Origin of the sequence: Microbacterium sp. NPDC057944 (assembly GCF_042887445.1) — a bacterium.
GTDB lineage: Bacteria > Actinomycetota > Actinomycetes > Actinomycetales > Microbacteriaceae > Microbacterium > Microbacterium natoriense.
The window spans coordinates 54914-108342 of record NZ_JBHVPJ010000003.1; the positions used below are offsets into that span (position 1 = coordinate 54914).

At 67.0% G+C, this 53429-nt stretch carries 69 protein-coding genes, 2 tRNA genes and 1 pseudogene (2 of these 72 running past the window's edge); 54 read left to right on the plus strand and 18 right to left on the minus strand.

The annotated features are described in order from the left end of the window. The 3 genes in view from ACFVRO_RS17330 to ACFVRO_RS17340 are tightly spaced (at most 15 nt apart) and all read right to left on the minus strand, a layout consistent with a single transcriptional unit that may run on beyond the window. Window positions 1-700, minus strand: partial view of a recombinase family protein gene (locus ACFVRO_RS17330; protein ID WP_386954622.1) — the 5' end (the start) only. It extends 779 nt beyond the left edge of the window; 700 of the gene's 1479 nt are visible here — the first part of the coding sequence; it begins with the start codon at window positions 698-700; its stop codon lies beyond the left edge, outside the window. Then, complete coding sequence (locus ACFVRO_RS17335) at window positions 693-1199, minus strand: hypothetical protein (RefSeq protein WP_386954624.1); 507 nt, start codon at window positions 1197-1199, stop codon at window positions 693-695. The genes ACFVRO_RS17330 and ACFVRO_RS17335 overlap by 8 nt, the downstream gene beginning before the upstream one ends. Window positions 1200-1214: 15 nt before the next feature. Then, complete coding sequence (locus ACFVRO_RS17340) at window positions 1215-1595, minus strand: hypothetical protein (protein WP_386954627.1); 381 nt, start codon at window positions 1593-1595, stop codon at window positions 1215-1217. 143 nt (window positions 1596-1738) lie between these two features. Here ACFVRO_RS17340 and ACFVRO_RS17345 point away from each other — a divergent pair, with 143 nt between their 5' ends. The 8 genes from ACFVRO_RS17345 to ACFVRO_RS17380 all read left to right on the plus strand — a co-directional run bounded on the left by ACFVRO_RS17345 (window position 1739) and on the right by ACFVRO_RS17380 (window position 6538). Beyond that, on the plus strand, window positions 1739-1948 hold the full coding sequence (locus tag ACFVRO_RS17345; protein ID WP_217181417.1) for a hypothetical protein: 210 nt from the start codon (window positions 1739-1741) through the stop codon (window positions 1946-1948). Between the two features lie 703 nt (window positions 1949-2651). After that, window positions 2652-2882: a hypothetical protein gene (locus ACFVRO_RS17350; RefSeq protein ID WP_386954629.1), complete on the plus strand. Its 231-nt coding sequence runs from the start codon at window positions 2652-2654 to the stop codon at window positions 2880-2882. Further along, window positions 2879-3046: a hypothetical protein gene (locus ACFVRO_RS17355; protein WP_386954632.1), complete on the plus strand. Its 168-nt coding sequence runs from the start codon at window positions 2879-2881 to the stop codon at window positions 3044-3046. The genes ACFVRO_RS17350 and ACFVRO_RS17355 overlap by 4 nt, the downstream gene beginning before the upstream one ends. Then, on the plus strand, window positions 3039-3896 hold the full coding sequence (locus tag ACFVRO_RS17360) for a hypothetical protein (protein ID WP_386954634.1): 858 nt from the start codon (window positions 3039-3041) through the stop codon (window positions 3894-3896). The genes ACFVRO_RS17355 and ACFVRO_RS17360 overlap by 8 nt, the downstream gene beginning before the upstream one ends. Next, window positions 3896-4051, plus strand: a complete 156-nt coding sequence (locus tag ACFVRO_RS17365; RefSeq protein ID WP_386954637.1) for a hypothetical protein — start codon at window positions 3896-3898, stop codon at window positions 4049-4051. Before ACFVRO_RS17360 ends, ACFVRO_RS17365 begins: the two co-directional genes overlap by 1 nt. After that, a complete protein-coding gene (locus ACFVRO_RS17370; RefSeq protein WP_386954640.1) occupies window positions 4048-4980 on the plus strand; it encodes a YqaJ viral recombinase family protein in 933 nt (310 codons plus the stop codon). The genes ACFVRO_RS17365 and ACFVRO_RS17370 overlap by 4 nt, the downstream gene beginning before the upstream one ends. Beyond that, window positions 4977-5798, plus strand: a complete 822-nt coding sequence (locus ACFVRO_RS17375) for a recombinase RecT (protein ID WP_386954643.1) — start codon at window positions 4977-4979, stop codon at window positions 5796-5798. Before ACFVRO_RS17370 ends, ACFVRO_RS17375 begins: the two co-directional genes overlap by 4 nt. Beyond that, window positions 5795-6538 carry a BRO family protein gene (locus ACFVRO_RS17380; protein WP_386954646.1) on the plus strand — a complete coding sequence of 248 codons (744 nt, stop codon included), beginning with the start codon at window positions 5795-5797 and terminating at the stop codon, window positions 6536-6538. The genes ACFVRO_RS17375 and ACFVRO_RS17380 overlap by 4 nt, the downstream gene beginning before the upstream one ends. Before the next feature lie 5 nt (window positions 6539-6543). Here ACFVRO_RS17380 and ACFVRO_RS17385 read toward each other — a convergent pair whose 3' ends face one another. Beyond that, on the minus strand, window positions 6544-6768 hold the full coding sequence (locus ACFVRO_RS17385) for a hypothetical protein (protein ID WP_386954649.1): 225 nt from the start codon (window positions 6766-6768) through the stop codon (window positions 6544-6546). Window positions 6769-6794: 26 nt separating this feature from the next. Here ACFVRO_RS17385 and ACFVRO_RS17390 point away from each other — a divergent pair, with 26 nt between their 5' ends. The 13 genes from ACFVRO_RS17390 to ACFVRO_RS17450 all read left to right on the plus strand — a co-directional run bounded on the left by ACFVRO_RS17390 (window position 6795) and on the right by ACFVRO_RS17450 (window position 15570). After that, window positions 6795-7130: a hypothetical protein gene (locus ACFVRO_RS17390; RefSeq protein WP_386954652.1), complete on the plus strand. Its 336-nt coding sequence runs from the start codon at window positions 6795-6797 to the stop codon at window positions 7128-7130. After that, window positions 7127-9019, plus strand: a complete 1893-nt coding sequence (locus ACFVRO_RS17395) for a DNA cytosine methyltransferase (RefSeq protein WP_386954655.1) — start codon at window positions 7127-7129, stop codon at window positions 9017-9019. Before ACFVRO_RS17390 ends, ACFVRO_RS17395 begins: the two co-directional genes overlap by 4 nt. A 731-nt stretch (window positions 9020-9750) precedes the next feature. Further along, window positions 9751-10527 (plus strand): hypothetical protein, encoded by a 777-nt coding sequence (locus ACFVRO_RS17400; protein WP_386954657.1) that lies wholly within the window; start codon window positions 9751-9753, stop codon window positions 10525-10527. Then, window positions 10524-10847 (plus strand): hypothetical protein, encoded by a 324-nt coding sequence (locus ACFVRO_RS17405; RefSeq protein ID WP_386954659.1) that lies wholly within the window; start codon window positions 10524-10526, stop codon window positions 10845-10847. Before ACFVRO_RS17400 ends, ACFVRO_RS17405 begins: the two co-directional genes overlap by 4 nt. Before the next feature lie 358 nt (window positions 10848-11205). Continuing rightward, window positions 11206-11634 carry a hypothetical protein gene (locus ACFVRO_RS17410; protein ID WP_386954661.1) on the plus strand — a complete coding sequence of 143 codons (429 nt, stop codon included), beginning with the start codon at window positions 11206-11208 and terminating at the stop codon, window positions 11632-11634. A 282-nt stretch (window positions 11635-11916) separates the two neighbouring features. Then, window positions 11917-12117, plus strand: a complete 201-nt coding sequence (locus tag ACFVRO_RS17415) for a hypothetical protein (RefSeq protein WP_386954664.1) — start codon at window positions 11917-11919, stop codon at window positions 12115-12117. After that, entirely contained in the window at window positions 12111-12725 is a 615-nt protein-coding gene (locus ACFVRO_RS17420) for a hypothetical protein (RefSeq protein ID WP_386954666.1), read from the plus strand. The genes ACFVRO_RS17415 and ACFVRO_RS17420 overlap by 7 nt, the downstream gene beginning before the upstream one ends. After that, a complete protein-coding gene (locus tag ACFVRO_RS17425; RefSeq protein ID WP_386954668.1) occupies window positions 12722-13303 on the plus strand; it encodes a hypothetical protein in 582 nt (193 codons plus the stop codon). Before ACFVRO_RS17420 ends, ACFVRO_RS17425 begins: the two co-directional genes overlap by 4 nt. A gap of 351 nt (window positions 13304-13654) precedes the next feature. Continuing rightward, window positions 13655-13819 (plus strand): hypothetical protein, encoded by a 165-nt coding sequence (locus ACFVRO_RS17430; RefSeq protein ID WP_386954670.1) that lies wholly within the window; start codon window positions 13655-13657, stop codon window positions 13817-13819. Beyond that, window positions 13819-14274 (plus strand): hypothetical protein, encoded by a 456-nt coding sequence (locus tag ACFVRO_RS17435; RefSeq protein ID WP_386954673.1) that lies wholly within the window; start codon window positions 13819-13821, stop codon window positions 14272-14274. The genes ACFVRO_RS17430 and ACFVRO_RS17435 overlap by 1 nt, the downstream gene beginning before the upstream one ends. 672 nt (window positions 14275-14946) lie before the next feature. Then, window positions 14947-15150, plus strand: a complete 204-nt coding sequence (locus ACFVRO_RS17440) for a hypothetical protein (protein WP_386954676.1) — start codon at window positions 14947-14949, stop codon at window positions 15148-15150. Then, complete coding sequence (locus ACFVRO_RS17445; RefSeq protein ID WP_386954679.1) at window positions 15143-15364, plus strand: hypothetical protein; 222 nt, start codon at window positions 15143-15145, stop codon at window positions 15362-15364. The genes ACFVRO_RS17440 and ACFVRO_RS17445 overlap by 8 nt, the downstream gene beginning before the upstream one ends. Next, complete coding sequence (locus tag ACFVRO_RS17450) at window positions 15361-15570, plus strand: hypothetical protein (protein ID WP_386954681.1); 210 nt, start codon at window positions 15361-15363, stop codon at window positions 15568-15570. The genes ACFVRO_RS17445 and ACFVRO_RS17450 overlap by 4 nt, the downstream gene beginning before the upstream one ends. A gap of 124 nt (window positions 15571-15694) precedes the next feature. Here ACFVRO_RS17450 and ACFVRO_RS17455 read toward each other — a convergent pair whose 3' ends face one another. Then, window positions 15695-15877, minus strand: coding sequence for a hypothetical protein (locus ACFVRO_RS17455; protein WP_386954684.1), 183 nt, complete (start codon window positions 15875-15877; stop codon window positions 15695-15697). Window positions 15878-16002: 125 nt separating this feature from the next. Between ACFVRO_RS17455 and ACFVRO_RS17460 the strand changes: the two genes are divergently transcribed. The 26 genes and pseudogenes from ACFVRO_RS17460 (at window position 16003) to ACFVRO_RS17585 (ending at window position 37737) form a co-directional block, all read left to right on the plus strand. Next, a complete protein-coding gene (locus ACFVRO_RS17460) occupies window positions 16003-16497 on the plus strand; it encodes a helix-turn-helix domain-containing protein (RefSeq protein ID WP_386954687.1) in 495 nt (164 codons plus the stop codon). Further along, on the plus strand, window positions 16490-17824 hold the full coding sequence (locus tag ACFVRO_RS17465; protein ID WP_386954690.1) for a PBSX family phage terminase large subunit: 1335 nt from the start codon (window positions 16490-16492) through the stop codon (window positions 17822-17824). Before ACFVRO_RS17460 ends, ACFVRO_RS17465 begins: the two co-directional genes overlap by 8 nt. 17 nt (window positions 17825-17841) lie before the next feature. Beyond that, window positions 17842-19497: a phage portal protein gene (locus tag ACFVRO_RS17470; protein WP_386954692.1), complete on the plus strand. Its 1656-nt coding sequence runs from the start codon at window positions 17842-17844 to the stop codon at window positions 19495-19497. A gap of 1 nt (window position 19498) precedes the next feature. Further along, complete coding sequence (locus tag ACFVRO_RS17475) at window positions 19499-19666, plus strand: hypothetical protein (RefSeq protein WP_386954695.1); 168 nt, start codon at window positions 19499-19501, stop codon at window positions 19664-19666. After that, window positions 19641-21338, plus strand: a complete 1698-nt coding sequence (locus ACFVRO_RS17480) for a phage minor capsid protein (protein WP_386954698.1) — start codon at window positions 19641-19643, stop codon at window positions 21336-21338. Before ACFVRO_RS17475 ends, ACFVRO_RS17480 begins: the two co-directional genes overlap by 26 nt. 374 nt (window positions 21339-21712) lie before the next feature. Further along, entirely contained in the window at window positions 21713-22492 is a 780-nt protein-coding gene (locus ACFVRO_RS17485; protein WP_386954700.1) for a hypothetical protein, read from the plus strand. Between the two features lie 37 nt (window positions 22493-22529). Beyond that, the gene (locus ACFVRO_RS17490; protein WP_386954702.1) at window positions 22530-23714 is read left to right on the plus strand and encodes a DUF5309 family protein; all 1185 of its coding nucleotides are present in this window, start codon (window positions 22530-22532) and stop codon (window positions 23712-23714) included. A 49-nt stretch (window positions 23715-23763) separates the two neighbouring features. Continuing rightward, window positions 23764-23820 (plus strand) — tRNA-OTHER (locus tag ACFVRO_RS17495). Window positions 23821-23842: 22 nt separating this feature from the next. Then, window positions 23843-24019: a hypothetical protein gene (locus ACFVRO_RS17500; RefSeq protein WP_386954704.1), complete on the plus strand. Its 177-nt coding sequence runs from the start codon at window positions 23843-23845 to the stop codon at window positions 24017-24019. After that, on the plus strand, window positions 24019-24441 hold the full coding sequence (locus ACFVRO_RS17505; RefSeq protein WP_386954707.1) for a hypothetical protein: 423 nt from the start codon (window positions 24019-24021) through the stop codon (window positions 24439-24441). Before ACFVRO_RS17500 ends, ACFVRO_RS17505 begins: the two co-directional genes overlap by 1 nt. A 9-nt stretch (window positions 24442-24450) precedes the next feature. Beyond that, on the plus strand, window positions 24451-24795 hold the full coding sequence (locus ACFVRO_RS17510) for a hypothetical protein (protein ID WP_386954709.1): 345 nt from the start codon (window positions 24451-24453) through the stop codon (window positions 24793-24795). Window positions 24796-24804: 9 nt separating this feature from the next. Then, entirely contained in the window at window positions 24805-25155 is a 351-nt protein-coding gene (locus ACFVRO_RS17515) for a hypothetical protein (RefSeq protein WP_386954711.1), read from the plus strand. Further along, window positions 25148-25558, plus strand: a complete 411-nt coding sequence (locus tag ACFVRO_RS17520; RefSeq protein ID WP_386954714.1) for a hypothetical protein — start codon at window positions 25148-25150, stop codon at window positions 25556-25558. The genes ACFVRO_RS17515 and ACFVRO_RS17520 overlap by 8 nt, the downstream gene beginning before the upstream one ends. A 41-nt stretch (window positions 25559-25599) precedes the next feature. After that, entirely contained in the window at window positions 25600-26352 is a 753-nt protein-coding gene (locus ACFVRO_RS17525) for a hypothetical protein (protein WP_386954717.1), read from the plus strand. Between the two features lie 22 nt (window positions 26353-26374). Then, a complete protein-coding gene (locus ACFVRO_RS17530) occupies window positions 26375-26815 on the plus strand; it encodes a hypothetical protein (protein WP_386954719.1) in 441 nt (146 codons plus the stop codon). 294 nt (window positions 26816-27109) lie between these two features. Continuing rightward, entirely contained in the window at window positions 27110-30082 is a 2973-nt protein-coding gene (locus ACFVRO_RS17535) for a phage tail tape measure protein (protein ID WP_386954721.1), read from the plus strand. Next, window positions 30079-30849, plus strand: coding sequence for a hypothetical protein (locus ACFVRO_RS17540; RefSeq protein ID WP_386954723.1), 771 nt, complete (start codon window positions 30079-30081; stop codon window positions 30847-30849). Before ACFVRO_RS17535 ends, ACFVRO_RS17540 begins: the two co-directional genes overlap by 4 nt. 12 nt (window positions 30850-30861) lie before the next feature. Further along, window positions 30862-31941: a hypothetical protein gene (locus tag ACFVRO_RS17545; protein WP_386954726.1), complete on the plus strand. Its 1080-nt coding sequence runs from the start codon at window positions 30862-30864 to the stop codon at window positions 31939-31941. Window positions 31942-31950: 9 nt separating this feature from the next. Continuing rightward, on the plus strand, window positions 31951-32979 hold the full coding sequence (locus ACFVRO_RS17550; protein ID WP_386954728.1) for a hypothetical protein: 1029 nt from the start codon (window positions 31951-31953) through the stop codon (window positions 32977-32979). A gap of 138 nt (window positions 32980-33117) precedes the next feature. Further along, a complete protein-coding gene (locus ACFVRO_RS17555; protein WP_386954731.1) occupies window positions 33118-33954 on the plus strand; it encodes a hypothetical protein in 837 nt (278 codons plus the stop codon). A gap of 86 nt (window positions 33955-34040) precedes the next feature. Then, a pseudogene (locus tag ACFVRO_RS17560) lies at window positions 34041-34331 on the plus strand (M23 family metallopeptidase); the annotation flags it as partial. Between the two features lie 105 nt (window positions 34332-34436). Then, complete coding sequence (locus ACFVRO_RS17565) at window positions 34437-34781, plus strand: hypothetical protein (RefSeq protein WP_386955220.1); 345 nt, start codon at window positions 34437-34439, stop codon at window positions 34779-34781. Then, the gene (locus tag ACFVRO_RS17570; protein ID WP_386954733.1) at window positions 34781-35158 is read left to right on the plus strand and encodes a hypothetical protein; all 378 of its coding nucleotides are present in this window, start codon (window positions 34781-34783) and stop codon (window positions 35156-35158) included. The genes ACFVRO_RS17565 and ACFVRO_RS17570 overlap by 1 nt, the downstream gene beginning before the upstream one ends. Continuing rightward, window positions 35158-35496, plus strand: a complete 339-nt coding sequence (locus ACFVRO_RS17575) for a hypothetical protein (RefSeq protein WP_386954736.1) — start codon at window positions 35158-35160, stop codon at window positions 35494-35496. Before ACFVRO_RS17570 ends, ACFVRO_RS17575 begins: the two co-directional genes overlap by 1 nt. A 2-nt stretch (window positions 35497-35498) precedes the next feature. After that, window positions 35499-35840, plus strand: a complete 342-nt coding sequence (locus tag ACFVRO_RS17580) for a hypothetical protein (RefSeq protein WP_386954739.1) — start codon at window positions 35499-35501, stop codon at window positions 35838-35840. 13 nt (window positions 35841-35853) lie between these two features. Next, window positions 35854-37737, plus strand: coding sequence for a glycerophosphodiester phosphodiesterase (locus ACFVRO_RS17585; RefSeq protein ID WP_386954741.1), 1884 nt, complete (start codon window positions 35854-35856; stop codon window positions 37735-37737). Window positions 37738-37792: 55 nt separating this feature from the next. Here the strand turns inward: ACFVRO_RS17585 and ACFVRO_RS17590 are convergent, their stop codons facing one another. The 3 genes from ACFVRO_RS17590 to ACFVRO_RS17600 are packed head-to-tail and all read right to left on the minus strand — an operon-like array spanning window position 37793 to window position 39029. Beyond that, the gene (locus tag ACFVRO_RS17590) at window positions 37793-38068 is read right to left on the minus strand and encodes a hypothetical protein (protein WP_386954744.1); all 276 of its coding nucleotides are present in this window, start codon (window positions 38066-38068) and stop codon (window positions 37793-37795) included. Window positions 38069-38077: 9 nt separating this feature from the next. Further along, window positions 38078-38773: an SOS response-associated peptidase gene (locus tag ACFVRO_RS17595; protein ID WP_386954747.1), complete on the minus strand. Its 696-nt coding sequence runs from the start codon at window positions 38771-38773 to the stop codon at window positions 38078-38080. 10 nt (window positions 38774-38783) lie between these two features. Next, window positions 38784-39029: a hypothetical protein gene (locus tag ACFVRO_RS17600; protein WP_386954750.1), complete on the minus strand. Its 246-nt coding sequence runs from the start codon at window positions 39027-39029 to the stop codon at window positions 38784-38786. Between the two features lie 322 nt (window positions 39030-39351). Between ACFVRO_RS17600 and ACFVRO_RS17605 the strand changes: the two genes are divergently transcribed. After that, window positions 39352-39669, plus strand: a complete 318-nt coding sequence (locus ACFVRO_RS17605) for a helix-turn-helix transcriptional regulator (RefSeq protein WP_386954753.1) — start codon at window positions 39352-39354, stop codon at window positions 39667-39669. A 38-nt stretch (window positions 39670-39707) separates the two neighbouring features. Here ACFVRO_RS17605 and ACFVRO_RS17610 read toward each other — a convergent pair whose 3' ends face one another. Beyond that, complete coding sequence (locus tag ACFVRO_RS17610) at window positions 39708-40031, minus strand: hypothetical protein (RefSeq protein WP_386954755.1); 324 nt, start codon at window positions 40029-40031, stop codon at window positions 39708-39710. Beyond that, window positions 40028-40588 carry a hypothetical protein gene (locus tag ACFVRO_RS17615; RefSeq protein WP_386954758.1) on the minus strand — a complete coding sequence of 187 codons (561 nt, stop codon included), beginning with the start codon at window positions 40586-40588 and terminating at the stop codon, window positions 40028-40030. The genes ACFVRO_RS17610 and ACFVRO_RS17615 overlap by 4 nt, the downstream gene beginning before the upstream one ends. Window positions 40589-40699: 111 nt before the next feature. Here ACFVRO_RS17615 and ACFVRO_RS17620 point away from each other — a divergent pair. Next, window positions 40700-40781: transfer RNA gene (locus ACFVRO_RS17620), tRNA-Leu, on the plus strand. Window positions 40782-40847: 66 nt separating this feature from the next. Further along, on the plus strand, window positions 40848-41594 hold the full coding sequence (locus tag ACFVRO_RS17625; RefSeq protein WP_386954759.1) for a DedA family protein: 747 nt from the start codon (window positions 40848-40850) through the stop codon (window positions 41592-41594). A 6-nt stretch (window positions 41595-41600) separates the two neighbouring features. Here the strand turns inward: ACFVRO_RS17625 and ACFVRO_RS17630 are convergent, their stop codons facing one another. Next, entirely contained in the window at window positions 41601-42410 is an 810-nt protein-coding gene (locus ACFVRO_RS17630; RefSeq protein WP_105675393.1) for a Ku protein, read from the minus strand. A 58-nt stretch (window positions 42411-42468) separates the two neighbouring features. On the opposite strand from ACFVRO_RS17630, the gene ligD reads away from it, so the two are divergent. Beyond that, complete coding sequence (gene ligD / locus ACFVRO_RS17635) at window positions 42469-44418, plus strand: non-homologous end-joining DNA ligase (protein ID WP_386954761.1); 1950 nt, start codon at window positions 42469-42471, stop codon at window positions 44416-44418. A 60-nt stretch (window positions 44419-44478) separates the two neighbouring features. Then, window positions 44479-44835 (plus strand): DUF805 domain-containing protein, encoded by a 357-nt coding sequence (locus ACFVRO_RS17640; protein ID WP_223586176.1) that lies wholly within the window; start codon window positions 44479-44481, stop codon window positions 44833-44835. Here ACFVRO_RS17640 and ACFVRO_RS17645 read toward each other — a convergent pair. The 4 genes from ACFVRO_RS17645 to murI form a co-directional block, all read right to left on the minus strand. After that, window positions 44832-45752 (minus strand): cation diffusion facilitator family transporter, encoded by a 921-nt coding sequence (locus tag ACFVRO_RS17645; protein WP_223586175.1) that lies wholly within the window; start codon window positions 45750-45752, stop codon window positions 44832-44834. The genes ACFVRO_RS17640 and ACFVRO_RS17645 overlap by 4 nt on opposite strands. Before the next feature lie 88 nt (window positions 45753-45840). Continuing rightward, the gene (rdgB, locus tag ACFVRO_RS17650) at window positions 45841-46434 is read right to left on the minus strand and encodes an RdgB/HAM1 family non-canonical purine NTP pyrophosphatase (protein ID WP_386954764.1); all 594 of its coding nucleotides are present in this window, start codon (window positions 46432-46434) and stop codon (window positions 45841-45843) included. Beyond that, window positions 46434-47168: a ribonuclease PH gene (gene rph / locus ACFVRO_RS17655; protein WP_105675287.1), complete on the minus strand. Its 735-nt coding sequence runs from the start codon at window positions 47166-47168 to the stop codon at window positions 46434-46436. The genes rdgB and rph overlap by 1 nt, the downstream gene beginning before the upstream one ends. A gap of 30 nt (window positions 47169-47198) precedes the next feature. Beyond that, on the minus strand, window positions 47199-48035 hold the full coding sequence (murI, locus tag ACFVRO_RS17660; RefSeq protein WP_105675289.1) for a glutamate racemase: 837 nt from the start codon (window positions 48033-48035) through the stop codon (window positions 47199-47201). Window positions 48036-48098: 63 nt separating this feature from the next. On the opposite strand from murI, the gene ACFVRO_RS17665 reads away from it, so the two are divergent. Beyond that, window positions 48099-49424, plus strand: coding sequence for a nicotinate phosphoribosyltransferase (locus ACFVRO_RS17665; RefSeq protein ID WP_386954767.1), 1326 nt, complete (start codon window positions 48099-48101; stop codon window positions 49422-49424). Between the two features lie 6 nt (window positions 49425-49430). On the opposite strand, the gene ACFVRO_RS17670 is transcribed toward ACFVRO_RS17665, so the two are convergent. The 3 genes from ACFVRO_RS17670 to ACFVRO_RS17680 are packed head-to-tail and all read right to left on the minus strand — an operon-like array spanning window position 49431 to window position 52928. Further along, complete coding sequence (locus tag ACFVRO_RS17670; protein ID WP_028503536.1) at window positions 49431-49697, minus strand: DUF3039 domain-containing protein; 267 nt, start codon at window positions 49695-49697, stop codon at window positions 49431-49433. A 40-nt stretch (window positions 49698-49737) separates the two neighbouring features. Then, the gene (locus ACFVRO_RS17675) at window positions 49738-51303 is read right to left on the minus strand and encodes a hypothetical protein (protein WP_386954770.1); all 1566 of its coding nucleotides are present in this window, start codon (window positions 51301-51303) and stop codon (window positions 49738-49740) included. Next, entirely contained in the window at window positions 51279-52928 is a 1650-nt protein-coding gene (locus ACFVRO_RS17680; RefSeq protein ID WP_386954772.1) for an ATP-binding cassette domain-containing protein, read from the minus strand. Before ACFVRO_RS17680 ends, ACFVRO_RS17675 begins: the two co-directional genes overlap by 25 nt. A gap of 251 nt (window positions 52929-53179) precedes the next feature. Between ACFVRO_RS17680 and ACFVRO_RS17685 the strand changes: the two genes are divergently transcribed. Then, window positions 53180-53429, plus strand: partial view of an NTP transferase domain-containing protein gene (locus tag ACFVRO_RS17685; RefSeq protein WP_105675295.1) — the 5' portion only. Its footprint extends 443 nt past the window's final position; 250 of the gene's 693 nt are visible here — the first part of the coding sequence; its start codon is at window positions 53180-53182; its stop codon lies beyond the right edge, outside the window.

Sequence of the window (53429 nt, forward strand, 5' to 3'; positions counted from 1 at the left end):
CGAGCATCTGGTAGAGGTTGCTCGCCAGCCATGGTAGCCCGGTGGGCGTTGTGATGCCCGCCTCATTCAGCCATCGGGTGATCCTGCCGGAACCTTCGCCCCTGAGCGCTCGGCGGTACATCTCGGCCAGCACTGGGCCGGTGACAGGATGCGGTAGGTATCGCCCTTCAACGATCTCGTACCCGAATCGGTTCTGCCCTCCGTGAGGAAGGCCCGCACGCCGACGTCGCTCATGGGTCTCACGCCACTGTTCGCCGATTAGCTCCGCCTGGTAGGCGTTCATTTCTCCGAGCATTCCTCGAGCGAAACGTCCAGAGGCTGTCGATGACTCGATGGGCTCGAGTACGGAGATGATTCTCCCGCCGAGAGTGTCAACCCGATCCAGCGCGATGGCCCACCGGAGACGCTGGCGGCCGACGCGACTGAATCGCCACACAAGGATCGTGTCGAACTCCCCAGCCTCCATGCGAGAGATCGACTGGTCGAGTCGCGGCCACCACGCTGACCTCCTGTCAGATCCGGACTCGTCGATCCCTTCGATCCAGTCGACGACACGGATACCGTTCGATTCGGCGTACTTCTCGATCGCGGCCTTCTGCATAGCCGGCGAGTGCATCTCCTCGCGTTCCTTCGACACACGGATCAATGCGACGGCCCGGTGCGGCGCTGCGGCTGGCACCGATTGGATGGGTCTAGCCATAGCGAGCGATCCTCCCCTGCCGAATCATGCGCATGTACACCCGCATGATCTTCTCGGTGACGCCGAGCTCGAGCGCGACAACGGCAGGGTCTTCAGTGATGTCCGCGAACTCGTCGAGTCGCGACGGGCGCAGGAGTCGTCGCGCCGCGATGCGGTCGGCGCGTTCCTCCTGCAGGTCGTTGATGCCGATGTCGCCATGTTCGAAGTGCACGATCTCGTGGGCGATGGCGCAGCGCTCGACGGCGCCGTGGAGGTTCGGACGGACGAACACGGCCTCGTGGGACGGCGAGTAGCAGGCGACCATGTCCCTGTCGGGGAGGTCGTCACGAAAGACGATCGGGAGGTCGAGTATCTCGGCGTGCACCCATGGGTCGTAGTCGAAGGCGCAGGGCCCGTCCTGGAAGTCGATCACGCCGTACATGTAGGCGGCGCTGGCTGCGAGGCTGGCCGGGAAGTCGTCGTAGTCGATCAGGTCAATCGTGTTCAGTGCACCGCTCAATTCCATACCCCTCCGTTACGCCTCGCCCCGGTCGGGGTCAATCGGCGTGTTGTCCGTCGTTGCGGCGAGCTCCGTGATATCGAGTTCGGCGCTCTCCAGATACTGGCTGGAGCGTCGGACATTGATCGGGGTCACGGTCGCGATGGGTCGGATTGTCGCGCGGCGGTAGATCTCAGCGAAGTCAACGCCGGCATCGCGTTCGAGTTGCTCCGAGACTTCAAGGACGAAGTCGAGTGGCACTCGCGCAGTTCTGTCCTTGCCTGAAGTGGTGAGGTGCCGCCGCAGTGTCTTGTACGGCATGTCGAGGACCTCTGCTGCCGCTTCGAGGGTGCCGTACTTCGCGAGCAGGGCGCTGCGGAGTTCGGCGCGGATCGCATCAGCTAGTTCGTTTCCCATATCAGGCACACTACTAGCCCATATTTGGGATTTCAAGTAGCGGTTGAGGGTTTCTTGTTGTAACTCTATATCCCATTTGTGGGACTTCACAGAATCGTGGACTAGGCTTGCGCCTCCCAAAAGTGGGACATAGTGTTCTTGCTATGGGACACAGCGAGACGGCGGTGAGCAACATCACCAGCCTCATGAATCAGCAGGACAGGTCGTATGCCTGGCTCGCACGGAACGCCGGAGTGCCGTACAAGCGCCTCCTGGCCGAGGTGAAGCACAGGACTCGACCCCTGGCGCTCGACACGAGCATCGAGTGCGCCAAGGCACTAGGCGCCGACCTGCCCTCCCTCCTCGCGGCCTAGCCGCAGGAAGCTTCCGCCCTCCAAGGGGCGGTAATCGTCGCGCCTTCGCGACACCAACTACATAGACGCGTTGACGCTTGAGACTGCACCCCGGACACCACGCCGGGGGTAGTGGGAGCGACCACCCTCCGGTGGGCAGGCTGCGGAAAGCCCCCTTGACCAGCGCGCCGAACAGACGGGACGTCCTGGTCCCGAGTCGCCCGGGTATGTCCCCGGACGCTCACCCGCCCTCATCACGGCGGGAACACATCACTCCCACCTGAGCAGGTGTCGAAACTGCTCCGCTCCCGAGCCTGCGATCGGTTGTCCCGGCGAAGAACCGGGCGGGAGCACTCACAAAGAACGGAGGCTTCCATGCCCACACGTGATGAATGTCTGGCGAACTTCGCTGCCTACGTGATCTCGGTTCTCTCTGAGCAGTACGAGTTCACACCACCCGCTGCCTTGATCGAAGGGACCGCCCCATGCTGAAACTCAACCTGTCCGAAGTGGCGCCGCGTCCTGCGAGCAGCCATGTTCTGAACCAGTCGACTGTGGGGGTCGACTTGCCGGCTGGGGATTCCGGCACGAACGGCCCGGGCACTTTAGGGGGTGTCCGGGCCGCTCTTCTTTCGTGGTTCCGCCGGTTGTCGGCGGTGATCGGTGAGGAGCATCCGAACTCGCTGTCTCGTCTTGACCGTCTCGATGGTGTTGGGGGCGGACGATGAGCGTCGCCTACGTGGACGAGTTCCCCGACTACTTCGGTGACGTGAAGCGGTTCAAGGAGCAGCACGCGGAACCGTTGCCGACCTTCGACGACGTCCGTGAGACGGACTGCCCGGAATGCGGGCGGCATGTCCACGCGCACATCATCGACGGGCCTGATCCGGTGTTCATCGATCTTGCCTGCCCTCGGGACCTGTGCAGGCACGTCTGGTCGGAGCGGGTCGTATGACCGCCCTCCGCTGGGTCGCCGCCCTTGTCGCCGTCGAGTGTCTCGTGATCCTCGCGATCATCCCCCGCAGCCCCGCATCCGCCGTGATCGCGGGGCTGTTCTTCATCTGCTTCGCGACTGTCTGCTGGACGGTCGCACCTTCGAAAGGACACACCAATGACTGACCACAGCTTCGAGTTCACTGGGATCGAGAAGACCAATTTCGCCGGCTTCATTGTCAAGCAGATCCGCGCGACGCGCGACATCCCACGGCGCGGTATCCGCAAGGGTGACCTTGGCGGATGGATCGAGTCGGCCGAACTGGCGAACGGCGACGCGCGGGTCTCCGGCGACGCGTGGGTCTCCGGCAACGCGCAGGTCTACGGCAACGCGCGGGTCTCCGGCGACGCGTGGGTCTACGGCAACGCGCAGGTCTACGGCAACGCGCGGGTCTCCGGCGACGCGTGGGTCTCCGGCGACGCGCGGGTCTCCGGCAACGCGCAGGTCTACGGCAACGCGCGGGTCTCCGGCGACGCGTGGGTCTCCGGCGACGCGCGGGTCTACGGCAACGCGCGGGTCTCCGGCGACGCGTGGGTCTCCGGCGACGCGCAGGTCTACGGCAACGCGCGGGTCTCCGGCGACGCGCAGGTCTACGGCAACGCGCGGGTCTCCGGCGACGCGTGGGTCTCCGGCGACGCGCAGGTCTACGGCAACGCGCGGGTCTCCGGCGACGCGTGGGTCTACGGCAACGCGCGGGTCTCCGGCAACGCGCAGGTCGAGCGCACTGATCACTACATCGTCGTTGGGCCGATCGGTTCCGAGAACGTCCACGCCACGCTCGTCCGCACGAAAGGTGCTCACATTCTCACCGTGGGCTGCTGGACGGGCACTCTCGGCACGCTCATGGCGGAGGTCAAGCGTCGCCGCCAGCACTGGGTCGCGAGCCAGGAGCAGCAAGACGTCTGGGTCGCCCAGTATCGAGCACTGCGTGCGCTGGGCCGGGCGACAGCAACGACCTGGAAGGACGCCGCCTGATGTCCGCTCTTGACGCTGCACGTGACCGGCTGTCTGCCGCTCGTTCCGCTGTGATCCGCGCTGAGGAAGCGCTGAGCAACGCGATCCGCCGCCGCGACGAAGCCGAGGAGGCCCAGTACCGAGCCGAGGAGGAAGACCTCGGAGGTGCGGCGTGAGCTTCACGGTCATCGACGTCACCCCGGATACCCCGGAGTGGGAGCAGGAGCGTCGGAACAGCATCGGTGCGTCCGAGCTCGCTGCCGCGATGAATCTGTCCCCGTACGCGACCCCGTTGGACGTGTGGAAGCACAAGCAGGGCGTGGACCGACCGTTCGACGAACTGCTGTCGTTCATCGGGCACGAGTCCGAGCACATCATCGAGCGGTGGGTCGAACGGTTCTCCGGTGTCCACGTGTCGCTCAAGCCCGCGTTCATGGCCCGGTCGATCGAGTTCCCGTTCCTGCACGCGTCTTTCGACCGCGTCAGCGACAACCCGTTCACGACGTGGCAGTTCAAGACCGCGCACCACTACACGGGCCACAAGTGGGACGACGGGATCCCGACCGACATCCGCATCCAGGTGCAGGGAGAGATGCTCGTGGCCGGCACCCAGCGGGCCGCGGTGGTCGTGTGGATCGGCGGCCGGGAGTTCCGGCTGTTCTGGGAGGACCGCGACGAGCGGTTCATCCGTGAGCATCTGATCCCCACCGCGCGGGACATGTGGGAGCGGGTGCAGAACGACGACGCTCCCCCGCCGTCGACGATCGCTGAGGTGAACGCGATCAGCACCGTGGACCGCCCCGTGGAGCTCTCTGACACCGCGTTCGAGACGTTCGAGCGCATCGCTGTACTGAACGCCGATATCAGGGCGCAGGAGGAGGAGCGTGACGCTCTCAAGGTCGCGTTCGCGCAGTACGTCGGCTCAGCCGACACCCTCACCCACAACGGCCGGAAGGTCGGCACGTGGAAGCAGCAGAAGGGTCGGGTCGGGTTCGACCGTGAGGGCTTCACCCTCGATCACCCGCATCTGGCCGCGCAGTACACCCGCACCGGGGCACCGTTCCGTGTCCTCCGTGCCACGAAGCAGAAGGAGCAGACCCAGTGAGCACTGACCTGTCCACGGCCGCTGCGGCGGCGAAGACCCAGCCGACGATGAAGGATCTCGTCGAGGCGCAGCTGCCCGCGATCGAACGACAGCTTGGCGGGGCGATGAACTCGGCCGCGTTCGTTCGGGCGGTGCTGTCGGAGATCGGGAAGTCCCCCGACCTGATGAACGCGGCCCCGAAGACCCTCCTGGGTGGGGTGATGCTCGCCGCACAGCTGCGGCTGGAGATCGGGTCCGGGCTGGGCGAGTTCTACCTCACCCCGCGGAAGGAGCGCGGCCGGCAGATCTGCCTCCCGATCATCGGCTACCAGGGGTTCATCAAGCTCGCACTCCGCTCCGAGTTCGTCACGAACGTTCAGGCGTTCCTCGTCCGTCAGGGCGACCAGTTCTCCTACGGCGCGAACGCCGAACGCGGCATGTACTACGACTGGGTTCCCCTCGACTTCGAGGAGACCCGGGACTGGATCGGCGTCGTCGCGACCGCCCGCATGCGTTCAGGCGGCACGACGTGGGTGTACCTCACCCGGTCGCAGGTCATGGACCGCCGCCCGTCGTACTGGGCGTCGACGCCGTGGAAGACCAACGAGGACGAGATGGTCAAGAAGACCGCCGTCCGGGCCCTGGCGAAGTTCCTCCCGAAGTCGACGGACCTCGGTCGCGCGCTCGAAGCAGACGAAGCGAAGGTGCAGACCCTCAAGGGCCTCGACGAGGTCGAGGTCACCCGTGTCGACGACGAGCCGCAGACGCTCGTCGTCCAGGAGCAGGACCCCATGTCCCGCACACCCGAAGAGATCGCCGAACAGGAGGCCAGCCGATGAGCGAACTCGAAGTGTTCCGATACGCGGACCAGCAGGTTCGCACGTTCGAGATCGACGGGGAGCCGTGGTTCGTTCTCGCCGACATCTGCGCCGTCCTCGATATCGCGAACCCGCGAAACGTGGCAGCACGGCTCGATGAGGACGAGAAGGGCGTCCGTCCGCTGGACACCCCCGGGGGCGTCCAGTCCGTCACGATCGTGAACGAATCGGGAATGTACCAGGTCGTGCTGCGATCGGACAAGCCGGAGGCGAAGCAGTTCCGTTGGTGGGTCACCCACGAGGTGCTTCCGTCGATCCGCCGCACCGGTTCGTACGTCGTCGAGACGCCTGAGCAGCTGATGTCGCGTGCGCTGTTGACTGCACAGGGCATCATCGCGGCGAAGGATCAACAGATTGCGACGCTCGCCCCGTCAGCTGAGGCGTGGGATGAGCTCGCATCAGCTGATGGGGACTACTCGGTCGCGGATGCGGCGAAGATCCTCGCCCGCGCCGGGGTGAAGACGGGCCCGCAGCGACTGTTCGAACAGCTCGCCGGCATCCATTGGGTGCACCGCGCGCACGACGGGAAGTGGCGGGCGTACGCGAACGCCGTCGACAACGGCTATCTCACCGAGAAGCCTCAGTCGCACCACCACCCGCGCACCGGGGAACTCGTCCTCGACGCCCCGCAGGTGCGCGTCACCGTCCGCGGACTCGAGCGGCTCCGTGTCCGCCTCGGCGCGATCGAGGTGGCGGCATGAATCGACTAGGCGAGCTTCTTCTCGATCGCGACAATGCGGCTCTCAAGGTTCGACAGGGCGCCGATGGTGGCGGCGAGAAGTTCGACCTGGTCGAACGTTGCGGTCCCGTCGTCTTTGATCCCGTGGAGGACAACCTGCGCAAGGGGGCGAAGAGACTCGCTCGCACCTTCTGCTGCCATGGCCTCGCTCAGCATCTGTCGGAGGGTGCTTGCGTCAGAGAGTTCAGTCACACCCGCACTCTATCGGGGGTGACCCGATGAGCGGCATTCAGGCATACCGTCGCCGCGCTGCCGAGACGGAGCGCACGGTCGACGCCGCGGTCGCCGCGGTGAAAGCAGAGCGCGCCGCAGAGTTCGAGAAGGCGAAGCGTGAGCACGCCGCGAGGGAAGCCGCCCGCCGGATCTACACCCGCGAGGACATCGTCGGCGCCGGGTTCGTCCACGACGGCCACTCGTGGCGGAAGGTCGTGCGCGTCAACAAGACCAGCGTGTCGGTCGAGACGGGCTACTCGTGGGTCGACCGCATCCCGTTCGCGAAGGTTCACGGCATTCAACAGCCCATCGAGGGCACGTCAGAGGAGCAGACGAAGTGACCACCGGATACCAGCAGCCCAACGTCCCCTGGAACGGCCTGACGGTCACGGACCTGTTCTGCGGTGCCGGCGGCTCGAGCAGCGGCCTCGTCGAGGCCGGGTACAAGGTCGTCATCGCGGCGAATCACTGGGCGCTCGCGATCGAGTCGCACCAAGTGAATCACCCGGACACGGACCACTCGCAGGCGGACATCTCGCAGGTGAACCCGGCGTACTTTCCGAAGACGCACGTGCTCTGGGGTTCCCCGGAGTGCACGAACCACTCGATCGCGAAGGGTGTGAAGCGGCAGCGTCAGCAGGATCAGGCGTTGTTCGAGCTCGACGGCACCCGCCCGCTCCCCGACGAGGCCGCGAACCGATCGCGCGCGACGATGTGGGACATCCCTCGATTCGCCGAGCACCACCGGTACATGGCGATCATCCTGGAGAACGTCGTCGATGCGTACCGGTGGGACCAGTTCGAGGCGTGGCAGCTCGCGATGAAGTCGCTCGGCTACCGGATGCAGTTCGTGTGGCTGAACAGCATGCACGCGCAGATCGGCGGGCTCCCGGCGCCGCAGTCTCGCGACCGCATGTACATCGTGATGTGGCGCGAGGATCTCGCGACGAAGGCGCTGCCTGGCCCGAACGTCGGCAAGTGGACCCGCCCCATGGCGGTGTGCCCCGAGCACGGCGAGGTGCAGGCGGTGCAGGCGTTCAAGAAGAAGGAGCAGTGGGGCCGCTACCGGGCGCAGTATCTCTACCGGTGCCCGAAGTGCTTCCACGTGATCGAGCCCGGCTGGCTCGCCGCCGAGTCGATCATCGACTGGTCGCTTCCCGCCCCGCGCATCGGTGACCGGACGAAGCCGCTCGCCGAGAAGACCCGCGAGCGGATCCGCCGAGGCATCGAACGCTACTGGTCGCCGATCATCGCGAAGGCCGCGGGGAACACGTACGACGGCGTCAACACGGGATCGAACTACCTGCGTGTGTCCGAACTCGACGCCCCGATGCCTGCACAGACCGGAACCGCCGAGCACGGTCTCGCCCTGCCGCCTGCGTTCCTGGCGCAGTTCCGGCAGCGTGAGCGCACGCAGACGCTCGTCGAGGCGCTGCCCACGGTCGTCGCGGACGGCGCGAACCACGCGCTGATCGTGAACAACCTCAGCGGCGCGGACGACTCCCGCTCCCGCCCGGTGATGGATGCTCTGCCGTCGCTCGTCGCCGGCGGCAACCACGCCTCGCTCCTCATCCCCGTGGAGGGACGCGAAGGCAAGAGCGCGGCATCCGTCGCGGACCCGTTGCGCACGCAGTCGACGCGCAACGAGACCGGCCTGCTCGTGCCGTACTACAGCAAGGGCGCCTCGCGGCCGACGTCGGACCCGCTCGCCACGGTTACAACGGTCGATAGCGCGGGGCTCGTCGTCCCGCTGCGGAACCACGGTGTCGCGAAGCCGACGTCGGCCCCGATCGACACGGTCAGCGCGGAGGGCAATCACCACGCGCTCGTGATGCGGAACAACTCAGGCGGTGCAGAGATGTCGACCCCTGCGGAAGAGCCGCTTCGCACGCTGACGACTGGCGGGCATCAGTCGCTCATCGTTCCCGACTACGGACCGGTGACGCGCGAGGACGTGTTCTATGGGCGATGGGAACGCTCCGAGCCGAAGCCTGAAATCCCGACCTTCACGCACCCCGATCCTGAGCCAATCAGCCTCGACGTCGACGACGCCGGATTCCGGATGCTCGAGCCTCACGAGATCCAGGCGGGGATGGGCTTCGCCCGGGACTACCTGCTGCTCGGCACGAAGCGCGACAAGGTCAAGCAAGCTGGCAACGCGGTCACGCCGCCCGCCGCGCGCGACCTCGGACATGCAGTCGCCGAGTTCCTCCTGGCGGTGGCCGCATGACCGTCCTCGTGAGTTCGTGGGGTCATGGCCCGGCCACTCAGCCGCGCGATCAGCCGACGTGTGGCCGGTGTCCGTCGTGTCATCCGGGCCGTCAGTTCGGTGGCGATGAGGACTGTCGCGCGTTGAAGGATGTCCGGCCGTGGCGCCGTGAATGCCGTTGCCATCGGAAGGAGTCGACGTGATTGGTCCGAAGATCCCGAAGCTCACCGTGGCGCAGGAGAAACACGCGTATGAGGTCGCGACGGAGAGGGACCAGGGCAGGTGCCAGCGGTGTGGGCGGGCGACGGTTGTGCACCGTGACCACCGGCAGAATCGGGACGCGCACAACACGGTCCCGTCGAACCTGCAGCTGCTGTGCGCCCTGACCTGTCACCCGTGGAAGGGCTCACACCCGGAGCAGGCGACCCGTGAAGGGTTCTCGGTTCCCCGTTGGGCTCGACCAGAACTCTGGCCGGCGTGGCGTGAAGGGGTCGGGTGGGTGCTGTACGACGACGACGGCGGGTGGCAGGAGATCACCGAGCCGACCGCTCACCTGCTGATGACTGGCGGCGCGAATGATGCGACCTGATTCCCGCGGAGTTGTGCACAGGCCTTATCGGCCCGAGATGCGCGTGTTGGCGCCGGATACTGGATCGTCTTCACGTACGAGTCACAGAGTTATGCACAGGCCTGTTTGTGCGGATAGATGTTCGAGCGGAAGCTTGTCGCCATGAGACAGGAGAGGAGAAGCAATGCCCTGGTTCAAGGTCGATGACCATTTCTGGTCACATCCGAAGACGGCGGGCCTGAGCGATGGTGCAGTCGCATTGTGGCTGAGGGCTGGGTCATGGTCGGCCGGGCATTTGACGGACGGTCGAGTGCCAGTGTCGATGCTGCGGATGTTCAGGGCTCGTCGCCGTTCAGCGGAAGAGTTGGTGGCCGCGGGGCTCTGGTCGATCGTTGGTGAGACGCCCGTGGAACGCTCGTCGCACGCTGGTGACGCGTTCGTCTTCACCTCATGGGACGAGTACCAGCCATCGAAGGCACAGGTTGAGTCGAAACGTGAGGCTACTCGAAACCGCGTCAACGCTTGGCGAGAGCGGCAAGGTAACGGCGTTAGCAACGAGTCGCCCGGTGAGGACCGTAACGCTCCCCCCGACCCGACCCGACCCGACCCGACCTCTATCTCTAACGAGATAGATGGGAGACCGCGCAAGCGCGGCACCCGCATCCCCGATCCGTTCATCGTCACCGCCGAGATGCGGGCATGGGCCGCCGAACGCACATCGCTCGTGGACGTCAACGCCTCAACCGAGAGGTTCGTGAACCATTGGCGGGCGAAAGCGGGCAGAGACGCAACGAAGGTGGACTGGCCCGCCACATGGCGCAACTGGCTCATCCGGGACCAGGAGGACCGCCAAAACCGGCGCCTCACCCCGACTGAGCGAGCTCAACAGACAGCAGCAGCCGGCCGCAACGTCGCCGGACAACAGATCACGTCACTCAACCCCAAGGAGGTTGCCTCGTGAACGTCGAAGAAGTCACGGTGCTTCTCGCAAGAATCCAGGTTCTCGACAACCGGCAGGTGGATGAACTCACTATTCAGGCATGGACGCCTCTGCTCGCTCACGTTCCCTACGGGGATGCGGTCGATGCCGTGAACGCCCATTTCCAGGAGTCGACCGACTACCTGCAGCCCGCGCACATCGTCGGCAGGGTGCGGGCGAGGCATCGCGCCGCGCTACCGCAAACGATGTCGGAGGAGGCCCCTGAGAACTGTCCGGAGGATCGTCATCGACGTCTCCCGGACGGGACGTGTCTGTTTTGCACGGATCGGCGCGAACCGTGACAGTCGCGGTGAAGTTCGATGACCGCACGTGGGGTCGTCTCGCCTCGATGGCCGACCGAACTGGCACAACGATCCCGGACCTTCTTGAGCGCGCGACCGAGCGTCTACTGACGGGAACTACCAGGTCTATGAGGGCCGACAAGAGTTCTCGTGTGGAGGAGCTGCAGCGGTCCCGCGAGAAGCACAAAGCAGCTCTGACAGATCAGGTGCTCCGGCTCAGGAAGGCCGGTCATCCGATCCGCGCGATAGCCGAAGCTACGGGCTACTCACCGACGTACGTATCGCGGATTCTCTGCGACAACGGTGCCCGGACTTGGAAACGAACTGACGCGGGCGCGCGTCAGGGAAAGGACAACTGATGGCGAAGATCGATGTGCAGTTCGCATTCGTTGAGGATGTGCTGAGCAACGAGCGAGGCGTGTGGGCGTTGAAGACGTCCGAGCCACATTCGCGGAAGAACGACCGCGACGAGTGGGAGACGGTTTCGCGCACGTTTCGCACGGTGCGGGCAGGCAAGGACTCGGGACTCCTTCTGGACACGTTTGCCAAGGGTGACCGGATCTCGTTCGCTGGGACCGAGAAGACGGACGTGCGCGAGCACCAAGGTAGGAAGTTTTACGACCTCCTGGTGTGGGCGGACTCCATCAGCATCGCGAACGGGCGCCCCGGTGGGCAGAGCGCGCCGAACACGACCGGGCAGGTGTCCGAGGAGCCGTGGCAGACGCCAGGCGCTCAGACGGACGGCTGGGCGACGCAAGGAGGGTTCGGCGATGAGACCCCCTTCTGACCTCGTCGACGTCGAGGGCGCGATCATCCTGCACGAGCTCGAGGCGCAACTTCCCCAGGAGTGCGACTTCGATGGTGAGTGCGTGCAGTCGGTCGAGTGGGAAGCTGTCTGCCGGCTCTGCAGGGGCTGGGGGCTTCTCTGCTCGGACCACCAGGCGGTCGTCGCGATGCGACAGCGAGTCCACGACCCGGGCGGCGGTACGCGGTGCACGGCTTGTGGCGTGGCGGCGACCGAACTGCTGTCCTTCTCGCCGGTGCGCTCGCGCGACGAGAGGAAGCTCTGGTGAGTTTCCGGGCGAAGTACAACGGCGTCTGCGGGAACGACTGTGGCGACCGCATCCATGAGGGCGACGAGGTCGAGTACGTCGAGAACGTCCTCGTCCACGTCCACTGCCAACCGTCCGATGAGGACGACCCCGGACCCCGGCCGGTCTGCATGACCTGCTGGACGACCATCGCACTGAACGGAGCGTGCCTGTGCTGAACCAGATCCTCTGCGTCGCCTCCTGGCCAGGTGTCCCCTCGGTGGCGCCATGCAAGGCGCGTGACGTCCACCTCGAGACCTGCACGAACGACACCTGCCCCGGCTGCTTCCCACGGAACGCTGACCGGGGTTTTCTGTGCCAGTCGCACTACGACCGGTTCGAGCACGCCTACGCGAGGTGGGACGAGTTCGACCGGCGGGTAGCCGAGCTCGGCCTGTCGAAAGCGGTCCAGCGGGACAACGCCGGCGTCCGCACCACAGCGGACGGGCACGTGAACCTGACCGGGGTGTTCCTCGCGGTCGACGAGTGCCGCCGCCACCTCCTCCCGTTGACTGCGTTCGGGTCGATCGAGCTGTGGATCTCGACCGAGGAAGGCGCCCGTGACGCAATCCAGTTCGCGGCCGCCGCGGAACGCGCGTACCGGGCCCACGAGATCCAGGAACGCCCGCACCGGATCCGCCGGGTCCGCTGCCCGGAATGTCAGCAGCAGATGATCTGGCACCCGCCTGCCTGGTTCGAAGGGCATGTTTCCGTGACATGCACGAATGAGGAATGTCGGCACGTCCTCGACCAGGACCAATTCGAAGAACTGGAGAACGCATCATGACCACTGAGCACCTGATCGAGAAAGCCGCGAAGGCGATGGTTGCGCTGGCTCCTGGTGAGACATGGGAGGACTGCGATCAGAACTGGTACCTACGCGATGCCCGTGCTGCTTTTGCCGTGTTCGAGGAGGCTCACACCCCTACCAACGACGAACGGGAAGCGCTGCGGCGCGCGATCGCTTCCGTCCTTTGGAATGCCGGGAACTACCCCGACAGGGTGCAGGCGGCGCTGCTCGGCCAGAGCGTTGCGCCACTCGTGATGCTGGTGCATGATGCCGTGCTCGCTGTTGGCTTCCGTCTTCCCGAGGTACCAAACCCGAGCACGGATCTTCATGTGGATCATCATGATGACGAGCTGACTCGTGAGCGTGACCACTACGGGATCGACCCGGAGTCGAGCGCTGAGTATGACGCCCGTCTGGGTGACGGCGACCGTGAGGACCCGGAGCCGCAGGGCGAACCGTCCGACGCACAGGTGCAAGCAGCACTGGACGTCTTCTACCGAGCCGAACCAGGCACCCGCGTCGCACGCATGCGCGCCGCTCTGCGTGCTGCTGCCGAGGCTGGGGTGCCGCGATGAGCGGCGAGCAGATCGACCTCCTTGGGGCACTCGCGGAATCGATGCAGCACGCACGACAGAGGGCCAAGGACAACGAACCGTGCGCGACATGCGGCGGGGATCGTCTACGTACCGACTTCACTGGCAGCGGACGATGCCACGCGCCTCACGCTGCTGGGGTCACCGAACAGGGAGGGAACCGATGAGCGCGTTCACGTGCGGTCTGCGCATCAGCTGCGCCATCGGTCGGTGCACCTTCACCGCGTGCGCCAACTCTGAGCACCCGGAGTATCGCGGGGATGACCCGCATGAGGTCATGGAACAGCATCGCGCCGATGCGCACGGAACCAGCCAGGAAGGGCAGGCGGAACGATGAGCGAGTACACACCGACCACCGAAGGAAGGCGCAGAGTGAAGATCATCCGAAGCATCATCTGCATCGTCAAGGGGCACGACTATACGACCTGGCGACGAGCGATCCGCCCCGGCGGTCAGGTTCCTATGGCGGCCTGTGACCGTTGCGGCATGGTGCCGTGATGGACGACGAGCAGGTGAAGAAGTACGAGGAATCCGTCCGCGATGTGATCGGAATGCACGCAATTGTCCTGGGCCGAGGCGGGGACGGCTACATCGAATTCGACGCGTGGCTGGCTGCTCATGACGCCGAGGTGCGGGCTGGTGGTGTGCCCGTCACCGACGACATGGTCGCTGAGGCTCTGGATGCGAAGGCCACCATGAGCCAGCTGCACTGCTACCTGTACTCGACTGAGAAGTGCCGATGCGGTGAAGAGTGGACGGACGCGCACTGGATGCGCTTCATTCTCGAACGCGCACTGTCGCGGGCTGGTGTTGTAGCCGAGGAACCGGAATGGGAGCCGAGCGCGCAGGATCTTCTCGACGCGATCTACGACCCGGACGAGGACGACGAGAGGCATTCGGTGCGATACGGGTACATCCTTGAGCAGTTCGAACGTCTGATGGGGCAACGGTGACCGGCCCGAGCCTGTTCTCGGCGGAGGAGTACACCACCTGCGGATGCGGGCACGTCGCCCTCGACCATCACGGTCAAGACCGGTCGGCGCGCAACGGCGGATGCTTCGCGACCGGGTCGGGGTTCGCGTGGAGCCCCGTGCCGAAGTGCACATGCACGATGACCTGTTCAGACGTCATGGTGCCGGTAGAGCAGGGAGAGGGATCGTGAGCACACATGGGGAACGAGCGAGAGGAGAAGACGTGAACACGCAAGAAGACATTCTCGACCGGATACCGGAGCGGTCTCTCGTGATCGCTTCCGGCATGTACATCGAGGTCAGTAGTTGGCACTCACCGTTGGAATCGAACTCGGGAGCGTGGCACCACTTCGAGACCTGCACGATCCGTCCTCTCCCGGATGCCTGGCGAAAGCATCCAGGCATGGAAGGAACGCGCCGGTTTGAGGTGCTCGCACTGGGTGCATCGTCAGGACGAGCGTTCCTGGTCACGGTACCTGAGGCGGTCACCTATGCAGAGGTCGTCTGGGCGCCTCACGATTTCGGTGATGGAAACGAAGCGTGTACACGATGCGCCGAGTTCGACGGTCCGTGCCGTGGTACCCGGGCAGCGATTACGCCGGCGGTGAAGCAGGGTGAGGCTAGAACCACCAAACACGAGATTGAGAGGCAGCCATGACCCTATTCAGCAAGAAGGACTACGAGCTCATCAACCTCGGTGTGTGCATCAAGAACCAGGCCGATCGGCTCGATATCGAGCACGAGGGCGTGCCGCTCGAAGGCGTGGTCGTCCGGATCGCGGAAGCCGCAATCGCTGCGCGGCGCGAGGCCGTCCGCCTCATGACAGCGGATGTCGAGGTTAGGAGACACGATGCCTGAGCCGGTCTCAGCGAGCGTTCGTGCCGAGCTCGACCAGACACCCGCCTGGTGGGACCGCCAGTTCGAGTCCCTCGTGCGGAAGCAGATTCCGCGCTTCGCCGCATGGCACGAGGACCACATCATCGGCGAGCAGCGCACGCACGCGAGCACCACCGTGCGGCGGCACTGCGTCGACTGCGGAATCGAGATCGACCCGTACGAGGAGGGACCATGAACGAACCCAAAGAGTGGGTGACGGTGAAGGAAGCTGCGTTCCTCGCTGGCCGGGATGTCCGGCAGATCTACCGGTGGATCGATGCAGGTCTATTGGCGACTCGCTCGAACACCCGCGGCATCACCCTCGTCCTGTCCAAGGCCGTACAGCGGATCGAGACCGAGGTGAAGCGCGGGCGTCCGAAGGGGTCTGTCGCGCGACGATGACACGCTGCAGACCCTGCGTGCATTAATTCGTCAAAGTCGCCACGATAGAAACAGCAGGACAACCATGTCCACACGACGAAGCCCCGGCCCTCGCTCAAGGTCACCGGGGCTTCGTCAGTTCGCTCTACTTGTCGACGCTGACCCCGCCTGGCTGCGCGCCACCTCGAAGATGACGGTATGCGGCTGCAAGGTCCCGCAGCGCCGCGGCCTTCGTGTTCTCGTTGAGGTGATCGGCCGCGCCTATTGCCTCCGCCTGGTCTTTGATCGCGACCATGACGGCCCTGAACGCTTCCTCATGAGATGCCATGATGCTCCCCTTCTCTGATCCCCGAGCCCAGCGCACGGGTACCGCAGAGCCTAGAAGACCCCTCCGACATTCGGCCGCACTGCCGCACGTGACCGCGTCCAGGTGACGCACGATCGAGGTGAACCATGGCCCAAGGTCGCCCGGTCGAATCTGATGTACGTGCACGCGCGATTGAACTCATCCAGGCAGGCATGCCGAGGAACGCGATCGCACGCGAGTTGCAGATCGCCCCGTCATCCGTGTCCAAGATCGCTGCGGACGAGGGCCTGTCGTTCGATCGCGCGAATCAGACGGCGTCGGCGACCGCGGCCCGTCAGCATGACCTGAAAGTGCGTCGCCTGGAGTTGATCGACGAGCTCGTGTCGAAAGCGACGGATCATCTCGTGGCGATCGATCAGCCGTTTCTGGCGTTCAACTTCGGCGGCAAGGAGAACACGTACGAGGAGCACATGTTGGATCGCGCCCCGACCGGGGACATCCTGAACCTGCACCGCGCGGCGTCTCTCGCATTGAAGGACGCCCGTGAGCTCATCCGCGACGATGACGACCAGGGTGTGGCCGAGGCCGAGTCGATGCTGATGAACCTGATCCTCGAGTTGGGGTTGCACGAAGATGAGTGACATCGACGAGCAGGAGTCCTCCGGGGTCCTGGGCCCGCAGCAGATGCGGTCGCTGCGGGAGTCGAAGGTCCGCGTCAACATCTTCGAGGGCGCGATCCGGTCAGGGAAGACGATCGTGTCCCTGCTGCGGTTCCTCATGGCCGTGTTGTTCGCGACCGGTGGTGTGATCGTCGTGATCGCCCGCACCCGTGACAGTGCGTACCGGAACGTGTTCGAGCCGCTCATGAACCCGTCGCTGTTCGGTCCCCTTGCACGGCTGGTGCACTACACGGCCGGCGCCCCGACAGCCCGCATCCTGGGTCGCACAGTGCACGTCCTCGGCGCGTCCGACGCGAAGGCCGAGAAGGTCCTCCGTGGTCTGACCGTCGCCCTCGCCTACGTGGATGAGGTCACCGTCATCCCGGAGGAGTTCTTCACCCAGCTCCTCGGACGCATGTCTCCCCCGCGGGCGAAGCTGTTCGGCACCACGAACCCGGACTCCCCCGCACACTGGCTGAAAGCGAAGTTCCTCGACCGCATCGGTACGACTCTCGTCGGCTGGCGGTCCTGGCACTTCATGCTGGACGACAACCCGGCGCTGACCGAGGAGTACAAGAACCAGATCAAGACCGAGTTCACCGGTCTCTGGTACCGCCGATTCGTGCAAGGCGAGTGGGTCGCCGCTGAGGGTGCGATCTTCGACATGTGGGACCCGGAGAAGCACACGATCGCGTGGGATGACCTTCCCGAGATGCGTGAGCTCATCAGCGTCTCGCTGGACTACGGCACCACGAACCCGACCGCCGCGCTCATCCTCGGGGTTTCCGCGGAGATCGACTCTCTGGGCCGTCCGACACCGCGCCTGTTCTTCGTCGACGAGTACCGCCACGACTCGAAGGCCGTGCAGCAGAAACTCACCGACGCAGAGCTCGCCCGGGCGTTCGTGTCCTGGTTGAACGAACGGCACCTGCCGGCGTCGACCCAGTCGCGTCTTGTCCCCCGACACACGATCGTTGACCCGTCGGCTGCGTCGTTCAAGGTCGAACTTCGGAAGACGCACGGCATCACGTCCACTGACGCGGACAACGACGTGCTGTACGGCATCCGCCTACTCGCGTCGCTCCTCGCCACCGGGTCGCTGCTCGTCGCACGCCCCACCGACGCGAACCCGAACCGTGGGTGCCCCGGGTTCATCCAGGAAGCCCCCGGCTACTCGTGGGATCCGAAGGCGACGCTCATCGGTGAGGACAAGCCGATTAAGCTCGCGGACCACTCCCTCGACGGTGGCCGCTACGGCGTCACCACGACCGAGAACATCTGGCGCCGGTACATCAAGATCGCCGCATAGCAAAAAAGGGGGCAACCATGGCTGATGCCACCGCTTGGCCTCCCGCACCGTTCGACACCGCGTTCGCCCGATTCCGTGAACTGGACGCCTGGTACGCGGGGAATGCCGCGGCCCTCGCGGAGATCTACTCCGGCGCCACGGCTGCCGCAGCCGTTCCCACGCACACTGTCGCCGGCCGCAAGTACCGGGGCGGTGTCCTCGGGTCGCTGTCGAAGATGTTCCTCGGACAGCCGATCGTCGAGGAAGAGAAGCGCATGCGGATGCATCTGCCGCTCGCTGCTGACCTGTGCACTCTCTCCGCCGACCTCCTGTTCGGTGAGGCACCGCAGATCCTGTTCCGCAAGCCCGACGACGTTCCCCTGCAGGAGGGCGACACTCGGGCGTCACGGAAACGGTGGGTGCACCCGGCACAGTCCCGCCTCGACGACATCACCGGTGCTGACGAGGCGCACGCCGAACTGCTCCTCGCAGGCGAGTATTCGGCCGCCTTGGGCGGTTCGTACCTTGCTGTCGCGTGGGACAAGGACGTTCACGATCACGTGTTCCCGAAGGCGTACGCCGCGGACACCGCGATCCCCACGTTCCGGCATGGGCGTCTCGCCGGCGTGAAGCTGTGGACTGAGTACCGTGACGGGAACGAGGTGTATCGGCTCGTCGAGGAGCACAAGCCCGGGTCGATCGAGTACACCCTGTACCGCGGCACGGACCGCACCCTCGGCGCCCCGGTGCAGATCGACACCCGCGCGGAGACCGAGCACTACGCCCGCATGCGCACCGCCGCGGACCTCGACGTCCGCGTGGGTGAGCTGCCGGAGACGGTCGCGATCGGCACGGGCACGACCCGTCTCGCGGTCACGTACCTGAAGAACGCCGCGCCAGTACGGGACTGGCGGAAGCTCGGTGTTCTCGCTGACCTTGGCCGCTCGGACCTGGACGGCATCCAGGACGTTCTCGACAAGGTCGACATGGCCTGGTCGTCGCTGATGCGTGACGTGGAGAATGGCCAGGGTCGTCTTGTCGTCCCGGAGGAGATGCTCGACCTGTCCGGGAGGCCCGGCGAGGGTGCGAACTTCGACACTTACCGTCAGGTGTTCACCCCCGTGAACGGCACTCTCGGGAAGGCTGCGGACGGCAGCGGGCCCATGTCGATCGTGCAGTTCGCGATCCGTGTCGAGGAACACCTCGCCGTGATCGAGGGGCTGAAGAAGGAGATCGCGTCGGCGATCGGCTATTCCGAAGCGCACCTCGGCCTTGACTCTGCGAAGGGGCAGCGCACGGCGACGGAGATCGACGCGGACCTGTCCGACAGCGAACGCACCCGTGACAAGAAGGCCTTGTACGCGAAGGGTGCACTCGCACGGTGGTCTGTTGCTGCACTCGAGATCGACAAGACCGTGTTCGGTGGTACCGACCTTGGTGACATGCGACGGATGCCGTCGGTCGAGTTCGCGCCGGTGTCGCAGGCTGACCCGGAGAAGCTCGCCCGCACCGCACAGCTGCTCGACGCCGCGCGTGCCGCGTCCCGCAAGGAGATCGTCCGTTCGATTCACCCCGACTGGGATGAGGACGACATCGACGCGGAGGTGGACCTCATCATGCAGGAGATCGGGGTTCCGGCGCCTGACCCTGCGGGCTTCACCGGCGACCCGATCGACGATGAGACCGAGGCATGACGTGGACGTGCTGATGTACCTCCTCGCGGCGGCCTTGGCGTTCTTGGCTGCGTTCCTGATCTCATCCGTCATCTGGGCGGCGGTGATGATCTACCGCGTGATGCGCGGCCTGTACGGCGATCCCGCTGACCTCGGAGGCGACGATGGCGCTGTTCGTCCCGAACCCTGAGCGTGAGTCCGTTGAGGAGCTGATCGAGGAACTCTCGGTCTACCTCGCCTCTCGTTACCGTGACGCGGAGGACCTGCTGATCCAGGAGGTCGCGAAGCGCGCGATCCGGGACTACCAGCTCGCCGCCCTGCTTCCGACAGCTCCCGGCGGGATGGGGATGACTGCCGCCGACCGACGTGCACGGAACCGTGTGCTCGCTGAGCTCAACGCTCACCGTGCCGCATCTGCGCGCGAGCTGCAGGCGATTGCGATGCGGATCGTGTCCGATCTGCGGTCTGAGGATCTCGCGAAACGGCTCGTCAGCATCGCGGCATCCGAGGGTGAAGCCGCCGCTGCAGCGTCGCTCCGGTTCGCCAGCCTGAACGCGGTGGCCCCGATCGCGGGTACGGCGTCGCAGGCTGTCGCGATGGTCGCGTTCTCGCTGGAGTCGCGGCTTGAGGTTCTGAACCAGCGTCTCACCCGTTACCCGCAGGACGCGTACCAGCGGATCGTTGCCCTGTACTCGCCGAACACGCTCCTCGGCGTGACAACGTCACGTGTGCAGCAGGCCGCCGCGGTGCAGCGGTTCCTCGCTGAGGGCATCACCGGGTTCGTCGACAAGTCGAACCGGCGGTGGACGATCGGCGCCTACGCGGAGATGGCCGGCCGCACGACCGTGAACAGGGCGTTCAACGACGCCGGGATCTGGCGCATGGGCCAGGCGGGCGTGCATCTCGTCACCGTCGTCCGCGGCCTGGACTCGTGCAGGAAGTGCGCTGACTGGGCCGGGAAGATCCTCTCCACCGACGGTAGCTCTGCGGGCCCTCGGGAGCTTCCCCACGCGACACGAGCGGAGACGGTGACGGTGTTCGTCTCCGGGTCTGTCGCCGACGCCCGCAACGCCGGGTGGGGTCACCCGAACTGCAGGTGTCGTCTCGTCGCTTACTCCCCTGGCCTCACGGTCCCGCAGGACGACACCACGTACGACGCGGACGCCGAGAAGGAGCGTGCCGACCAGCGTGCACTCGAGCGGGAGATCCGGTCAGCGAAGCGCCGTGAGGCGTCCGCGATGACTGACACCGACCGGCGTAGGGCTTCTCAGGACGTTCGGTCGGCTCAGGCTGACATGCGGGACTTCATCGCCCGGACCGGCCGGAACCGGCAGTCGTACCGTGAGCAGCTGCATTTCGCTGACGGGCGCGGCGATACTACCCGCCCGGGCCGAGGGGCCGCGCCGACTGCGCCTCGGCCGCTCATCGCCGCCGACCGCGTCTCCGCTCGCACCGTCGGAGATGTTCGCGCTTCGAACCGTGGCACACAGACCGTTCCCGATGGTGCGTTCCCACGGGCGCACGAGCTCGCGACAGGTGAACGCCTCTCCCGCGCCGGCATCAACGTGCAGTGGCGGGCCGAGGACTTCACCCCCAACGTGAAGAACCCCGACGTCACGATCAACGGGCAGTCGTGGGACTTCAAGAGCCCTGCGGGCGCCGGGAAGAACACGATCTCGAACCAGTTCGCCCGCGCGAAAGAGCAGGGCGTGCGGCGCCTCGTCATCGACATCGCGCGAAGCCCCCTTGACGGGGCCGTGGCTCTCGCGGAAACACGCCGCAGGCTGGCGGGGAGCGACTGGTTCAGCGAGGTCATCTTCATCGACCGCGCCGGCACCGTCACCTGGCTCACCCGGGAATGAAGAACGCGGCCCGACTGTCCGAGGGGACTGTCTGCCGCGTTCACCACGATTCTACATCGCTCACATGGGCGGTGGATAGACCATCCCGGCAGGGGTCAACGCGGCATGCGGTCGTCATTTCGCGCTCTCCGTGAAGGCTGCTCATCACTGCGTCCGCCTTTCGGCGCTAGGTAGACCTGCCCTCGCCGGGATCCCCACTTGAGGGAGTGTCGGGCTAGCTGCCCCGAGCTTCAAACGAGATCAAGCTTCGTCGGATCCGCCCTCCTTGACACCGTGCCGTCGTCGGCCCTGCACTGCGACGGCACGGTCTGACTCCTCGTACGCAGGGTGCGAGGTAACCGATCCCGGCAGGCCCGGGAGGAAGCAGCATCATCATGACGATCATCAAGAAGGCTCCGCTCGCGCGCATCGGTGCCGACGGCATGGCCCAGATCGGCCCGACGAAGTTCGATCTCCGCGGCATCCGCCTCATCGAGGGTGAGCAGGGCGCACCGACACCTCCGCCCGCCGCGCCTCCCGCACCCGCAGCACCACCGGCAAGTCCGCCGGCTCCTGCGACGTCCACTCCCCCGTGGGGTGATGACCCTTCGAAGTTCGACCCGGACAAGGCGTGGAAGCTCATCGAGAACCTTCGTACCGACGCCGAGAAGCGTGAGGAGAAGACGAACGCCGCGATCGCCGCTGCAGCTGAGAAGGCGCAGAAGGACACGCTCGCGCAGTTCGCGAAGCTCCTCACTGGCGAGCCTGAGGCGGAGACCGATCCCGCGAAGCTCGCCGCGACCATCACCGAGAAGGACACGGCCCTCACCGCCGCGCAGCGGGAAGCGAAGGCCGGTCAGGTCGCCCTGCAGGTCGCGATCCTCGGCGCCCCGCTCGGCGCGAACATCCCTCTCCTTCTCGCGAACGAGAGCTTCAAGACCGCGATCGCGTCGGTAGAGCCGACCGATCAGGCCGCCATCACGGCGGAAATCACCAAGGCGCTCCAGGCGAACGCCGCACTCAAGCAGCCCCCCGCCCAGTCAGGTGCTGGCAACCACACGGGCCCGACTGTCCAGTCCCTCGAATCGCAGCTCAAGGCAGCGACCGAGAAGAAGGACTGGGCCGAAACCATCCGCCTGAAGCAGGCCATCGCGGCCGCCAAGCAGAAGGCATAACTACCCGGCCGCAGCAGCGGCAGAAAGAGAGACCAGCATGTCTGGAATCATCGGGCAGGGGACCACGTTCAACCTGCCGAACTACACGGGCGAGCTCATGGGCGTTTCGCCCGAGGACACGCCCCTCCTCTCCGCGATCGGTGGCCTCACCGGCGGCAAGGAGACCACGGCGGTCGTCCACGAGTGGCAGGGCTACGACCTGCGCGACCCGGAGGAGAACCGGACCAAGGTCGAGGGAGCCACGGCCGGCGCCGGCGAGCAGCGTGTGCGTTTCAACGTCGACAACGTGGTGGAGATCCACCAGGAAGTCGTCGAGGTGTCGTACACGAAGCAGGCCGCGGTCGGTCAGCGCAACGGCAACAACATCGACGGCTCGAACCCGGTCACCTCGGAGCTCCCCTGGCAGGTCCAGCAGGCGCTGAAGCAGATCGCTCGTGACGTGGAGGCGTCGTTCATCCTCGGCCAGTACGCGAAGCCGTCGGACAACACCGCGCCCCGCAAGACGCGCGGTCTGCTGCAGGCGATCACGACCAACGTGATCGACCTCGGCACCGGTCGCACCGCACTGTCCGCAGCGACGGACACCATCACCGACACGGCCACACCGCTCGCCGACAACGACGCGATCCGGTTCACCGACGTCGGCGCGTCCACGACGGTGAAGCTGAACCGCACCTATTACGTCGTCGGGAAGACCACGAACGCGTTCAAGGTCTCCGCGACGAAGGGAGGCGCACCGATCACGATCGGCACCGCTACGGTGTCTGTCGCGAAGCTGTCGACGACGGCGCCCACCAAGGCGACGTACGACAACCTGTTCCAGACGGTCTACGACAACGGCGGCATCGCCGAGGGCGAGACCGCGACGATCATCGTCGGCTCGGACCAGAAGCGCAACGTCTCTGCCGCATACGCGACCGACGCCAACAACCGGGTCGCTGACCGCAACGTCGGCGGTGTCAACATGCAGACGATCGAGACGGACTTCGGTCGCCTGAACATCATGCTCGACCGCTGGATGCCGAAGGACGCCCTCGCGGTGGCCTCGCTCGAGCAGCTCGCGCCGGTGTTCCTCCGCATTCCCGACAAGGGCCACTTCTTCGAGGAGCCCCTCGCGAAGACCGGCGCCTCCGACAAGGTGCAGATCTACGGCGAGATCGGCCTGGAGTACGGCAACGAGAAGGCGCACGGCGTCATCCGCGGCCTGCCCCTCGCGAAGTAACCCCACAGCTCCCCACGCGACCCTCACCCGGTCGCGTGGGGAGCACCACCGACACGTAGCTCAGCGGTAGAGCCACGGCGCGCAGGTTCGAGTCCTGCCGTGTCGACCGTCAGACCAGGGAGGTCATTGTGATTCGCATCACTCACCCGCGCCCGCAGGCGGGTCGCCAGACGTCGTTCGGTGTCGAGTTCGTGGACGGTGTCGCCACGGTCGACGAGCTCCACCCGGAGCGTGAGCTCGCTCTGCTCCAGCATGGCTTCGCCGTTGAGAAGGTGGCGCGTCCCCGCCGGAAGCGGGGCTCCTGATGGTCATGCGTGTGTACGCGGTCCTCGCCGACTACAACGAGGTCGCTGAGGAGGAATGGACCGCTGACGACGCGGACACCCTCCACAAGCGCCTTCGCGCGGCATCCGTCGAGGTGGAGAAGCTCACCCGCCGCTCCCGGTACGCGACCGATGAGGACGGGTTCCCCACCGACCCTGACATCTCTGACGCGTTCACCGAAGCGACATGCGCGATCGCCGAATACTGGGCGATCACGGACGACCCGACGGGTGCCGACACGGTCGACGGTGCGGTGAAGATCGGTTCCGTGTCGCTCGGAACCACGTCATCCTCGACGGAGAACCTGAGCGCGATCGAGAAGCTGCAGCGTCGCATCGGATCCCGCGCCCTCGACATCCTCACGAACGCTGGTCTCATCCGGGCCGCCGTCGCTCACACGTAGGAGGTTGCCGTGGCACGCCTGCGGAAGAAGCACCTACCCCACCGGGTGACGATCACACGGTTCCTGGGCGATGGCCCCGAGGGCGACCTGTGGGCGGACCCGGTCGGGGACGTGCCGGCGTACGTGGAGCAGAAGACGCGGCTGCGTGTGGACCGGCGGTCCCCGTCGCCGACTTCCGGGCAGGAGATCACGGCGACGACGTTCATCGTCCTCCTCACCGATGACGATGTGCTCCCCCGCTCCAAGGTCACTGTCTGGCCGGGAACGCCCAGGGAGCGCACCGCCGAGGTCATCGACAGCGAGTTCTACGACTACCCCCGAACCCCCTCGCACGTCGAGGCATACACCGAATAGAGGTGCGTCATGGGCGTCAGCGCGAGCGTGAACCTCACGATCAACTTCCCCACGACAGCAGACCTCGACCGCCGCATCATGGACGGCGAAAACGCGGCAGCCGAACGCCTCCTCGCGCTGTCGGCGGCAGAGGTCCCGTTCGACGTCGGCACGCTCTCCGGGTCAGGCACGGTCGAACCGGCCACGAGCCCCGAGGAAGGCGCCAGCGTCATCTACGACACCCCGTACGCGGCCCGCCTGCACGAGCACCCGGAGTACAACTTCCAGGGCGGCCGCAAAGGGAAGTACGTCGAAGACCCAGCCATGGAGAACCGCGACGAGCTCGGCGCGATCATCGCGAAGAAGGTGGCCGATGGCTGACGCACCGGAGATCATCCTGAACCGGTCGCTCGCACAGCTACTCCACGACGCCGATCTGGCCGTGTACCAGCCGGCGGGCACGATCCCTCCGCGAGGGATCCGCCTCGACGGCGTCATGCCGGTGATCGATGAGTTCACGCTCCTCACTCCCCTGCGTCCGATCCCTGACGGGCGTGCAGACATCATCTACCGTTCGCAGGTCTTCACCCAGCGCAAGGGATCCCCCAACACGATCCGGACTTGGATGGCCGATCTTCGGGCGCTCCTCGACCAGACCGAGTACACACCGAACGTCCTCGGGATTTCGTGGGCGTGGGAGTTCTCCGCGTTCGACTTTGACCGAGACACGCAGGGCCGAGTGTCGGCCGCTGCGACCTATCACTTCCGCGGGCGCCGCCCGTAGGAACCCTGCCGGAAGCGCCGGCACCGACCAAAGGAGACATCGTGTCTGACACGACCATCTACGACACCACGGCGCCCTCCGAGGGCTCCCTCGCGCTCGCACACCAGCGCCTCATCCTCCTCAAGCAGGCGGGCGTGTTCGTCAACATCACCGGCGACGTGAACAACCTCGCCCTGAACCCGTCCCCGATCACCGTGCAGCGTGAGGTGTACGGGACGAAGGGCCGCACCTCGACGGAGATCATCGGGTACAACTACGCCCCGTCGTTCAACGTCGAGATGGTCCGCGACCCGGTCACGAAGCAGTTCGTCGCCGCTCAGGCGTGGGCGAAGGACCTCGTGAACGCGGCGTTCTCCGAGGGCGCCGAGAACAAGCGCGAGTTCCAGCTGTTCACCGACGCGCTCGACGAGAACATGCCCGTCCTCGAAGGCACGTTCTCCGTCGCGTACAGCGAGGCGAACACGGGGTACGCCGACAAGGGCGTCGTCACGTTCACCCTCGCGAACGACGGTGTCGTGGAACAGATCCCGTCGCCCCTCGCCGGGACCGGTGCGCCGGTCCTCGAGTCCGCGACGCCGGCCGGTCAGACCGTCGGCGACCTGATCAAGGTCCGCGGGTACAAGCTCTCCGGCATGGTGTCCGCGACGATCGACGGGCAGACCGTCCTGAAGCGTATCCCGATCGACGACTACACGGTGGCGCTGCTGATCCCGGCGACCGTCGCCGGGGCCGCACCCATCGTCATCACGAACGCCGTCGGCCCGTCCAACTCGCTGCCCTACACCGCAGCCTGATCAGAAGGAAGCAGGGATCCTGATGATCACAGCAACGAAAGACGGCCGGAACCTCGTGCTCACCATGGAGGGGGTGGATCGCCCGTTCGTGATCCGCCCTCTCCCCGGGCACGCTGGCCGACAGATCACCGACACGTACCTGAACAGTCTCGCCGGGGGTGCGGTCGACCTTGTCTCTGCGTTGCAGATGGCGGTCGACGGCGCGGTCCTCGACGGTGACGTGTGGGTGCCCGTCCCCGAGGCGGAGCAGACGAACTTCACCCGCATCGGGATGGAGCTCTCCCAGGAGGAGGGCAACAGCATCATCCTGCCCGCGTTCTTCTGGCAGACGATCCTCGGCATGGACGGCGTTCGCATGTACATCGAGGGCGGTGAAGACCTGTCCGGCGCCCTAAAAGCGTCGGCGGCGATGTCCACCCGGCTGGGCCTCTTGGCCCGGAGGACATCGCCCAGTTCGGACTAGGGACGCCCGACGAGCACGGCTTCTACCCGGAGTACCTGTACCCGCCCGGGTGGCAGGAAGCCCGCGCCCAAGCCGTCACAGCAGCGGCGGTGGTCGAGAACTCGATCACCGCGCAGGACCTGTGGGTTCTCGCTTTCCCTGAACTGTTCGGAGAGATCGAACTCGACCTCGCCCAGCATCACCTGATCCCCGACCTTGACCGGGCACTCGACACGCACACGTGGCACTTCGTCCGCAGTGCGGTGGGTCGCTTGCTCGACATCAACGGCACATGGTTGCGGAAGGCGGTTGACGATGTCCGCATTCGACGCCGGGAGCCTGGTCTTCAAGCTCCAGACTCTCGGGGCGCAGGTCTTCAAGCAGGACCAGGCTGACGCGCAGGACGCGGTCGAGAAGACCGGGAAGGCCGCGCAGACCGCGAAGGGCCAGGTCGACGGCCTCGGCACCTCCACCGATGAGGCCAGCAAGAAGGCGAAGGCCGCGAAGGCGCCCCTCGACGAGCAGGGCAAGGCCACCGAAGAGGTCGGCAAGAAGTCGAAGAAGGCGTCCGAGGAGCAGGACAAGCAGAAGCAGTCCACGGAACAGCAGATCGCCTCCGCGAAGCAGCTGTCCGTTGCTCTCCTCGCGGCCGGTGTCGCCGTCGCCGCCCTCGTGACGTTGTCCGTGGTGAAGTCCACGGAGTTCGGTGCGGCGATGTCGAACGTGCGCGCTGCGACGATGGCGACCGCGCAGGAACAGCGTGCTCTCGGCGAGGCTGCCCTGGATGCTGGCGCGGACACCGCGTACAGCGCCTCCGAAGCCGCCGCCGCCGAAGAAGAGCTCGCGAAGGCCGGTCAGAGCGTCTCCCAGATCATCGGCGGGTCCCTGAATGGTGCGCTCGCTCTCGCTGCCGCAGGGCAGTTGCAGGTCGCGCGCTCGGCGGAGATCATGGCGACCACGCTCACCCAGTTCCGTCTCCCCGCCGAGCAGGCCGCGCACGTCTCCGATGTTCTCGCCGCAGGTGCCGGGAAGGCGCAGGGTTCGGTCGATGACCTCGCCCTCGCCCTGTCCTACGTGGGCCCGCTCGCCGGGTCCGTGGGGCTCTCCCTCGACGAGACGGCCGGCACGATCGCGTACTTCGCGACGCAGGGCATCATCGGCGAAAAGGCAGGCACGTCGCTGCGCGGTGTTCTCGCCTCGCTCCAGGCGCCGTCCGCAGCCGCCGAGAAAGAGATGAAGAAGTACAGCATCAGCATGTTCGACGGGAACGGGAACATGCTGTCGATGGCGGGGATCGCCGAGCAACTGCGCACCCGTCTGGGCGGTCTCACTGAGCAGGAGCGGCTTGCTGCGCTCGGGCGGATCTTCGGCAACGAGTCCCTGAACGCTGCGACGCTGCTGTACGAAGGCGGAGCGGACAAAGTTCAGGCGTGGACCGACGCGGTCAACGACTCCGGGTACGCGGCCACTCAGGCGGCGATGCGTCAGGACAACCTCGCCGGTGACATCGAGAAGCTCGGCGGCGCGTTCGATACCGCCCTCATCCGGACCGGGTCTGCGGCGAACGACGTCCTCCGCGGGATGACGCAGGGCCTCACGGAGCTCGTCGACCTGTACGGTGAAGCACCGCAGCCGATCCAAGCGACCGCGCTCGTCCTCGGCGTCGCCACCGCAGCGATCCTCCTGTTCGCCGGCGGCGCGGTCGGCGCACGCGCGAAGTTCATCGAGCTCAAGGCCACGCTCGACGACACCAGCATGAGCTTCACGAAGACGGCAATCGTTGGTGCTGCAGCAGGCATCGCGCTCACCGGCATCATCACCATCGTTGGAATGCTGATGGCGAAGCAGGCAGAAGCGCGCCAACTCGCCGAATCGTACGCCGACACGATCGAATCCGGTACGAAGCGCGTCAGCGCCGCCGCCCGAGACATCGCCGTCGACGAGCTGAAGAAGGGTGGAGACTTCCTCACGTTCAACTGGCAGTCCGCCTACGACGCCGCTGAGAAGCTCGGTGTGAGCCTCGAAACTGTCACCGACGCGGCAACGGGTAACCAGGCCGCGATGGATGACCTCAGCCTGTACTACAAGGCTGCTGCTGGCGACCAGGAGGCGCTGGGCAAGATCTCTGAGCAGACCGGCATGTCGATGTTCGACGCGAAGAACGCTGTCGACGCGATGACCAACGGCATCGGTGAGCAGAACATCGCGATCGATGAGGCGATCAAGCTCAAGGGGCAGGAAGACTCCGCAACGAAGGACTCCGCCGGCTCCGCGACAACAGCAGCCGATGCGTACCTCGAGCAGGCCGGCGCAGTCGACGACCTGAGTTCCAAGCTGTCCCAGCTGATCGACCAGATCAACGAGGCCAACGGAGTCAATCAGGACGCGATCACCGCGAACGTCGACTACCAGAACACTCTCCGCGAAGTCGAAGAGCAGATCGCCCAGATCACGAGCGGCGCCGAAGGGTTCGGCCGCGGACTCGACACGGCCACTCAGGCAGGTGCGGACAACAAGGAGATGCTCGTCGGCCTTGCGAAGGACGCCTGGGATGCTGCGGCCGCTCAGCTGCAGTTGGACGGCAACACTGGGTCATTCATCTCGACGCTGGAAGTCTCTCGACAGAAGCTCTACGACGCGGCGATCGCGATGGGGGCGACCGACGAGGAAGCGGCGGCGCTTCGGGACAGTGTCCTTGCGATTCCATCCCAGCGTGAGATCAACATCATCGCGAACACCGCGGCCGTGCAGAACCAACTCGGAGGGATCTGGCGGGACCTCAACAACCTGACCGGCAAGACCTGGAACATCCCGCTCGCGTCTTCTGTGGTGGGCGCCGGGACTGTCCTGAAGGAAGCGAATGGTGGGATCGTCCAGTTCGCTCAGGGCGGGGTCGTCCCGTCCGTGTCGTTCTTCGCGAACGGTGGCCGCTCGGAGAATCACATCGCGCAGTTCGCTCGCGCCGGCGAGTACCGGGTGTGGGCTGAGCCCGAGACAGGTGGCGAGGCGTACATTCCCCTCGCGCCGTCGAAGCGAGCACGGTCCGAGCAGATCATGGCGGAGACAGCCAGCATCCTCGGCGGCACGTACGTTCCCGCGGGCGCACAGCCGTTCGCAGCAGGTGGGGCCACAGGGCCCGCCGCGCCGCCGTCGACCGTGGCGTTCCCCGAGACTGTCTACCTTGTGCTCGCCGACGGGCAGGCGTTCCCCGCGTACGTGCAAGGCGAAGCGGGCAAGGTCCAGCGTGCGGCATCCACACCGTGGAGACGCGGAGGGAGACGCACATGATCACCGCAACGCTGATCGGTGGCGGATCCCCTCAGATCGTGCAGATCGTCGTCAGCGCGACCTCCACGGGAGTCCCCTGGACTCTCGTCGGGGCCGCCGGCGGGCGCACATGGACAGTCCCCGGCGGAGAAGGCATCGGAGACGGTAGCCAGCTCACCCTCGCCGACAACCGGGCGCCCGGCAACCAACCGGTCGTGTACACGTACACCGCCGCTGGGGCCTCGCAGAACACAACCCCACTCACGATTCCCTTCGCGAGCGACTTCGTGCTGCAATCGCTGAACGGCTCACGGGCACTAGCGCTCATCCTCTCCGAGGGCTCACTCGACACCAGCATGGAATCCGGACAGCAGACGTTCCGGGTCGCTGGACGTCGACGGCCCGTCGTCCGCTACGACGTAACCGGAGACGTTCAGGGCACGTTCAACGTCGAGGTCGCCAACGACCAGGCTTCCGACTTCCACGAGCTCCTCGCCACCGGGGAGCCGCTGCTGTACCGCCTGGGCACAGACCTCCCCGATATCGACCCTGTCGGAGTCATCACCTACGGGAGCCTCGGCTCCAGGATGCTTCCCCGCAAGGGGCTCCGCATCTGGACCATCCCGTACGCGCTCATCGATGACCCTTACCTCGACGTGCGTCTGGGGGCGTTCTCCTGGGACGACGTCGAAGCAGCCCTCGCGGGCCGCACATGGGACCAGATCGGCGCCCTGATGTCGACGTACACGTGGGACCAGATCGACGCTTTCGACTGGTCAACGATCTGACGAGGGGGCGACATGCGTGCTGGCCCTTCCGCGTCCGTCCTCGCGGCGGCCGCTTCCTGGCGTCCCATGGTGTCTTCGTGGCTGGGCGGCACCGTCCTCGCCGACGAGATCCCCGTGCTGCGGGGGAAGATCACGTGGAGCGTGGGCCAACAGGTGCAGTCAGATCTGCGGCTGACGGTAGCTGGGTCGTCTGTCGAAGACGGTCGGACCCGGTATTGGCGGCCCACGGAACCCACGGATCCTCTCGCCCGATTCGGGCAGGTGCTCGACGTCTCGATTCTCGTCGAGGGTGTCATCACCCGGCTCGGCCGTTTCCAGATCGCAGACTGGACGGACGGCGCTGACGGTCAGATCGAAGTGACCGCGGCAGGGATGCTGCAGGCCGTCGCGGACGACCGCCTCACCCAGGCGACCGGCCCCCGCGACGACGGAACCCTACGCTCCGAGTTCGCTCGCCTGACCCCCGGGTATATGAGCGTGCAGTTCGACCCGGCCCTGATCGACCGCGACTGCCCGAAGGCGATGGAGTGGGACGAAGACCGACTGAAGGGGCTGTACGAGATCGCTGATGCGTGGCCGGCGCGGCTTCGTGAGGATTCGTACGGCGGTATCGTCGTCCTCCCCCCGCTGCCCGAGATCCCTTCCCCGATCGTCACCCTGTCAGACGGCGACGGCGGAACGATCACGCGAGCCCCCACGCACGACTCTCGCGAAGGCGCATACAACGTGTTCGTGGCCCGGTCGAGCGCCAACGGTGTCGACGCTTTCGCTGTTGTGACCGTCGCGGATGGGCCGATGAACCCCGACGGCGAATACCATCCGGTGCCGAAGTTCTTCTCCTCACCAATCCTCGACGACGAAGAGCAGTGCCGCGCGGCGGCGACAACGATGCGGAACAACAGTGTCCGGCAGTCACGTGTCCGCAAGGTGCAGATGGCCCCGGATGCGCGGATCGAACTCGACGACGCCGTGCAGCTGTTCGTCGACAAGGGCAAGCCGCGCTCATCCCGCGAGTGGGGCTACGTCGTCGGTGTCGAAATGCCTTTGACCGTTGCCGATGGCGAGATGCGCGTCGACATCGCCGTGTACTAGGAGGTGCCCGTGTTCGAACTGGACGCGTACGAGCTCTCCGCCCCGCTGCCCGAGGGTCTGCGCCCTGGCGCCGACGCTGGCGCGATGATCACGGGCGCTCTACTCGGCCTCGACGTCGAGAACGGGCTTGTGCAGGTCAGCATCGGCGGATCCCCCGGCCTGTGGGTACCCGCGAGCCCGGCAATCTACCCGGCGAACGGGCTGGTCCGACTGATGCGCTCCCCGCTCGATGGCGGGCGAACCACCATGTGCTTGGGGCCGGTCGCACCAGGGATTCCGCTCGTCGGCGGTGTGGTCACTGCCGTGAACTCCAGCGTCGGCACTCTGACGGTCTCAACGCTGGGTGCCTCCTACGTGCTCCCCTATGCCCCCGGTACATACACGTCGGGCACGGCGGTGCATGTGCTGCGGTCGGAGTCGAAGTTCGGTCTCCCCGTGTTCGTGCTCGGCCCTTCCGGCAACTTCAACCACACGAATCCCGGCCAGCCAGGTGGCGGAGGCACGAACCCCGGCCAGTCTGTGCAACGCCAGGCCACGATCCTGCCCCTGTGGTCCGGATCCTGGAAGGCTGCACAGTCCCGCTGGGACTCGTGGAACACCGACCGTTACGGTGGTCGATCCACGCTCTGGCAGGGAAACGACTTCGGCTCCGGCCCGATGACCGGTCTCGTCGTGTACGGGGACCAGATTCAGTCACTCAACGCGGTATCCATCGACCGCATGCAGGTGGCGGTCTACCGCGCGGACTCTTCGTCATCTGGCGGCCGGGCAGCCGTCCTGCAGCCGTCCCCGCAGGGCTCCCAACCGCCAGGCGCACCCACTGGGGCGGGAGCCACCGCGGCATCCCCAGGACTCCTGTCCGGGCAGGGGGCACTCGTCGACCTGCCATCGAGCGTCTTCGAGTCGTTCCGAACGGGCGCATCGAAGGGCCTCATCACGGTCGGCGGCAGTTACGCCGGGTTCTCCGGAACACCGGACCGGGCACCTGTTCACGCCGACGGCATGGCACTGACCGTCCAGTACACGGTCATCGCATAGGAGGCCACGTGGACGACGCACCTGACCCCGTACCGGAGACGAACGGAATCTACTCAACTTGCCCGCTGTGCTTCGCGATCGTCGCGCACGAAACGGGACACAAAGCGTGGCACGAGTCGCGCGGAGAGGTGGTGCTTGATGCCCACGACTAACGCCCGCCGGCACACAAAGCCGACCGGAACAGAGCAGTCCTTCAACCGGGGAACGCTGTTCGATGCGTTCGGCAACTCGATCCGCGACATCGTCCCTGTCGCGAATGCCTCCGACCGTGCCCAGTTGGTCACGGATCTGACCGCGGCGGGACAGGCGCCATCGTCAACGAAGCCCCTCGTCGTCCACCGCGCGGACGCCCGCGGAGCACACCGAATCGAGTACACGACCGAGTCGACCGGCGCATGGTGGATGCCGGCGAGCGGCCTGCTCGAGTTCGTGAACAAGGGGGCAGCTGACTCTTTCGGCACCTCCTATGGAGGTCTGCTCAGTGTCGGAGATCGGTGCGTCGCCGCTGGCGCCCGTTACCGGTGGTCCGGATCCGCCTGGTACGGGCTCAGCGCCCGAATGAAGCGCTCCGCCACGGCAAAGTCGATCACCAACGCCAGCATCAGCCAGGACCTATCCACCAACAACCTGTGGACCGAGGACTGGCGTGAAGCGGGCATCGCCGCGTACAGCAACGGCTGGACGATCCCGTACGCCGGCGAGTGGGAAATCGACTTCGGGGGCCAGTTCTCCGGCGCGGCGGACCTGTTCATCAGCGTCAACAAGCCGGCCCTCGGCAGCTTCGGCGACGTGTCGGGGTACGCCCAGGGCGTCGCCGGGTCCGCCGCGGTCGCGCTTCCCCAGGGCTTCAAGCGGCTCCGCTGCGCGGCCGGCGACGTTATCCGGATCTTCGGCGCCTCGGTGGCCGCGTCGGTCAACTGGGACAACAGCTTCCCGAACCAGTCCTGGTTCGGGATCCGGTTCATCGGCGACTAGGGGGTATCGTGAGCGACTTTCTGTGGCCGAACGGGTCAGCGGTCCGACCGCGGATCACGTCCCCGTACGGGCCCCGCACAGCGCCTGTGGCGGGAGCTTCCACGTTCCACCGGGGCACGGATTTCGTCGGCTACGCGCAGGTGCGTGCGGTGGCTGCCGGGCGGGTGACGGTGGTCGGTGTCCCGCCCGGTTGGGGAGCGGGCGGCACTCAGGTGTGGGTGCAGCACGACGGCTTCCTGACCCGATCGATGCACCTGGCGTCCACGGCTGTCCGCGTCGGTCAGTTCGTGCGTGCGGGGGATGGGCTGGGGGTGATGGGCCGCACGGGCAACGTGTCCGGCGTCCACCATCACCTCGAGGTCGTTGTGAACGGGGCGCAGGTCGACCCGGTCCCGTTCCTGACGGCTCGGATCGGGGCCGTCCCTTCCGGTGGGGGTTCGTCCGAACCTGCGCCTTCTCCTTCGATCGTCTGGGAGGACGACATGGCTGAACTCATCACCTCATCCGGCGGACAGTCCCTCGGAATCCAGGGGCATGTCGTGCCCCTGGTTTCTGAAGAGGAGGTCCGCGCGCTCGTCATCGCCCCAGGTCGGGTCGAGTGCGCCCAATCCACACACGCCCGCATCAACGCGATCGTCGGGGGCCGCAAGAGCGACGACGTGATCGTGAACGTCCTCGGCGGCAACGGCACCCGCTACGTCTGGTCCGGTGGCGTGCTCACCGAGCTCGCTCACCAGCAGACGATCGACCAGCTGGTCGCGATGGGCGCCGGGGCCGTGAACTGGGAACTCGACGAGGTCGAGCGCATCCTCGCCAAGCAGCGCTGATGCCCGCGGAGATTCAGGCGTTCCTTGAAGGACTGTCCGTCTGGACAGTGATCGCCTGGGGTGCTGCCGCCGCTCTCGTCTGGGGCGTCGTCCGGAAGGTGTGGCCGCTGCTGAAGAAGCTCGCCGACTTCCTCGACGACGTCATGGGCGAGGAAGCCCGCCCTGGCGTCCCCGCTCGGCTCGGACTGATGGAGCGCGTCATGCGTGTGGAGCACGAGCTGTTCCCGAACTCGGGGAAGTCGCTGCGAGATCAGACGAACCGCATGGAGGAGAAGCTCGACCGCGACAACGCCCGCATCGACGAGCTCACCGGCCGACTCGACGAGCACATCACGAAGTCGAACCAGATCATCAACAAACTCACGAAGGAGTCCTGATGGACATCACTCTCCCGACCATCCCGGCCGGCATGCTCGTGCTGCTCGGCCTGCTCGCACCGTACGTCGTCGGTATCCTCAACGGCGCGCTGCCGTTCGTGCAGAAGCCGTGGCAGAGGAAGACGCTCGCGATCATCTTCGCCGTGGTCCTCGCCGGCGTCGTGCTCGCGTTCTACTACGCGTACACCGGCGACGTCATTCCGCAGTGGCCCGTGCTGGTTCTGCTCGCGATCGTCGTCGTGCAGGCGTCCTACGCGCTGATCGCGAAGTCCACGGCATCCGCGCTCGAGCAGCGATTCACACCGGGCGCATCCCTGCGTCGCGATCGGAAGGACTGATCATGGCATTCACGAACGCGACGAAAGAGGCCGCCGCTCTCGCGGTCACGGCCCTTGGGAACACGATCAGCCTTCACACCACTGACCCCGGAACGTCCGGAGCCGCGGAGGCGACTGGCGGTTCGCCGGCGTACGCGCGGAAGCCGACAACATGGGCGGGCGGTGCTGTCGACGGTGTCGTTGCCGGCACAGCGGTCGTCTTCGATGTCCCCGCCGGGACGTACACGCACCTCGGGGTGTGGAACGGTGCGACGTTCATCGCCGGGTTTCCGCTCGCGTCCTCAACGGGCCCCTTGCCCGGTCAAGCGACAGTGACCGCGATCCCGACGATCAGCGTCCCGTAGAAGGAGTCTGCGCATGGCCGTGTTCGGCACCCCCGCGTTCGGCGGCACCTCCACGGCCGTGAACAGCTTCTCGATCTCGAAGCCCGTCGATCTCGTCGACGGGCAGGTGCTGCTGCTGTTCGCGACGGATCAGGAGAGCTCGACAGCCGTGTCGTGGACGGTGCCTGCCGGGTTCACTCTGTTCAGCGCACCGTCCGCAGGGCCGTCGTCGACACGGCGGTACGGCGGCATGTGGTGGAAGTCGGTGTCCGATGCCGCCGCGGAACCGGCGTCGTACACGGTGCAGAACTCGGCATCCCGCAAAGTGGGCATGCTGATCCCCTGGACCCCCGACGCACCGGGCACACTCGAAGGCGTCGGGTACGGGACGTTCGGCGGGGACACGGTCGCGGCGGCCACCGCGTCGTTCAACGGTCGCACCCTGTCGAAGGGCCCGGCGATCTCGTTCGCGGCGTTCGCCGCGGAATGCACCGCCGGGATCAGCCACGCCCCGACCACACCTCCGGTCGGGTACACGATGCTCGGCAACGCGCAGAACACGCTGAACACCTCCACGACCGGCTCCCGCACCGCACTGTGGGTGGGGTACCGGGTCGAGGACGACACGACCGCTGACGGCGCATCCGCGACGTTCACGGGCGCATCCTCGACGCGCGTATACACGGGCTCCCTCACGGGAGGGGCCACCGTCCCGGTGACGTACCCGGCAGGGTTCTCATCGGTGACGGCCATGCTCGCCACACCGGGGGCGACATGGGCGCACCGTGGCGGGTCCGCGAACTGGCCCGAGATGTCCGCCTACGCGTACGAGCAGGCCGTGCTGGCCGGGTATGGGGCGCTCGAGGTCTCTGCGCAGCGAACCAGCGATGGTGTCCTTGTGTGCCTGCACGACTCGTCCCCGAACCGCACCTCGCAGACCACCGGCCTGCCTGACGTATCCGCGATGACCTGGGCGCAGCTGCAGGGCTACCAGAACACGCTGAACAGCGCCGGCACCCCGCGCCCGTACATGCGCCTCGTCGACTTCCTGGACCGGTGGACACCCACGCATGTCGTGATCGTCGACAACAAGACGAATACGAACCAGACCGAGTTCCTCGACCTGCTCGACGCGCACGGCGGCCCCTCCAAGATCGTCGTGAAGGCGTACGGCGTCGGCACGGGGGGCGGGATCGCATCGTCCGCTGCCGCGCGCGGGTATCAGACGTGGGGGTACTTCTACGAGGCGGACGCCGCGCTCCTCACAGCGAATCAGGGCAGCTGGTCGATCCTCGGCATGGAGTACGCCGCCGCCGCGGGGACGTGGGCCAGCATTCTCAGCTTCGGGAAACCGGTCGTCGGGCACATCGCCGCCTCACAGGCGAACTACAACACCGCGCACGCGCGCGGCGCCCGTGCAGTGCAGGTCTCGAACGTGGCTGGTGTTGTCGCGGTCGGAGCATCCGCTCGCGTCGCTCCCGGCGCGCTGGCCATGACGGGCACGGCGGGCCGCAGCATTGGCATGGCCCGGACTGGCACCGGCGCCGTCGCGCTCTCCGGCGCAGCATTCGCCACCGTCGGCGTGGAGAGAGAATCCGCCGGCACCATTGAGCTCACGGCCACAGGTCAGGCCACTTTCGGGGTGACCAGAGACGCGGCAGGCGTGCTCGTGTTTGCGGGCGCTGCGGCCGTCTCGATCGGGGTGACCCGCGATGCCGTCGGAACAGTGGAACTCGCCGGGGCGGCCGCGTTCTCGGTGAATGTCGCGGTGGCTGGCGAGGGTGCCCTCCTTCTCGACGGTCTCGGGCTGCTTCCCGCACGATCACGCCTACGGTTCACGGACACGCCCCACCGTCTTTCAGATCTTGTCGAACGCCCCAGGCCGCTCCCTCCCCCGGTCTGGCAGCCCATGCTCTGACGCAGATGACCCCCACTCTCCTCCGGGAGGGTGGGGGTCTTCTGTCGTTCCAGGGCTACTCCTCCCGGACGGACAGCAGTTGCCACCCGTCGGGCACCTTCGCCTCGAGCGCGGTCATGTCGTCGGCCTCGATCTCGCGGACGTCATCACGACGCTGGTAGGTGCCGGTGGTCTTGATCAGGGCGGCGCCCTTGATCATCTCGGCCGGGGCGTTGACGAGCTCGTACCCATCGGGGCGGAGCGCTTCGAGTTGCTGCTGCACGTCTTCGAGGGACGGGCCGGTGACGTCGGTAGTCTGCTGGCCTCGTGGGCGGATCATTCCAACAAGCATCAGTCCAGCCTAGGAGACCGGGGCGAGCAGAGACGGGTCGTCGCGGTTGACGGTGCGGGCGTTGTTGACCTTCGTGTCGACGATGTGCTCGCGGATGGTGGAGGCGACGTCGGCGGAGGTGTGGTCGAGCATCGCGAGGGTGTCGATCTTCGCGTGTCCGGTGAGCTTCTCCGGGGCGAGCCACTGATCCCACGTGTCGGGGGTGAGGAATGCCGGCATCCGGTCATGCACCGTCCCGGATGCGTCTCGCGCCTCGCGGGTGATGACGACCATGCACCGGGACCGTTCCCCATTCGGGAGTTCCATCGACCACGTCAGCCCGGCGGCGGAGAGCAGCCCGTCGCCGTGGAGGAAGTGCGGGGTCTTCGGGGTCTTGTCGCCGGTCCATTCGAAGTAGCCGCGCATGGGGACGATGCACCGGGCCGCGGAGAACGCGGGTGCCCAGAACCCGGTGGCGAGCTTCTCGATCCTCGCGTTGATGATCGGCGCGCCCTTGGGGCGGTTTGCGGGCTTCTGCCATTCCCACCTGACGAGTTCGAGGATGCGGCCTTCGCCGCGGTCGCGGATGATCACCGCGTCGTCGGTGGGGGCGATCGAGTACGCGCCGTGAAAGTCCTTCCACCAGTCCTCCGGGCGCCCGCCGTCGGCGACGTACTCCCGGATGAGCTCGTCGGTGCCAGCGTCCATCGCGAATCGTCCACACATGGCAGTGACCCTACGCCTCGCCGCCGACGTCGTCGATCACGACCGCGTTGCCCCACACCCAGCAGCGGTACGTGGTCTCCTCAGCGGAGAACTCGATCCCCGCCGCCCGCGGTGTCGAGCGCACGATCCGCGCGTCGACGCGGACCGCCTCGGGGCCGAACCGCACCCAGGCCCGCACGCGGCGTTGCGCGGCCCGCGGGTAGACCGTGACGGGCTGCGTGTTGAGATCGAGCTCGCGGTCGCTGAGCGACTGCAACGGCCCCTTCAGAGCGGCGGTGCGGATCTGTCTCCACTCAGCCTCACGCGCGACCCGCGCCCGGGTCAGTGGTCCTGCGCTTCCCAATGCCGGCGTTCCTTCCTCCGGCCGAGGAGATGAGTCTACGTCGGCGCTCCGACGTCAGCCACCGTGAAGGGTGGGGCCGTCGAACTCCGGAGGGATGACGATCGCGTCGAGCTCGGCGCCGTGGTCCTCGGCGTGTCCGCACGCGCACACGAACCCGCGCGGGTGATCACGCATCACAGTCCCGCAGTCCGGGCAGCGAGGCTGACCGACGTCATCATTCATCCGGCAATCGTAGATGAGCCGACACACCCGGAGTAAACGCTGGGAGATCTACCGAGACGAGCACGGAACCGGATGGACGCTGAGATCCAAGGCGGACGGAACCCGTAACCCCGCCGAGGAGCGCATTCTCGGCAGCAAGGATAAGCAGGTGCGCAAGATCCTCACGATCCAGGAAGTGTCCACCATCACAGGCCTAGCCGTTCAGACGCTCTACAACCTACGGAGCACCGGAGGCGACGCTCCCCGATCGTTCACCCTGCGCGGACGAGTCCGCTATTTCGAAGACGACCTTGAAGCTTGGGTCACAACGGCGCACAGCGCCCACAGGTAGCGGCATTTCGCGACCAAGCATGGTCGTCACGTCATGCGCTACTTCGCTCCGATGAAGACGACGGTCGAGCCGCCGAGGTTGGACACCTTGATTGAACGTCCGTCTACCTCAGTCTCCTGACCCGGCCCAGCATCGACAGCCATCGCGACCGAGTACTGGTCCGTCTTGTCAGAGAAGGTCTTCGTGATGACGCAGGTCAGCGCTTCGCCGCCTGCTTCGACTACGAGGCCGGAGTCATCTGAGCGTACTCCAGCAGCATCGCCACCGCAGTCACTTGCGATCGAATCGAGCGACGTCGCAGAGCATCCGGTTAGAAGCAGGGCGGCCAGAGCAATAGGAAGCGCGAGTGTCCGAGTCTTCATGTTCGCGAGCATATCGGTCCTCTCGAACCCAGCATGGAGTTTGGATGCTTCAACGGGTATGTGTTGTTGTTGGCCGTATTGAGCGCCCAGGAACCGCGCACCACGTCGGCGATCGCGACGTGCAGCCGCGAGCCGTCGGGAAGGGAGGCATCGACGAACGGCTGGCCGATGTCGACCCGGCGCCCCGTCGACTGCAGCATCCGCTCCACGAGATCGCGCAGCGCCGTCTCGGTCAAGCGCAGATCGACGCGCTCGGCGATGCCGCCGCGCGCGACGTGGATCCGTTCGGGGCCGTTGCACCAGATCTCCTCGATCTCGGGGTCGTCGAGCAGCGGCTGCAGAGCACCGAAGCCGCTGACGGCGGCGAGCACCTCGCGCACGCACCCCGGCTCGTCGTCGATCATCGCCTCGCCGCGTGACAGCGCGGCATCGTTGAAGCGGCGGACCTCGGCGAGCGCCACCCGGCGGGCCGCATCGGGATCGATCGACGGATCGGTGCCCTCGGCGCGCAGCCGCATGCGAAGGCGTTCGGCGACGAGGACGGAGGGTGGGAGCACCCGAGCATCCTCGCAAGATTCACGGAGCGGCCGCGGAAGTTATCCACAGCCCGGGTCCGGGCGGATGCTCAGGATCGCTCTGGACGGCGGTCAGTAGACTGATTCCACCGCGCGGGAGTGGTGAAATTGGCAGACACGCAGGATTTAGGTTCCTGTGCCCTAGGGCGTGTGGGTTCAAGTCCCACCTTCCGCACTGTTCGATCGCACTCTGTGCGATCAGACACTCGACCGCCGCACATCTTTCTCCGACGGGACCCCCATGCATCACGCCGCTCTCATCCCCTGGCTCGACCCCGCCACCATCATCGGCAACGCCGGCCCCTGGGCTCTCCTCGTGGTGTGCTTCATCGTGTTCGCCGAGACGGGGCTCCTCATCGGCTTCCTCCTGCCCGGCGACACGCTCCTCGTGATCTCGGGACTCCTGTCGCACACCTCCGCGACGCTGCCGCACGGCGTGTTCGGCATCAACGTGTGGATCGTCGCGCTCCTGATCGGGCTCTCCGCCTTCGTCGGCGGCGAGGTCGGATACCTGATCGGGCACAAGGGAGGCCCTGCGGTCTTCGAACGCAAGGAATCGGGCCTGTTCAGCAAGAAGAACGTCGAGCGCACGAACGCGTTCTTCGAGCGCTTCGGCGGCATCACCGTCATTCTCGCCCGATTCGTGCCGATCGTGCGCACGTTCGCGCCTGTCGCCGCGGGCGTGGGGCACATGCCGTGGCGCCGGTACACGCTCTACAACCTCATCGGCGCGATCCTCTGGGGCTTCGGCCTGACGATGTTCGGCTACCTGATCGGGTTCATCCCGCCGGTCGCCCACTTCGTGGAGAGCTACATCGACCTGATCCTGCTCGCCGCTGTCGGCGGCACCGCGCTGGTCACGCTCTGGCACTACCTCTCCGAGCGCTACAAGGCGAAGAAGGCCGCGGCCGCCGGTGAGGACGTCGTGACGGATGCCGCTGAGGCCGAGGCGCTCGCGCTCGACCTGGACGGCGACGACAAGAACTGACCCGGCTCAGCCGGCGTTCTTCGCCTTCTGCTCCTTCGATCGCGCGACGCTGGCGCGCAGCGCCTCCATCAGGTCGATGACCTCTCCGCCCGCCGCCTCGGCATCCGATTCTCCGAACGTCACCGCGGCATCGAACGTGTCGCCCGCCTCGATCTTGGCGTCGATGAGGGTGCGCAGCTCCTTCTGGTACTCGTCGACGAACGCCTCGGGGTCGAAGTCGGCCGAGTAGCTCTCCACGAGAGACGAGGAGAGCTCCAGCTCCTTCTTCGAGATCGTCACGTCCTCGTCGAGGACCGGGAACTCGGCCTCTCTGACCTCGTCCGCCCACAGCAGCGTCTGCAGCACCAGCACCTTCCCGCGCACGCGCAGCGCCGCCAGCCGGGTCTTCTGCCGCAGCGTGAACCGCACGATCGCGGTGCGATCGGTTTGCTCGAGCGTCTTGCGCAGCAGCACGTACGCCTTCGGCGACTTCGAGTCGGGCTCGAGGTAGTACGGCTTGTCGAGGGTGAGCAGGTCGACCTGGTCGGAGGGGACGAACTCGACGACGTCGATCTCCCTGCTCTTCTCGGCGGGGAGCGCGGCGAGGTCGTCCTTCGTGAGCACGACGGTCTGCCCCTCGTCGACGTACGCCCGATCGATGTCGGCGTACGCGACGGTCTCACCGCACACCTCGCACGTCCGCTGGTAGCGGATGCGTCCGCCGTCCTTCTCATGCACCTGATGCAGCGGCACATCGTGGTCCTCGGTCGCGGAGTACACCTTGACCGGCACGTTCACGAGACCGAAGGTCAGTGCGCCCTTCCAGATCGTCCTCATCACACCAGTAGACACCAGTCACACCCGTCACGACCAGTCCCTTGACTACGCTGGCGTCATGGTCGCGGATGCTCAGATGGTGCAGGTCGACGGCCGCCGCCTGCGCGTCACCAACCTCGACAAGGTCGTCTACCCCGAGACGGGCACCACCAAGGGCGAGGTCATCGCCTACTACACGCGGATCGCACCGCTCCTGCTCCCCCAGCTCGCGGGCCGTCCTGTCACCCGCAAGCGCTGGGTCGAGGGCGTGGGCACCGCCGCACAGCCCGCCGACGCCTTCTTCACCAAACAGCTGGAGCGGGGAGCGCCGTCGTGGATCCCCCGGCAGGAGATCCGTCACTCGGACGGTCCCAAGGAGTACCCCCTCGTGGATGAGGTGGCGACTCTCGTCTGGCTCGCGCAGGTGGCCGCGATCGAGCTGCATGTCCCGCAGTGGCGCTTCGCTCCCGACGGACTCCCCGGTCGACCCGACCGTCTCGTCCTCGACCTCGACCCCGGTCCCGGCGTCGAGCTCGCGCAGTGCGCCGAGGTCGCCTGGATCGCGCGCGGCATCCTGTCGGACATGGGCCTCGACACCGTCCCCGTCACGAGCGGCAGCAAGGGCCTCCACCTCTATGCGGCACTCCCCGGAGCGCAGACGAGCGCGGAGATCTCCGAGGTCGTGAAGGAGCTGGCCAGGATGATCGAGAACGAGCACCCCGAGCTGGCGACGAGCGTCATGGCGAAGGCCGCCCGCGGCGGCAAGGTGTTCCTCGACTGGAGTCAGAACAACGGCAAGAAGACGACGATCTCCCCCTACTCGCTGCGCGGCCGGGCGCAGCCGTGGGTCGCGGCGCCCCGCACCTGGGACGAGCTCGACGATCCGGCTCTCGCCCAGCTCGACCTCGACCAGGTCCTGGAGCGCGCGGCAGACGGCCTCGACCCGTTCTCCGGGTTCCGCCCCTCGAACCCGGGCTCCACGGGTGCGGTCTCGGCTCCGATGCCCGCCCCCGCCCCACGCCGCGCGCACGCGCGCATCCCGCGCCCCGCAGAGCCGGGCACTCCGGCGCCCGTCGCCCCCATGCTGGCCGAGAACGGCACCCCCGCCATCGCGAGGGGGCTGAGCCCGCAGCCGTGGGTGGAGGTGAAGTGGGATGGCATCCGCGCCCTGGGCACGTGGTCCGGCGGACGGATGCTGCTGCACGCCCGCAGCGGCACCGACATCACGGCCCGCTATCCCGAGCTCACCGCCGACGGCGCCCCTTTCCTGCCCGTCGCCGACGCCGTGCTCGACGGCGAGATCGTCGCCTTCGACGGCACAGGGTGCCCCAGCTTCTCCCTGCTGCAGAATCGGATGCACCTGACCAGGCCGCGGGAGATCGAGCGGGAGGTGGTGCGGACGCCGGTGTTCTACCTCGCTTTCGATCTCCTGCGCCTCGACGGGCACGACCTCACCTCGATGCCGCTCGCCCAACGACGCACGCTCCTGGAGGACGTCGTCGCCGATCTCGACGCCCCGGTGCAGGCCCCTCCAGTCTTCGACGACATCGACGCGGCCCTCGCCGCCAGTCGCGAGTTCGGGCTGGAGGGCGTCGTCGTGAAGGATCCCTCCTCCCGCTACCGTCCGGGGCAGCGGTCGCCGTCGTGGCTCAAGCTCAAGCACACGCGGATGCAGGAGGCGGTGATCGTCGGCATCCGCCCCGGCAAGGGCGACAGAGAGGGCACGATCGGCTCGCTCCTGCTCGCCGTGCCCGATCCGATCGCGCTGCGCTACGTCGGCCGGGTCGGCACCGGATTCACCGAGCGGATGCTGCACGATCTGCTCGCGCAGCTCACCCCGCTGCGCGTCGACGCTGCGCCCCTGGACGGCGTGCCAGCCCTCGACGCCTCGGACGCGCTCTGGGTGCGTCCGGAACTCGTGGGCGAGGTGGAGTTCGCGAACTGGACGCCCGACGGCATCCTCCGCCACGCGCGGTGGCGCGGCCTGCGCCCGGACAAGACCCCCGCCGAGGTCGTCGTCGACGCGTGATCCTCCGCGCGAGTGGCGGCGCGCTCTAGGATGGGCGCGACCACCAGGAGGAGGACGCCCATGTCATTCGGCGAAGCGATCACGACCGTGCTGCGCAAGTACGCGGACTTCACCGGCAGAGCCGCCCGCCCCGAGTTCTGGTGGTGGATCCTCTTCTCCGCCCTCGTCGCCGCCGCTCTCGGCGTCTTCGAGGTGCTGCCGGTCGGCGACGGCTCGAGCCTCGGCGCCATCCTGTCGAGCCTGTGGGGCATCGCGGTGCTGCTGCCGACCCTGGCCGTGCTCGTGCGCCGCCTGCGCGACACGGGCCAGGGCTGGGGCCACGCGTTCTGGCTGCTCGTGCCGATCGCGGGGCTCATCGTGCTCGCGATCATGCTGTCCCGGCCGGGCATCCCCGACACGGGCGCCGTGACCGCCTAGGCGTGGTGCGGTTCGCAGTCGGACTGCTCGGCCGGCTCGATCTGGAACGTCGAGTGCTCGACGTCGAAGTGCTCGGCGAGGCAGGACTGCATCTCGTTCAGCAGGGCCGCTGAGCGGCCGTCCGCGAACATCTCCGGAGCGACGGTGACGTGCGCGGTGAAGACCGGTGCACCTCGCGTGAGCTGCCACACGTGCACGTCGTGCACGCCGACGACGCCCTCGTAGCCGAGCAGATGCGTGCGGATCTCGCTCACCGCCGTGCCCTTGGGCGCGGACTCGGCCAGCACGGAGAAGACCTCCCGCAGCAGGGAGATCGCACGCGGGATGATCATCACGGCGATGAACATCGAGGCGATCGCGTCGGCCGGCATCCATCCGGTGGTGACGATCACGATCGCAGCGACGATCACCATGGCCGAGCCGATCAGGTCGCCCATGACCTCGAGGTACGCCCCGCGCACGTTGATGCTGGTGCGCTGCGCCCGGCTGAGGAGCCACATCGAGATCGCGTTGGCGATGAGTCCGACGGCCGCCACGACGAGCATCAGGCCGCCGGCGACCTCGACCTCCCCCGGATCGATCAGTCGTCCGATCGCCTCGACGCCGACCCATCCGGCCAGCGCGATGAGGATGACCGCGTTGATCAGGGCGCCGAAGACCTCGGCGCGCTGATATCCGAAAGTGCGCCTGTCATCGGCCGGCCGCGCGGCGACGGCCGCGGCGATGAGAGCGATCAGGAGCGCCGAGGCATCCGTGAACATGTGGGCCGCATCGGCGAGGAGCGCGAGAGAACCCGTGAGGATGGCGCCGATGACCTGCACGACCATGATCGTCGCCGTGAGGCACAGCGAGATCGTCAGCAGACGTCGATGGCCTGCCGAGCGGATGCCGCCTGCTGCGGGTGCGTGATCGTGCATATGACCAGGCTAGACCGGGCCCACGCCCCGAGGACGTGGTTCCGGCTAGTCGGGAATGGTGATGATTCTCAGTTCGCCCGGTCGTGCGTCACAGCTGGGCGAGCAGCGGTCCGAGTTCGGCGAAGGCGCGGGCTCGATGCGACTGCGCCTGCTTCTCCTCCGCGGTGAAGTCGCCCACCGACCGCTCCTCTCCGGCCGGCTGACCGTCGGGGATGAAGATCGGGTCGTAGCCGAAGCCGCCCCCACCGGTCGCCGTGTGCGCGAGCCGCCCCGGCCACTCCCCCACCACGACGTGCTCGGCGCCCTCCGGGGTCACCAGCGCGATCGCGGAGGTGAAATGCGCCGCGCGATGCGGGTCGGCGATGTCGCGCAGCTGGTCGAGCAGCAGCTCGAGGTTCGCCACGGCATCCTTCTTCTGCCCCGCCCAGTACGCCGAGAACACGCCGGGCGATCCGCCGAGCACGTCGACGCAGATGCCGGAGTCGTCGGCCAGCGCCGCGAGCCCCGTGTGCGCAGCAGCCGCGCGCGCCTTCAGCAGCGCGTTCTCGGCGAACGTCACGCCGTCCTCGACCGGCTCAGGGCCGTCGTAGCCGATGATCTCCAGGTCGGAGCGGGTCGACGCCGTGATCTGCTGGAACTCCGCCACCTTGTGCGGATTGTGCGTGGCGAGGACGATCTGCATCAGCCCGCGAGCGCCTTCAGCTGGAGCTCCTTGAGGTCTGCGCAGCCGGCGACTCCCAGGTCGAGGAGGGCGTCGAGCTCGCGCTTGTCGAAGGGCGCGCCCTCGGCGGTGCCCTGCACCTCGACGAACAGGCCCCGACCGGTGACGACGATGTTCATGTCGGTCTCGGCGCGCACGTCCTCGACGTATGCCAGATCGAGCATGGGCTCTCCGTCGATGATACCGACGGACACCGCGGCGACGGAGTCGAGCAGTGGCGTGGAGTTCCGGCCGATGAACTTCTTCTCCCGGCCCCACTCGATCGCATCGGCCAGCGCGACGTAGGCGCCGGTGATCGCGGCGGTGCGGGTGCCGCCGTCAGCCTGCAGCACGTCGCAGTCGATCACGATCGTGTTCTCGCCCAGAGCCTTGGTGTCGACGACGGCGCGCAGCGCGCGGCCGATCAGGCGGGAGATCTCGTGGGTGCGGCCGCCGATGCGACCCTTCACGCTCTCGCGGTCGTTGCGGCTGTTCGTCGCTCGCGGGAGCATGGCGTACTCGGCGGTGACCCAGCCCTTGCCCTTGCCGGTGAGCCAGCGGGGCACACCGTTCGTGAAGGATGCGGTGCACAGCACCTTGGTCCCGCCGAAGCTGATCAGGGCAGAGCCCTCGGCCTGAGCGCTCCAACCCCGTTCGATGGTGATCTCGCGGAGCTGGTCGGTGGAGCGGCCGTCGGCGCGGACGATGGATGACATGGACTTCCTTCGGTCAGGGGATTCGGTGGTTCAGAGCGATTCGATGACGGATGCCGGAAGGTCGATGACCCCGGTCTGCACGAGCTGGACGTCGCGGACCTCGCGGCCCATCAACCGGTTCGCGAGTGCGGTGAACTCGACCGTCGAGTCTCCGGTCGCCTCGTAGACGTAGGTCGCCGTGGCGTCCGGCGGCGCGAGCAGGTCACCGCGCACGAGCTGACGGTAGACGTCTCCGGCGGTCTCGTCATCGCTCGACACGAGCGTCACGCCCTCCCCCATCACGTAGCTGATCGCTCCGCGCAGGAAGGGGTAGTGGGTGCAGCCGAGGACGAGCGTGTCGACGCCGGCATCCCGCAGCGGAGCCAGGTACTCCTCCGCCACCGCGAGAACCTCGGGGGTGCCGGTGATGCCGGCCTCCACGAACTCGACGAACCGGGGGCACGCGGCCGTGAACACCTCGAGGGTCTCGTTCACCTCGAGCATGTCCTGATAGGCGCGGGAGCCGATCGTCCCGACCGTGCCGATCACACCGACGCGCCCGTTGCGCGTGGTCGAGACGGCGCGGCGCACGGCCGGGCCGATCACCTCGACCACGGGGACGTCGTAGCGCTCTCTGGCGTCGCGGAGCATCGCGGCAGAGGCGGTGTTGCACGCGATCACCAGCATCTTCACGCCCTGGTCGACCAGGGTGTCGAGGACCTCGAGCGAGTAGCGTCGCACGTCGGCGATCGGCTTGGGACCGTACGGCGAGTGCGCCGTGTCGCCGATGTACACGAACGATTCACGGGGCAGCTGGGCCCTGATGGCCCTCGCCACCGTGAGCCCGCCGACACCGGAGTCGAAGATTCCGATCGGGGCGTCATTCATGACTCCCCAGCCTACCCGCGCGCACACGACGCGCTCTCCGCCGCGCTCACTAAGCTGAAGCCCATGACGACGTCGACGGCGCTTCTGACCGACCGCTACGAACTGACCATGCTCGCCGCCGCGCTCCGCGACGGCACCGCGTCGCGCCCGAGCGTGTTCGAGCTGTTCTCGCGCCGCTTGTCGGGTGGACGCCGTTTCGGCGTGGTCGCCGGTACAGGGCGCCTGCTGACCCTCCTACGGGACTTCCGCTTCGGCGACGACGAGCTGCGATTCCTGCGCGACAACGACGTGGTCGATGCCGACTCGCTGACCTACCTCGAGAACTACCGCTTCACCGGATCGATCCGCGGCTACCGCGAGGGCGAGCTGTACTTCCCCGGCTCCCCCATCCTCACGGTGGAGGGGACCTTCGCAGACGCCGTCGTGCTGGAGACTCTGGCCCTCAGCGTCCTCAACCACGACTCCGCCGTCGCGACCGCGGCATCGCGCATGAGCATCGCCGCGGGCGAGCGCCCGCTGGCGGAGATGGGATCGCGACGGGCCGCCGAGCACTCCGCCGTGGCCGCCGCCCGTGCCGCGTACATCGCCGGCTTCGGCGCCACGAGCAACCTCGAGGCCGGTCGCCGATGGGGCCTGCCCACCATGGGCACGGCCGCCCACTCCTGGACGCTTCTGCACGACAGCGAGGAGGACGCCTTCCGCGCGCAGATCGACAGCCTCGGCACCGGCACCACGCTGCTCGTCGACACCTACGACATCCGCACCGGCGTCGAGACCGCGATCCGCGTCGCCGGCACCGGACTCGGCGGAGTGCGCGTCGACTCCGGCGACCTGCCGATCGTCGCGGCGGAGGTCAGGGCGCAGCTCGACGAGCTCGGAGCCACAGGCACCAGGATCACCGTCACCAGCGACCTCGACGAGTACGCGATCGCGGCACTCGCCGCCTCACCCGTCGATGCCTACGGCGTGGGAACCTCCGTCGTCACCGGCTCCGGCTATCCCACGGCGAGCATGGTCTACAAGCTGGTCGCCCGGCAGGACTCCGACGGCGCCTGGATCGGCGTCGCCAAGGCCTCGGCCGACAAGGCGTCACACGGAGGCAGGAAGGCGGCGTTCCGCACGCTGACCGACGGCGTGGCCTCGGAGGAGACCGTGGTCGTCTCCGACGGTTTCGAGAAGCTCGACACCCCGTCGGAGCATCCGCAGGGCCGCCCGCTGCAGGTGACGTTCGTCGAAGCGGGAGACATCGACACCTCTTACGAGGGCGTCGAAGGCACGGTATCCGCTCGCGCGCACCATCTTCGGGTGCGCGAGGAACTGCCCGTTCGCGCTCTCGCGCTCAGCAAGTCCGACCCGGCGATCCCGACGGTGTTCATCGACGCCGACTGACGTCGGTCAGCCGACCATCGACTCGTAGATCTCCTTGCAGGTGGGGCAGATCGGGAACTTCTCCGGGTCGCGACCCGGCGTCCACTTCTTGCCGCACAGCGCGCGCACCGGCTTGCCGGTGATCGCGGACTCGAGGATCTTGTCCTTCTTCACGTAATGCGAGAAACGCTCGTGGTCGCCCGGTTCGAGGTTCTCCTCTCGGAGGAGCTCTTCCAGTTCGCGATCAAGCGTTGCCACGCCGCCCTGATCGGGGCTGTCCAGCGGAGTACTCATCCCGCGAGTCTAGTCGCGCGAGGAGCTCAGCGGGCGGGTCTCACGCGGTCTCGACGAACTCCATGAGACGTTCGCCTCCGCGCTCGAACACACGACCGCCGACGGCGACCCCGATCACCAGCGCACCGGCGCCGGTCGCGATCCCTGCCCACAGGGTGGCGGGGGCGAACTCCGAGCCCTCGACAATCGTGAGCACGAACAGCCAGATCGTCGGGATGCTCAGGATGATGGCGCCGAGGAACGCGGCCGCCGGACCGAACGCTCCGCGCGAGGTCGGCCGCTGCGGCTGCTGGAACGGGCTGTCGCCGGGGCGCGACACCGCGTAGGGCGCGACGACGGAGACGATGCTGGAGATGCCGAGCGCCGAGAAGAGCAGGCTCGCGGCGAGGCCCGTCAGGGGCAGGAGCAGCCGCCAGTCGGAGATCCAGAGCAGCGTGAGCGGCACCGCGATCGCGAGCACGGGCACGGCGACGAGCACGACGGGCACCAGACGCCCCAGCCGATCCGGGATGCCGCGCACCCCGCTCGCGATGTGCGTCCACAGGGCGGTCGAGTCGTAGGCGACGTCGTTGTGCGGCAGCCAGCCGAAGAACAGGGCCATCACCGGCACGGGGACGAGCGCGGCGATCTCGAGCGGGACGCCCGCGACGAGCAGCGGGAACACCGTGAGGACGCCGGCGACGGGCACCACGATGAGGTTCATGATGTAGCGGCGATCGCGGAGCCAGTAGACCAGGCTGCGGGCCGCGATCGCGCCGAACGCATTGGACGGCAGGAGCCCGAACCAGCCGAGTCCGGTGCGCTCCCGAGAGGTCACCGGCCGTTCGGTCGTGGTGAGCAGCCGTCTGACCAGCCAGCTCCAGACGACCCAGAGCACTGCGGCCGTGAGTACGGCGATGATGCCGGCGACCCAGGATCCTGCCGTGTCGTCGACGGCCACGGCGAAGAGGAAGCCGGGGCTCGCTGCGAGCGGTGTGAGGCCGACGGTGTCGGTGATCGACGCCACGGCGCCCGGCACATGCCCGTCCCAGCGAAGGGAGGCGAGGAAGACGGCGACGGGGAACGCGATGATGACGAGCGCGAGGGCGAACAGCGCCGTGAGCTCACGGGAGCGCCGCTCCGGGAGCACCAGCGCGTTCACGGCCATGCCGATGCGCGAGGCCAGCAGCGTGGTCAGAACCCCGAGCAGGGTCATCAGGACGGCGGCGGGCCAGGGGGCGCCGAGCTGCACCGCGACGACGCACACGCAGACGTTCACCGCGAGGAGAGCGAGGCTCGGCACGCTGACGAAGGCGGCCAGCACGAGGATCCACGGCATCTGCTTCTCGTCGACGCCGAACACGGCGAACCGACGGGGATCGAGCTGGTCGACGGCTCCGACGAGGATCGGACCGACCAGGAAGCCCAGGAGGATCGCGGCGCTGCCGAGCACGATCACGGTGCGCGCGACGGCGACAGGCACGTCGTCGAGGCTCAGGACCGCGGCGCAGACGACCGCCGTGATCGCCACGACGACGGCGAGCATGACGAGGGTGCGTCCCCGTCGTTCGCCGCGCAGCGCCCCGATCAGGAGCGCAGCCCTCAGTCGGAGAACGTGTGCAGCCACTCGAGCCCCTCCACTTCGCCGATACCGCCGGAGAGCTCGACGAATCGCGCTTCCAGCGTCTGTCCGGCGCGCACGTCCTCGATCGTCCCCTCGGCGAGCACGTCGCCGCCGACGATGATCGCGACCCGCGAGCAGACGCGCTCCACGAGGTCCATACCGTGGCTGGAGAGGATCACGGTTCCGCCGTGCGACACGTAGGCCCGCAGGATGTCGAGGATGACAGCGGAAGAGACAGGGTCGACGGCCTCGAAGGGCTCGTCGAGGACGAGGACCCGCGGCGAGTGGATCATCGCGCCGGCGAGCATGATCTTCTTCGTCATGCCCGCGGAGTAGTCGGAGACGACACGGCCGAGCGCGTCGCCGAGATCGAACGCCCTGGCCAGGTCTCCGACGCGCTTCTCGATGACGTCGGAGGCGAGCCCCCGGAGCAGCCCGTAGTAGAAGAGGAGCTGACGACCGGTGAGCCGGTCGAACGTGCGGAGCCGGTCGGGAAGCACGCCCATCACCCGCTTGGCGGCGAGGGGCTGGGCGGCCTGGTCGATGCCGCAGATCACCACGCTTCCGGCATCGGACCTGAGCAGCCCGGCGACGATCGACAGCGTGGTCGTCTTGCCCGCGCCGTTCGGTCCGACGATGCCGTAGAAGGATCCGGCCGGGACGGTGAGGTCGATGCCGTTGACCGCGGTGTGGTCGCCGAAGCTCTTCACGAGGCCGCGGATGCGGATCGCCTCGGTCGCGGAATCCGCGGGCACGTCGCGCGCAGGCTCGGAGGTCTCGGCAGGATCGGATGCCGCCGCACCGGGGGTGATCTCCTCGACGCTGTCCGCCTCGGGGCTGTCCGTCTCGGGGCTGTCTGCCTCCTCGATCACGACCTCGTCGGCCGGAACGTGCTCGGCCACCGGGAGGTCCTCCTGCGTCGGAGACTCCACAGGCGCCGACGCGTGCTCGACAGGTTCGCGCTCTTCGACGACGATCTCCTCGATCGGCTCCGCGGCGGCGAGAGACTCCGTGGCCTCCGCAGCGTTCGCTTCCTCAGCAGCCTTCGCCTCTTCAGCAGCCTTCGCCTCTTCAGCAGCCTTCGCCTCTTCGGCAGCCTTCGCCTCAGCGGCCTTCGCCTCCTCGGCAGCCTTCGCCTCGGCGCGCTTCGCAGCCGCGGTCTTGGCAGCCGCGGTCCTGGCGGAGTTGGTCTTCGCCGTGGCCGTGCGCGCGGAGGTCTTCGCCGCCGCCGTGCGTTCGGCTGCGGCCTTCGCCGCGGCGGTCTTCGCCGGCGTGGTCCGGGGAGCCGGGCTCTTCGCCGCGGCGGTTCCGGCCTTCGCGGCCGCGGCTCGAGCCGTCGACGAGGTGCCACGCGGAGCGGTCGCTCGCGCGGCCGAGTTCTTCGCGGCAGCGGTGCGTGCCGCGGCCGCGGTCGTCCTCTTCGGCGTGCGCGGCGTCTCCGCGTCCTCCGTGCGAGCCGGCTCGGCGATCGCCTCGACCGTGGTGGCGGCCTTCGAGGCCGCTGACCTCGCGGGCGCGCGCTTCACCGGAGGCTTCTTCGCCGGCGCCTTTCGCGCCGGTGTCTTCTTCGCAGGCGTGCTCGCGGCGTCGCCCACCTCTTCGGTGCGGTCGTCGGGGGAAGCAGTCACTGTTCGAGGGTATCAACGGGGTCCCGCCATATCCGGTCCGACGCAACATTTCGCCCTCCGAATCAGCCGTATATCCTGAGTCCTGACGGATGTCGCTCGAATCTGAGTGTTCCGTGTGTACTCGATCACGAAATGGCAACGGGGCCCCAAAGCCCCGGGGCTTCCCAGCCCGAATCGCTACCATGAACTCGGCACGAAGAAGTGTCTGGTCGGTGAACCGACCGTGAACACACTTTCCTTTAGGAGCACTCGTGACTCTTCAGACCGTCATCCTCGCCGCAGGCATGGGCTCGCGCCTCGGCCGTGCACTGCCGAAGCCGCTCACCGAGCTGAGCGACGGCCGCACGATCATGCGCCAGCAGCACGACAACATCCGCGCGGCCTTCGGCTCCGACGCTCGCATCACCACGGTGGTGGGCTATCGCGCCGAGACCGTCATCGAGGCGTTCCCCCACGTCAACTACGTCCACAACGAGCGCTACGACGAGACCAACACGTCGA

Excerpts from the sequence above, each read along its gene's own strand:
- ACFVRO_RS17455 (WP_386954684.1), bottom strand. The coding sequence starts at position 15,877 with ATGGCATCTCATGAGGAAGCGTTCAGGGCCGTCATGGTCGCGATCAAA.
- ACFVRO_RS17585 (WP_386954741.1), top strand. The coding sequence starts at position 35,854 with ATGGCCGTGTTCGGCACCCCCGCGTTCGGCGGCACCTCCACGGCCGTG.
- ACFVRO_RS17345 (WP_217181417.1), top strand. The coding sequence starts at position 1,739 with ATGGGACACAGCGAGACGGCGGTGAGCAACATCACCAGCCTCATGAAT.
- ACFVRO_RS17520 (WP_386954714.1), top strand. The coding sequence starts at position 25,148 with ATGGCTGACGCACCGGAGATCATCCTGAACCGGTCGCTCGCACAGCTA.
- ACFVRO_RS17565 (WP_386955220.1), top strand. The coding sequence starts at position 34,437 with ATGGCTGAACTCATCACCTCATCCGGCGGACAGTCCCTCGGAATCCAG.
- ACFVRO_RS17425 (WP_386954668.1), top strand. The coding sequence starts at position 12,722 with ATGACCACTGAGCACCTGATCGAGAAAGCCGCGAAGGCGATGGTTGCG.
- ACFVRO_RS17590 (WP_386954744.1), bottom strand. The coding sequence starts at position 38,068 with ATGCTTGTTGGAATGATCCGCCCACGAGGCCAGCAGACTACCGACGTC.
- ACFVRO_RS17440 (WP_386954676.1), top strand. The coding sequence starts at position 14,947 with ATGACCCTATTCAGCAAGAAGGACTACGAGCTCATCAACCTCGGTGTG.
- ACFVRO_RS17570 (WP_386954733.1), top strand. The coding sequence starts at position 34,781 with ATGCCCGCGGAGATTCAGGCGTTCCTTGAAGGACTGTCCGTCTGGACA.
- ligD (WP_386954761.1), top strand. The coding sequence starts at position 42,469 with ATGGTCGCGGATGCTCAGATGGTGCAGGTCGACGGCCGCCGCCTGCGC.
- ACFVRO_RS17490 (WP_386954702.1), top strand. The coding sequence starts at position 22,530 with ATGTCTGGAATCATCGGGCAGGGGACCACGTTCAACCTGCCGAACTAC.
- ACFVRO_RS17610 (WP_386954755.1), bottom strand. The coding sequence starts at position 40,031 with ATGAAGACTCGGACACTCGCGCTTCCTATTGCTCTGGCCGCCCTGCTT.
- ACFVRO_RS17400 (WP_386954657.1), top strand. The coding sequence starts at position 9,751 with ATGCCCTGGTTCAAGGTCGATGACCATTTCTGGTCACATCCGAAGACG.
- ACFVRO_RS17450 (WP_386954681.1), top strand. The coding sequence starts at position 15,361 with ATGAACGAACCCAAAGAGTGGGTGACGGTGAAGGAAGCTGCGTTCCTC.
- rph (WP_105675287.1), bottom strand. The coding sequence starts at position 47,168 with ATGTCATCCATCGTCCGCGCCGACGGCCGCTCCACCGACCAGCTCCGC.
- ACFVRO_RS17605 (WP_386954753.1), top strand. The coding sequence starts at position 39,352 with ATGAGCCGACACACCCGGAGTAAACGCTGGGAGATCTACCGAGACGAG.
- ACFVRO_RS17575 (WP_386954736.1), top strand. The coding sequence starts at position 35,158 with ATGGACATCACTCTCCCGACCATCCCGGCCGGCATGCTCGTGCTGCTC.
- ACFVRO_RS17470 (WP_386954692.1), top strand. The coding sequence starts at position 17,842 with ATGGCTGATGCCACCGCTTGGCCTCCCGCACCGTTCGACACCGCGTTC.
- ACFVRO_RS17480 (WP_386954698.1), top strand. The coding sequence starts at position 19,641 with ATGGCGCTGTTCGTCCCGAACCCTGAGCGTGAGTCCGTTGAGGAGCTG.
- ACFVRO_RS17540 (WP_386954723.1), top strand. The coding sequence starts at position 30,079 with ATGATCACCGCAACGCTGATCGGTGGCGGATCCCCTCAGATCGTGCAG.
- ACFVRO_RS17595 (WP_386954747.1), bottom strand. The coding sequence starts at position 38,773 with ATGTGTGGACGATTCGCGATGGACGCTGGCACCGACGAGCTCATCCGG.
- murI (WP_105675289.1), bottom strand. The coding sequence starts at position 48,035 with ATGAATGACGCCCCGATCGGAATCTTCGACTCCGGTGTCGGCGGGCTC.
- ACFVRO_RS17445 (WP_386954679.1), top strand. The coding sequence starts at position 15,143 with ATGCCTGAGCCGGTCTCAGCGAGCGTTCGTGCCGAGCTCGACCAGACA.
- ACFVRO_RS17535 (WP_386954721.1), top strand. The coding sequence starts at position 27,110 with ATGTCCGCATTCGACGCCGGGAGCCTGGTCTTCAAGCTCCAGACTCTC.
- ACFVRO_RS17360 (WP_386954634.1), top strand. The coding sequence starts at position 3,039 with ATGACTGACCACAGCTTCGAGTTCACTGGGATCGAGAAGACCAATTTC.
- ACFVRO_RS17365 (WP_386954637.1), top strand. The coding sequence starts at position 3,896 with ATGTCCGCTCTTGACGCTGCACGTGACCGGCTGTCTGCCGCTCGTTCC.
- ACFVRO_RS17485 (WP_386954700.1), top strand. The coding sequence starts at position 21,713 with ATGACGATCATCAAGAAGGCTCCGCTCGCGCGCATCGGTGCCGACGGC.
- rdgB (WP_386954764.1), bottom strand. The coding sequence starts at position 46,434 with ATGCAGATCGTCCTCGCCACGCACAATCCGCACAAGGTGGCGGAGTTC.
- ACFVRO_RS17515 (WP_386954711.1), top strand. The coding sequence starts at position 24,805 with ATGGGCGTCAGCGCGAGCGTGAACCTCACGATCAACTTCCCCACGACA.
- ACFVRO_RS17355 (WP_386954632.1), top strand. The coding sequence starts at position 2,879 with ATGACCGCCCTCCGCTGGGTCGCCGCCCTTGTCGCCGTCGAGTGTCTC.
- ACFVRO_RS17670 (WP_028503536.1), bottom strand. The coding sequence starts at position 49,697 with ATGAGTACTCCGCTGGACAGCCCCGATCAGGGCGGCGTGGCAACGCTT.
- ACFVRO_RS17465 (WP_386954690.1), top strand. The coding sequence starts at position 16,490 with ATGAGTGACATCGACGAGCAGGAGTCCTCCGGGGTCCTGGGCCCGCAG.
- ACFVRO_RS17580 (WP_386954739.1), top strand. The coding sequence starts at position 35,499 with ATGGCATTCACGAACGCGACGAAAGAGGCCGCCGCTCTCGCGGTCACG.
- ACFVRO_RS17390 (WP_386954652.1), top strand. The coding sequence starts at position 6,795 with ATGAGCGGCATTCAGGCATACCGTCGCCGCGCTGCCGAGACGGAGCGC.
- ACFVRO_RS17380 (WP_386954646.1), top strand. The coding sequence starts at position 5,795 with ATGAGCGAACTCGAAGTGTTCCGATACGCGGACCAGCAGGTTCGCACG.
- ACFVRO_RS17430 (WP_386954670.1), top strand. The coding sequence starts at position 13,655 with ATGAGCGAGTACACACCGACCACCGAAGGAAGGCGCAGAGTGAAGATC.
- ACFVRO_RS17350 (WP_386954629.1), top strand. The coding sequence starts at position 2,652 with ATGAGCGTCGCCTACGTGGACGAGTTCCCCGACTACTTCGGTGACGTG.
- ACFVRO_RS17645 (WP_223586175.1), bottom strand. The coding sequence starts at position 45,752 with ATGCACGATCACGCACCCGCAGCAGGCGGCATCCGCTCGGCAGGCCAT.
- ACFVRO_RS17410 (WP_386954661.1), top strand. The coding sequence starts at position 11,206 with ATGGCGAAGATCGATGTGCAGTTCGCATTCGTTGAGGATGTGCTGAGC.
- ACFVRO_RS17505 (WP_386954707.1), top strand. The coding sequence starts at position 24,019 with ATGGTCATGCGTGTGTACGCGGTCCTCGCCGACTACAACGAGGTCGCT.
- ACFVRO_RS17340 (WP_386954627.1), bottom strand. The coding sequence starts at position 1,595 with ATGGGAAACGAACTAGCTGATGCGATCCGCGCCGAACTCCGCAGCGCC.
- ACFVRO_RS17435 (WP_386954673.1), top strand. The coding sequence starts at position 13,819 with ATGGACGACGAGCAGGTGAAGAAGTACGAGGAATCCGTCCGCGATGTG.
- ACFVRO_RS17530 (WP_386954719.1), top strand. The coding sequence starts at position 26,375 with ATGATCACAGCAACGAAAGACGGCCGGAACCTCGTGCTCACCATGGAG.
- ACFVRO_RS17545 (WP_386954726.1), top strand. The coding sequence starts at position 30,862 with ATGCGTGCTGGCCCTTCCGCGTCCGTCCTCGCGGCGGCCGCTTCCTGG.
- ACFVRO_RS17555 (WP_386954731.1), top strand. The coding sequence starts at position 33,118 with ATGCCCACGACTAACGCCCGCCGGCACACAAAGCCGACCGGAACAGAG.
- ACFVRO_RS17460 (WP_386954687.1), top strand. The coding sequence starts at position 16,003 with ATGGCCCAAGGTCGCCCGGTCGAATCTGATGTACGTGCACGCGCGATT.
- ACFVRO_RS17625 (WP_386954759.1), top strand. The coding sequence starts at position 40,848 with ATGCATCACGCCGCTCTCATCCCCTGGCTCGACCCCGCCACCATCATC.
- ACFVRO_RS17630 (WP_105675393.1), bottom strand. The coding sequence starts at position 42,410 with ATGAGGACGATCTGGAAGGGCGCACTGACCTTCGGTCTCGTGAACGTG.
- ACFVRO_RS17640 (WP_223586176.1), top strand. The coding sequence starts at position 44,479 with ATGTCATTCGGCGAAGCGATCACGACCGTGCTGCGCAAGTACGCGGAC.
- ACFVRO_RS17665 (WP_386954767.1), top strand. The coding sequence starts at position 48,099 with ATGACGACGTCGACGGCGCTTCTGACCGACCGCTACGAACTGACCATG.